Raw genomic sequence first — 56,424 nt, 5'->3', positions numbered from 1 at the left:
GCGGCGCGCAGGCCGGCGGTCCGGATCAGGTCGCGCAGCGCCGGCTCGTCCAACCCGCCGAGCTGGTCGTACGTGCGCACGCCAGCGTCCTGCAACGCGGCCGCCATCTTCGGCCCGATCCCCTGGATCCGGCGGAAGTCGTCGGCAGGGCCCGTCGGGTCGGCCTCGACGCTGCTGGTCGTCGTGTCGACGGCAGAACGGACCGGAGGGGTCGCGGCGGGGGTCGGGCGGACCGGAGGCGCGGCCACCGCCGACTGGTCGGCCTCCGTGGAGGCAACCGCAGGCTCGGCGTCCACGGGATCGGCGTGCGCCGGCTCAGCATCGGACGGGCCCGGGGTCCCCAACGCCTCTGCCGGCGTGGTGTCGACCGCCGTGGCCTTGGTCTCCACGTCATCGGCCGGGCCACCGGGGGCCGCCACGTCGTCGGCCGGCTTGTCCGCGACCGGCGCATCGTCGATCGAAGCGTCGTCGGCCGGCGTCGTGTCGAGCGGTGCGGTGTCGGCGGGCGGGAGGTCGTCCGCCGGCTGGCGGGGGGCGACCACGGCCGCCGAGGCGGGCTGCTCGTCGGCCGGGACCGGCTCGAGGGCCGAGTCCACGCCCGAGTCCTGCCGCAGCTCGGCGGCGTCGGGCTGCTCGGTGGCCGGTACGGGCGGCGGGTCCTCGGTCAGCGCCATGTCCGCCGGGTCGACGGTGCTCGGGGCGTCCGCCGGCACGGGCACCGGGGTGGGACCGTCCGGTCCGGTCACTGCGGCCGGCGCGCTGACCGTGTCGACCGGTACCGGCTCGTCGGCTACCGCGGTGGGTGCCGCGTCGACGGCGGCGGCGGGCTGGGCCTCGTCGGTGGTGGCGGCCGGCGTGGGCGTGGAGATCACGGCCAGACCGGCGACGGGGTCACCATCCACAATCGATTTGCCCTGTACGCCCCGCCGGCCGCGCAGCAGCCACCCGGCGGCCAGGCCCAGCAACAGTGCAAGTACCACTATCAGCGAGTGTCCGAAAGACCACGCCACGGCGAACCTCCCTCTCAGGTCGTTGGAAAAGTCACGAGAAAAACTCGCCGCAGCTTCGCACACGCGTATTGCCGACGACAGGCAGGATCGGCCGTCAGCGTTGCGGGTGGGACTCCCACCTCAGCCGGTGCCTGCCGGGTGACACAGCGTCGTCCGATCACACCAGAACCCGGCCCGATGAGACCCGGGTCGGGCACGGAGCGGGTCAGGTGTGGCTCGGTCGGATGGAGCGCTCCGGACGCGATGAGACCCGGGCCCGGCGAGGACGCCGAGCCCGGGTCGGGTGATGCCGGGTTCAGTCCCGGTCGCCCTCGTAGGTGTGGAATTCGTCGACGAACCGGCGACGGAGCCGTGGTACCCGGCTGGTCACTCCGAAGTAGCCGCGCGCGCCGAGCAACGCGAGTCGACCCACCACCGGCCGGTACATCCGGTCGTCGCCGCTGGTGCCGCTGCGGTTCAACGATTCGGCGACCCGGGCGAAGCCGTACGGCGCCATCACGGCCTCGTAGTCGGCGACCGCCTGGAGCAGCGTCTTGTCGCCGGCTGTGGCGCGGCTGAGTTGTGCGCAGAGCAGGCGGGCGTCGCGCAGCGCGGTGTTCGCCCCCACGCCCCGACCCGGGGTCATGGTGTGGATGGCGTCGCCGAGCATGGTGACGGTGCTGCTCTTCCAGGGCGGCACCGGCTCGGATGTGGACACTTTGATCGGTAGGGCGCTGGCCGGGTCCGCGTGGGCGAGCAGTTCCCGCAGGTGCGGGTGCCAGTTCGCGGTGAGGTCCAGGGCGACCTGCACCAGGTCCTCACCGCGGCGTTCCATGATGTCGGTCGGGAACCGGTTGGCCGCACTCCAGATGATCAGGTTGATGTTGTCGGTGGTGGTGTCGTGGGCCAGGCCGGGCCAGTCGCGGAGCAGGGCGGCGTCGGGCTCGCTGACGCCGGGCTTCATCGCGCGTTCGGCGTCCCACTTGAACTCCATGACGTGCAGCACGCCCATCATCCCGCCGACGCCGAAGATCAGCGAGATGCCCTGCTGGACCCGCTCCGGAATGAGACCGCGGGTGTGCGGGGTCAGCGGGATGCGGGTGGCGATGTTGATCGTCCCGGCGTCGCGGGTGACGGCGTGTGGCAGGTACTGGCGGCGTACTGCGGAATGGGTGCCGTCGGCCGCCACCAGCAGGTCGCCGGTGGCGCTGGTGCCGTCGGCGAAGTGCGCGGTGACAGTGCCGTCGTCGCGCTGCTCGTACCGGGTGAAGGTCTTGTCGAAGTGCACCACGTCCTCCAGGCCGGTCAGCAGCACCTGGCGCAGCACCATCCGGGCCACCGAGTGTTCGGTGCGGACCGGGTCGGCGGTCGGCCGCAGCGCGAACGACGCGGTCTGGCGCAGCCCCTGGGTGACGACGTTGAAGTAGTGCGGCGGCCGGGCGCAGGTGGCCAGGAAGGTGGCGAACAGCTCCGGCGGCAGGCACTCCTTCAGCGCTCGGCTACCGGTGGGGCCGATGCCGACCCGGTAGCCGAGCAGCCCCTCGGCGCGGTCGCGGTGCCGTTCGTAGACGGCGACGCTGATCCCGGCGCGGCGCAGGCCGTGCGCCAGGCACAGCCCGCCCGTGCCCGCGCCGATGATCAGGACGTGCGGCGGCGCGGCGGACATGTCAGCCGGCCGGGTGCGCGGCGGGCGCCTCGGTGACGGCCGGCCGCGCCGCGGGCGCCTCGGCCGCGTCCCACCGGTAGAAGCAGCCGGCGATCGCGTCCCGGGGGGAGCGCCAGGTCGGCAGGTACGGCGACGTGTGCGCGGAGAGCCGCTCGTTGACCTGTCGGAAGAGCGGGTGGTTGCGGGCCGCCGCGAGCGCGTCCGGGTCGACGTCGTCCGATGTCTCCAGCAGGTGTACGTACAGGTCGTGCAGGCAGTACAGGGATCGGTGCGTGACACCGGTCAGGCCGGGCAGTTCGGTGGCGTCGGACTCGGCGAAGATCTGCGCGACCCGCCCCTCCGCTCCCGGGATGATCCGGCTGACGATCAGTAGACGACTCATGGGACCCCTTCCGCCGGTGGCCTGCCCGACCCCTCGGGGACCGGTGCCACGTGCTCTGTGCGCCCACCGTGCCGCAGTGCCTGTCACATCACCGTCACGTGGGCCGAACGGGCGGTGACGGCCGCGTTGTCACGTACGCCGGACGGCGGGTGACGGGCGGTCGGCGACGGCCTCGCGGCTGGCCTGGCGGATCGGGGCGAGGGTGTCGTCGAGCAGGGCGCTCATGGCTGGGCTCGGCTCCAGCCGCAGCTCCCGGCGCAGCAGGTCCCGGTAGACGTAGAAGGCGTGCACGGCTTCGAAGGCGTTGCCCTCGGCCAGGTGGATGCGGACCACCAGCCGGTGTGGTGTCTCCCGTAACGGCTCGGCCGCCATCGCCTCCAACGCGGCTTCGAGGGCCTCGCCGTGCCGCCCCGCGGTCAGGTGGTGCCCGGCCACCTGTTCCAGCATGTGCAGGCGGAGTTGGCGCAGGCGTTCCCGGTCCAGCAGCACCCAGTCGTCGTACCAGCCGGGCAGGAGGTCGTGCCGCCCGGCGGCGAGCGCGCCGGCCGCGGTGCGCGGGTCGTCGCCGTCCCGGACCCGGGCCGCGGTGCCGACCAGGTCGTCCACGTCGAGCCGGACGGCCGGGCCGAGGCGTACGGTGTCGCTGGCCACTGTCATCGGGCAGCACGGGTCCTGTCGCAGCCGCCACAGGGCGGTACGCAGGGAGGACAGCGCCCGTTCCTCCGACGCGTCGGGCCAGAGCAGCCCGGCGAGCTGGCTGCGGGTGGCGCCGGGGCGGAGCCCGATCAGCGCGATCACCCGTTGCAGCCCGCGCGGCACCACGACCGGCACCGCCTCGCGGAGGAGCCGGAAACCTCCGAGCAGGTGCAGTGAGACGCCCTCCTCGGGCGGGTCTCCGGCGGTCGGCACGGACGAATCAGCGGCCACGGCGGCACCCCCTGCGGAACGCTCGTCCCGACTGTCTGCTGTCCCGGATCGGTTGCCCTCGACGCCACTGTCGACCCCGCCGATCGCGGCGTGGCCGGGCGCGGCCCCGCCCGCCGAGGCCGCCGGGCTGACCACGCTGAAGATTATCAATAACGGTCACGTTGCGTCAACGCCAACGTGGACGTTCTATTGGCGACAGCCAACCCGAAATCGGTTCTGAACTGCATAAACATTAGCGCGTCGAATACGCCCGGCACATAGCTGATACACAGGTTGCGTCAACGCAGCGTCACCATCATCCGTCGCTGGCCGACCTGGCACGGTGACGCCGCCGTGACGAGGATCGGCGCATCGTGTCGGCAGTCGTCCAGCGCGTCCGGGGGCCACCCGTCGCCGGCCGGACGCCGTGGGGGGAGGCCCAACATGGACCGATCGCTGATCATCGCGAAGGTCGATCCGACCGCCGAGGAGCGGGTCGCCGAGATCTTCGCCGAGTCGGACGCGACGGAGCTGCCGCGCCTGGTCGGTGTCCGGCACCGCTCGCTGTACCGACTGCACGACCTCTATGTGCACCTGCTCGAGACCGCCCAGCCGGCGGAGGGCGCGGTGGAGGCCGCGCGTGACCACCCCGAGTTCATCCGGGTCAGTGACCGCCTACGCCCGTACGTGTCGCCGTACCTGTCGACCTGGCGCTCGCCGCGCGACGCCATGGCGCGGTGCTTCTACCGGTTCGATTCCCCGGACACCGGGCGGCGGTCGTGACGGCCACCGCGCCGCGTGAAGAGCAGCTCTGGTCCCGCTGCGCGGGCTGCGCGACCCTGCTCTACCGCAAACGGCTGCGCCGCAACCTCGACGTCTGCCCGGAGTGCGGGGAGCATGCCCGACTCGGCGCGCCGGAACGCCTGCGCCAACTGGTCGACCCGGGTTCGCTGCGCCTGCTGCCCGACCGGCTGCCGGGGGCGGACCCGCTCGACTTCGTCGACGTGCTGCCGTACCCGCACCGGCTCACCGGCGCGCGGGCCAGCACGGGTCTTGCCGAGGGGGTCGTCTGCGCCACGGCCACCATCGGCGGGAACCCGGTGACCCTGGCGGTGATGGACTTCCGCTTCCTCGGTGGCAGCCTGGGCTGCGCGGTCGGCGAGCTGATCACCCGAGCCGCCGAACGGGCGCTCGACGACCGCACGCCGCTCGTCCTGATCACCGCGTCCGGCGGGGCGCGGATGCAGGAAGGCGCGCTGTCGTTGATGCAGATGGCGACCGTCAGTCAGGCCATCGCCGCGTTGCGCGAGGCGGGACTGCTCACCGTGAGCGTCCTCACCGACCCGACCTACGGCGGAGTGGCCGCCTCGTTCGCCACCAACACCGATCTGGTGCTCGCCGAGAGCGGCGCGCGGATGGGCTTCGCCGGCCCCCGGGTGATCCGTCAGATCACCGGGAGGGCACTGCCGGAGGGCTTCCAGACCGCCGACTTCCTGCTCCGACACGGGCAGGTCGACATGGTGGTGCAGCGCCGGTCGCTGCGTGGACGGCTGACGGCGCTGCTCGCCGCGACCCGCGCCGGCCGTCCGGCGCATCCGCCCGTACCCCGCCAGGAGCCGGCGTCGCACCGCGAGCGCCCTGCCGACGACGGCGCCGTCCTGACGCGGCCGACGGACCCGGCGGCCGAGGGAGACGCCGGCAACCCGGCGGTACGCGACGCGTGGGACACCGTCCGGATGGCGCGGCACCCGGGGCGGCCCACCACACTGGACTACCTGGACTCGGTCTTCGACGGGTTCGTGGAGCTGCACGGCGATCGGCTCGGCGCGGACTGCCCGGCCATCGTTGGTGGGGTGGCGCGGTTGGCCGGCCGGCACGTGATGGTCATCGGTCACCAGAAGGGGCACACCACCGCCGAGCTGGTCGCCCGCAACTTCGGCATGGCCAGCCCGGCCGGGCACCGCAAGGCGCTGCGGCTCATGCGCCTCGCGGCCCGCCTCGGCCTGCCCGTGGTCACCCTGGTGGACACCCCCGGCGCCGACCCGGGGGTGAGCGCCGAGGAGCACGGCCAGGCGGCGGCCATCGCCGAGAACATCCTCACCCTCACCGTGCTGCCCACCCCCGTGCTCGCGGTGATCACCGGCGAGGGCGGCAGCGGCGGCGCGTTGGCGCTGGCGGTGGCCGACCGGGTGCTGATGCTGGAGAACGCCGTCTACTCGGTGATCAGCCCCGAGGGGTGTGCGGCGATCCTCTGGCCGGACCGGTCGGCGGCCCCGCAGGCCGCCCGCGCCCTGCGACTGACCGCGCCCGACCTGCGCCGGCTCGGGGTGGTCGACGAGGTCGTGTCGGAGCCGTCGAGCGCCGCGCACGACGACCCGGCGGAGACCGCCCACCGGTTGCGTGCCGCCCTGCTGGCCAACCTCCTGCCGCTGCTGGACGTGCCGCCGGCCATGCTGGTCCGGCTGCGCCGGCAACGCTTCCGACGGTTCGGCGCGAACCGCGTCGGCGCTAGGGCGGGCCTGCGATGACGGCCGGCGACGGAGGGCTGTCGACAGTCGACGCGTCCGACGACGTCGGGGTGGACGGCGAGGAGGCCCTCGCCGGGCTGCGCCGGCAGGCGCAGCACCTGATCGCCGAGCTGGCCGGGCCGGTGCGCCGGATCCGACTGCGCAGCGGGCCGGCGGTGCTGGAGGTCGAGTGGCACCCCGACGAGGCGACCCGAGCGGACGTACCCCTGCCCCGGGCCGAGTCGGCACCGGCGGTCGGTCCGACGCCCAACGCCTCCCCTGCGGTGCTCCGGCCGCCGGTGCCGGGGCGTGCCTCGGTGCGGGCACCGATCGTCGGCACCTTCTACCGGGCGCCGGAGCCGGGCGCGCGGCCGTTCGTCGCGGTGGGCGACCTGATCCGCCCCGGCCAGCCGGTGGCCATCGTCGAGGCGATGAAGCTGATGAACGAGGTGACCGCCGACCGGGCCGGCCGGGTGGCCGCGATCCTCGTCGAGGACGGCCAGCCGGTCGAGTACGACCAGCCGCTCGTCGAACTGGATCCGGCATGACGGCGCGGGGTGGTTGACCATGTTCGAGACCGTGCTGATCGCCAACCGGGGCGAGATCGCGCTGCGGGTGCTGCGCGCCTGCAAGGAGCTGGGTGTCCGGACGGCGGTGGTCTACTCCGCCGCCGACGCCGACTCGGCGGCGGTACGCCTCGCCGACCAGGCCGTCCGGATCGGACCGGCGTCGAGTCGGCGCAGCTACCTCAACGCCGCCGCCATCGTGGAGGCGGCCCGGCAGGTGGGGGCGCAGGCCGTGCACCCCGGCTACGGCTTCCTCTCCGAGGACGCCGACTTCGCCGAGATCTGCGCCGACAACGGGCTGACGTTCATCGGCCCGCCACCGGCGGTGATGGCCGCGCTGGCCGACAAGTCCTCGGCCCGCGCACTGATGAGCCGCGCCGGCCTGCCGCTGTCGCCGGGCAGTGTCGCGCCGGTACCGACCGCCGCCGCGGCGGCCGAGGTGGCCGACGCCGTCGGCTACCCGGTGATCGTGAAAGCCGCCGCCGGAGGCGGGGGCCGGGGGATGACAGTGGTGCGCACCCCGGGCGAGCTGCGCCGGGCGTACACCCGGACCCGGGCCGCCGCGCAGGCAGCCTTCGGCGACGACCGGGTGTACGTCGAGCGGTACCTCACCGAGGCGCGGCACGTCGAGGTGCAGGTGCTCTGCGACGCCCACGGCAACGGGGTGCACCTGGGCACCCGGGACTGCTCGGTGCAGCGCCGGCACCAGAAACTGGTCGAGGAGGCGCCCGCGCCGGCGCTGCCCGCCGCCGTTCTCGACACCATCGCCGAGACCGCCCTGCGGGGTGCCCTCGAGGTCGGTTTCGTTGGCGCCGGCACGCTGGAGTTCCTTGTCGACGCCGAGGAGAAGTTCCACTTCCTGGAGATCAACTGCCGGATCCAGGTGGAGCATCCCGTCACCGAGATGGTCACCGGGATCGACCTGGTGCACGAGCAACTCCACATCGCCGCCGGCGTACCGCTGCGGTGGCGGCAGAAGGAGATCCGCCTGCACGGCGTCGCTGTGGAGTGTCGGGTCAACACCGAGGACCCCGGGCGCGGCTTCGCCCCCACCCCCGGCCGGCTGGAGCGGTTCACCCCACCCGGCGGCCCGTTCACCCGGGTGGACACCCACGCCAGCGCCGGTTACCTGGTCGGTCCCTGGTACGACTCGCTGCTCGCCAAGGTGATCGTCTGGGCGCCCGACCGGGAGCTGGCCCTCAACCGGCTGGAACGTGCCCTGGACGAGTTCGACGTCGCCGGCCCGGGCGTGCACACCACCATCCCGTTCGTCCGGCGGGTGCTCGACGACGCCGCATTCCGCAAGGGCCGCTACACCACCGGCCTGGTCGACCGTCTGCTCTCCGCGCCCGCTCCGGGGCCGACGGCCACCCCCGCACCCCGCACCGCGCCCGCCGCAGATCCCGACGCAACCCACAGGAGGACCCGATGACCGTCACCCATGGTCGCCCGATGACCGCCGAGATCACCGACATCCTGGTGGCGCACTGCGGGCTGGACGCCGACGCCGCGGCCCGCGCGCCCGCCGCGTCGCTGGAGGAGTTGGGCATGGACTCGCTCGCCCTGCTGGAACTGTCGGCGGTCGTCGCCGACCGCTGGCAGGTGGCCATTCCCGAGCAGGCCGGACAGCTGAGCATCCCGGCGGTGGCCGACCTGGTCGCCCGCCGCGCCGACCCGCCCGGGCACACCGAGAACAGCGTGGTCATCGACGCGCCGCTGGGGCTGGTCTGGGAGGTCACCAACGACGTGGCGAACTGGACCGAGCTGTTCACCGAGTACGCCGTGGTGGAGATCCTGCACCGCGAGGCGCACACGGTGCGGTTCCGCCTCACCATGTACCCCGACGAGAACGGGGTGTCCTGGAGCTGGGTCAGCGAGCGCACCGCCGACCCGGTGAGCAGGCAGGTCCGGGCGCACCGGGTGGAGACCGGGCCGTTCGAGTACATGCGCATCCACTGGCGCTACACCGAGGAGGCCGGTGGCACCCGGATGACCTGGACGCAGGACTTCGCTATGAAGCCGACCGCGCCGGTCGACAACGCCGCGATGACCGAGCGGATCAACACCAACAGCGTGATCCAACTCGCGGTCATCAAGGACCGGGTGGAGCGGATCGCCTGGCAGCGCGCCGACCAGGGCACGCCGACCGCCAGCGACGCACCGACGGGAGCCGACGATGAGTGACCTGAGCACCCGCCCGATCGCCGCCCGCGACGTACCCGCCGACCGCCGTCGCGGCGGTGAGCTGCGGGTGCTGCTCGGCCCCCGCACCGTCGGCAGCACCTCGGGTTTCCTCGGTGTGGCAACCCTCGAGCCGGGGGAGCGGATCGCCGAGCACTACCACCCGTACAGCGAGGAGTTCCTGTACCTGGTGCGGGGCGCGATCACCGTCGACCTTGACGACCAGCCGACGCTGCTGGCCGCCGGTGAGGGGCTGTTCGTACCGGTGAACGTGCGGCACCGGCTGCGCAACACCGGCGTCGAACCGGCCGAGGTGGTCTTCCACCTGGGCCCGCTCGCCCCCCGGCCCGAGCTGGGCCACGTCGACACCGAACTGGTCGAGGCACCATGACCGGGCGCCGCACGGTGGTGACCGGGATCGGGGTGGTGGCCCCGGGCGGCGCCAGCCGGGACCGCTTCTGGAAGACCATCACCGAGGGGCGAACCGCCACCCGGCGGATCAGTTTCTTCGACCCGTCGGCGTTCCGGTCGCAGATCGCGGCGGAGTGCGACTTCGACCCGGTCGCTGCGGGTCTGAGCGAGGCCGAGCGACGCCGGGCCGACCGGTACGTGCAGTTCGCGCTGGCCTGCTCCGCCGAGGCGGTGGCCGACGCCCAGTTGGAGCTCACCGACGCGCAACGGGACCGGGCCGGAGTGGTGCTGGGCACGGCGGTGGGCGGCACGATGGCGTTGGAACAGGAGTACGTCACAGTGAGCGAGCACGGCCGACGGTGGTTGGTGGACGGGACGCGCGGTGGCCCGTACCTCTATCAGGCGCTGGTTCCCAGCAGCCTCGCCGCGGACGTGGCCTGCCGGCACGGGCTGCACGGCCCGGCGCAGGTCGTGTCCACCGGCTGCACCTCCGGCATCGACGCCATCGGGTACGCCCACCAGATGATCGTGGACGGTGAGGCGGACGTGATGCTGGCCGGCGCGTCCGACTCGCCGATCTCGCCGGTCACTGTCGCCTCGTTCGACGCGATCAAGGCGACCAGCCCGGACAACGACGACCCGGCACACGCCTCCCGCCCGTTCGACGCCGACCGGCACGGGTTCGTGCTGGCCGAGGGTGGGGCGGTGCTGGTGCTGGAGGAGGCCAGCCACGCCCGGCGTCGGGGAGCGCACATCTACTGCGAGGTGGCCGGCTACGCCAGCCGCAGCAACGGCTTCCACATGACCGGGCTGCGGCCGGACGGGCTGGAGATGGGCCTCGCCGTCACCGACGCGCTCCGGCAGGGCCGGATCCTGCCCGAGCAGGTCTCCTACATCAGCGCCCACGGCTCGGGCACCCGGCAGAACGACCGACACGAGACGGCCGCGTTCAAGCGGGCGCTGGGCCAGGCCGCGTACCGGATCCCAATCAGTTCGATCAAGTCGATGGTCGGGCACTCGCTCGGCGCGATCGGGTCGATCGAGATGGCCGCTTGCGCCCTCGCCATCGAGTTCGGTGTGGTGCCGCCGACGGCGAACTGGAGCACCCGGGACCCGGAGTGCGACCTGGACTACGTACCCAATGAGGCACGGGAGGTGCCGGTGGACGTGGCCCTCTCGGTGGGCAGCGGTTTCGGAGGTTTCCAGTCGGCGATGGTCTTCCGTCGGATGCTCGGCGCGGTGGCGGCGTGAGCGAGCGTAGCGAGCGAACCATCAGGCACAGCAGCGCGGCGTCTCACGCCGGCGCGGAGCGAAGCGGAGTGCTGGCGTGAGCGAGCGTAGCGAGCGAACCATCAGGCACAGCAGCGCGGCGTCTCGCGCCGGTGCGGAGCGAAGCGGAGTGCTGGCGTGAGCGCCGCTTCGCACAGTGGCGGCGCGACGGCCCGGGCGGTGGTGACCGGCATCGGGGTGGTCGCACCGAGCGGCATCGGCGCGGACGCGCACTGGCGCACGGTCCTCGCCGGCACCCGCCGGACCGGGCCGATCACGTTGTTCGACCCGGCCGGCTATCCGACCCGCTTCGGCGGGGAGGTGCCCGGCTTCACCGCCGACTCCTACGCCGACAGTCGACAGTTGGTGCAGACCGACAGGTGGACGCACCTCGGCTTCGCCGCCACCCGGCTGGCGCTGGCCGATGCCGGCCTGCCCGACCGGGCCCCCGACCCGTACGGCTACGCGGTGACCCTGGCCAGCTCGTCCGGGGGCAACCTGTTCGGTCAACGGGAACTGCAACGGCTGTGGGGTGGCACCTCACGGACGGTCGGGGCGTACCAGTCGATCGCCTGGTTCTACGCCGCCAGCGTCGGGCAGCTCTCCATCCACCACCAGTTCAAGGGCCCGAGCGGGGTGCTGGTCGCGGAGTCGGCCGGTGGCCTGGACAGCCTGGCCCACGCCGCCCGAGCGGTGCGCCGGGGCACCCCGGTCGTGATCGCCGGGGCCACCGAGTGCCCGTTGAGCCCGTACGCGCTCGCCTGTCAGCTGCGCTCGGGGTTGCTCAGTGACGTCGCCGACCCGGAGCGGGCGTACCGGCCGTTCGACGCCACTGCCAGCGGCTACCTGCCGGCCGAGGGTGGAGCGGTGTTCGTGGTGGAGGAGCTGGGGCACGCCCTGGCCCGGGGCGCCCGCGTCTACGGCGAGGTGAGCGGGTGGGGCTCCACCCACGACGCCGCGCACACCACTGCGGAGAGCAGCGGCGACCCGGCCCAGTACGCGCGGGCGATGCGGCTGGCCCTGGACCGGGCGGGCGTCGCCGCCGCCGGAATCGACGTGGTGCTGCCCGACGCTCTCGGCGTGCCCCGCTACGACCGCAGCGAGGCCGAGGCGCTGCGGGCAGTGTTCGCCGACCGGCCGCCCCCGGTGACCACACAGAAACCGCTGACAGGTCGGGCGTACCAGGGCGGCTCGGCGTTGGACGTTGCCACCGCGCTGCTCGCCTTCGCCCACGACACGTTGCCCGCGTCGGCGGGCCCGGACGAGGTGGCCGAGGGCTGCGAGCTGGACTTCCTGCGCGAGCACCGTCGACCGCGCAGTCGACTCGCCCTGATCTGCGCGCGGGGCTTCGACGGGTTCAACAGTGCGCTGGTCCTGCGCGGGGCCGCGCCGATGAGGGGAGAGGCGTCATGAGCGACAAAAGGGCACGGGTGGTCTTTCTGGTACGGGTGCCGGTGCCGCGCACCGAGGCGTTCCTCGCCGCGTACGAACAGGTGCGGCACCTGGTCGCCGGCGGTGTGCCGGGGCACCTGGTCGACCAGGTGTGCCGGTCGTCGACCGACCCGGAGCAGTGGCTGATCACCAGCGAGTGGGCGAGCCTGGCCGACTTCGAGGAGTGGGAACGCAGCCCCGAGCACCGGGACCTCGTACGCCCGATGCGGGAGTGCTTCACCGACGCCCGTTCGCTGCGCTTCCACATCCACGCCCAAACCCCAGCCCTGCCCTGAGGCTCCCCGCGCCCCCGCCGGCCCGCTTCCCGCGCCGCCCCCGTCGATCATGGAGTTGTGGTGGGCAACAAAGCGCCACCTATCCGGACGATCCCGGCACCATAACTCCATGATCGACGGCCCTGTCCCCGCGATCTTGCACTTGCTGTCGCGACATAGGGGTCACTCTGCACATATCGACGACCGAAAGTGCAAGATCGGCGCGGCGGGGCGGGCCGATGCCTTGGCTGCGCCGCGCGGTGTCCACATCGGGGCGGGAGCGCGTAAGGTCCTGTAGCCATGAAGGTGCTGATCTCGGTGGACCTGGAAGGCATCTCGGGGATCGTGCACCCCACCGAGACGAACCCGGATCGGTACGACTACGAGCGAGGCCGGGCGTTGATGACGGCCGAGGCGAACGCGGTGATCGCCGGGGTCCTCGATGCCGAACCCGACGCGGTGGTGTGGGTCGCCGACGCGCACGGAACGTTTCGGAACATCCTGCCGGAGGACCTCGACCGGCGTGCTCACCTGGTGCGGGGCAAACCCCGCCCGCTGGGCATGCTCGCGGGGTTGGACGAGCAGACGGATGCCGTTCTGCTCATCGGCTATCACGCTCGGGCTGGTGCCGGGCCCGCCGTGCTGGCCCACACGATAAGTGACGCCGTCCTCGACGTGCGGGTGGCCGGCCGATCGTTGGGCGAGATCGGCCTCAACGTCGCCATGGCCGGACACCTGGACGTGCCCGTCGTTCTGCTCAGCGGAGACGACACCGCCTGCGCGGAATTCAGCGCGCTGGTGCCCTCGGCGGTCACCGTCGCCGTCAAGCAGACCCTGGGTCAGGCCGCCGCGGTGGCCCTGCATCCGCAGGAGGCACGGGAGCGGCTGCGCCACGCCGCCGCCGACGCGATCGCCCGGCGCGCCTCGATCCCACCGGCGAAGATGGCCGGGCCGTTGGACGTCGAGGTCGATCTGTACGGGCCGTACATGGTCGACCTCGCGGTTCTGGTGCCGGGTGTTACCCGCGTCGGTGGCGGCCGGACGGTCGCCTTCCACGCCGTTGACGTCGCCGAGGCGTACCGGCTGGTTCAGCTGCTCGTCCAACTCGCCAGCATCAAACCGAGCTAGGGCCCGAGAACCGTCTCGCTCGGCCGGCGACCTCGCCGCCATCGGCCGTCCGGCTGAGGACGCGCGACGGTTGTACGAGGGGTCATGCCTCGGTGACGTTCTGCCGAATCACCCGCCCGATCATGCCCGCCGAACGGGCTGTCGGCAATCCGGCTGGCCGCTGCTTTTGATCCATCCATTCGCATCTAGCAATGGCCACGTGGGAGTCGTATGGTTCCCCGCAGCACCCCGACAAGCGTACGTGATGGGCGGATTCGCCCTCTTTCATGCTGGGCGGTGAACGGCAGTGACGGCAGAAGATCCTACGGCGACAGACCCCGGCTGGGTGGACGAAGTCCTCTTCGCCGGCCACCCGACCGACGTTTGTCTTCGTCTGCCCGAGCCCGTCGACCGGGCCACCCTGCACCGGCTGGTCACTACCGCGCAGGAGCGGCTGACCACCGCCGGACTGCGCCCCGGTGGCGCCGCGGCGCTGCGGTTGCCGCCGTCGCTGGCGTACGTGGTGAACCTCCTCGCCACCTGGCGCGCCGGGGGGCAGGCGATCCTGCTCGACCACCGGCTCACCGACCACGAGGTGGACCGGGCGCTGACCCGGTTGACCCCGCAGGTGGTGGTCGCTCCGGTACGGACCGGTGGCGGCGCGCTGAAGATCTTCGTCGACGTCACCGAGGGCGTCACCCGGTACGCCGACCGCCCGGCGGTCAGCGGCCACGCCGTGATCCAGCTCAGCTCCGGATCCACCGGCCCGTCCAAGGTGATCGGCCGCACCGCCGCCGACCTGGTCGCCGAGGTGCACCGCTACACCCGGATCGACGGGGTGGCGCTGCCCGGCGAGCGGATCATCCTGCTGCCCTCGATGGTGCACGTGCTCGGCCTGGTCGGTGGCCTGCTCTACGGGCTGCACGCCGGGGTCGAGCTGGTGCCGCCGGAGCGGCTCAGCGGCGACGCCGTGCTGGCCGCGATCAGCGCCGCTGCCACACCCGCCACCGTGCTGGGCGTGCCGTTCCACATCGGACTGCTCGCCTCCACCCGCCCGACCGGTCCACTGCCACAGCTACGGCGGATGACCACCGGGGGTGAGCTGGTCCCGGCCGCCGTCGCCCGGGCATTCACCGACCGGTACGGCGTACCCCTGGGCAACATGTACGGGATGACCGAGGTCGGGGTGATCGGCACCGACCTGCACGGGTCGCACCGGCCGTCTATCGCCCCCGCGCCCGGGATCGAGGTCCGTGAGTCGGGCGGTGAGCTGTGGGTGTCCTGCCCGGCGTCGCCGTACGTCGGGCTGAGCGACCCGACCCGCTGGTCCGACGGCTGGCTGCACACCCGCGACGCCGGGACCGTCGATGACGACACCGGCCTGGTCACGGTGCGCGGTCGACTCGACTCGCAGGTCTCCGTCGGCGGGATGAAGGTCGACCTGACCGAGGTGGAGGCCACCGTCGCCGAGCTGACCGGGGTCGCCGCCGCCGTGGTGATCTGGGACGACGGCATCACCGCGTACGTCCAACCGGACGGCCCGTTGTCGGAGGAGACGCTGGACAAGCTCCTCGCCGAACGGTTGGCCGGCTACAAACGGCCCAGGGCGTTGCACCTGCTCGATCAGTTGCCCCGTACCACCACCGGCAAGCTGGTCCGCTCGACCGATGCGCTGCGCTCGGCGGTCACCCCGTGACCGGGCCGCTGCACCACCTCGACGTCGACCTGCTCGCCCGCGTGCGCGGCGACCGCCAGGACGAGGCTCCCGCCCAGGTGCGGGTGGCCGACCCGCAGCAGCCCGGTGCCGGGCACCGGCCGCAACGGCAGCCCCGGCTGCGGCATCAGCCGGCGCAGCCCGCCGCCGCGCAACCCCTGCCCGAGCGCCTTGCCGACCGCCTCCTTGGCGGTCCACAGCCGCAGGAAGTCCACCGTCCGGCCGGCCTCGGGCCGATCGCCCAACCAGGCCAGCTCGGCGGGCGGGAACCAGCGGCGGGCCAGCGCGAGCGCCGGCAGCGGGCGGATGCGCTCCACGTCCACGCCGACCGCGCCGGCTTGACGGGCGGCGACCACCACCAGCCCGGCGGTGCGGCTGACGCTCACCGCCAGCTCGACCGACCCGGTCACCTCGTCGACCCGGACGACCGGCCGTCCCTCGCGGTCGTGCGTCAGCACCAGCTCGGCGTCCGGGCGACCGAGCAGCAGAGCACCCGCCCGCCGCAGCAGCACAGCGGCCGGATCCGGCTGACCGCCGGTGTCCCGGCCGACCCACACGTAGGCGGTGTCCCGACCGGACACCGTCAGCTGAGCCACGCAGAAAGGGTATCCATGAGAGCCGAGGTCCGCGCCTTCGTCGTCGAGCAGCTCGCCGACATGAACTACGACGTCGAGGGGCTCGACGACGACACCACGCTCGGCCCCTCCGGCGTCGACCTGGAGTCACTCGCGCTGGCCGACCTGTCCGTCCGGGTCGAGGACCGGTACGGCCTGACGTTCGCCGACGACGAGTCGGAGCAGCTTGCCCTGATGACGGTCGGAGAGTTCACCACAATGGTCGCCGATCGTGTCACCGAGGCGACGAGCGACAAGAGCTGATGGGCGGTCAGCCCGATCTGGGGCGAGCTGACCTGATGACCATGCTCGCCGAACTCACCGCGAAACCGGCTGCCGAGGTGTCCGACCGGATCGGCTCGATGGAGCTTGCCTGGCTGGTGCACCTCGTCGAGCAGCGCTACGAACGCCGGCTCGACCTCACCGACGACGAACTGGCCGGCATCCGCACAGTCGACGACGCCCTGGTGGTGTTCCAGGCGTCGCTGACCGCCTCCGCAGATGGTTGAGGCGCGCGTCGCCCAGCTCACCGGTGTGTACGCGGTCAGCGCCCTGGGGCGGGGCGCCGACGCGCAGCTCGCCGGGGTGTTGGCCGGCGTGCCGGCGTTCGGACCGGTGGACCGGTTCGACACCGCCGCCCGCCGGGTCACAGTGGCGGCCACCCTGCCCGAGGTCGCCACCCTCCCCGACGAGTTGGCCACCGCGATCGACGCGGCCTGCCGCGCGGCCGGTCTCAACCGCGCGCAGCGCGCCGGGTGCGCCCTGCTGCTCGCCGTGCACGGCGGCCCGGCCGTGGGCCCGCCGCCGGCCGTGCTCGCCGGTCAGCTCGCCGCGCGATGTGGACTGTCCGGTCACACCCGGGTCTACACCAGCGCCTGCGTGTCGGCCAGCACGGCGGTGGCCGACGCCGCCGCCCGGATCACCCGGGATGCTGTGGAGCGGGTGGTGGTCGCGGCCGGCTACCTGGTGGAGTCGGACCAGTACGCGCTCTTCGACGCCGGCCGCGCCCTCGCTGTCGACGGGGCGGTCCGCCCGTTCAGCACCGGCCGTCGAGGGTTGCTGCTGGGTGACGGCGTGGCCGCGGTGGTGCTGGAGTCGAGCGCCGTCCGACGACGCGGTGTCGCGCCGGTGGCCACGGTGGTCGGCTGGGGGCGGGCCGGCGACGCGTTCCATCCCTGCCAGCCAGAACCCGGCGGCACCGGGCTGGCCCGCGCGGTCGACGGCGCGCTGCGTCGGGCCGGGCTGCCACCGCAGTCCGTCGGCTACGTCAACGCCAACGCCACCGGTACCGCGCAGAGCGACGCCGCCGAGGCCGCCGCCCTGCGTCGGGCTCTCGGCGGTCATGCCGCCCGGGTCCCGGTCAGCTCGACGAAGTCGGTGCACGGGCACGCGCTGGAGGCGTCCGGGTTGCTCGAACTGGTGGTCACCGCGCTCGCGCTGCGCCACGGCGACCTGCCGGTCAACGCCGGCTGGCTGGGCCCCGACGACTCCTGCCCCCTGAACGTGGTCAAGGACCGTCCCCAGAAGACGGAGGCCACCCACGCCCTGACCCTCAACGCCGCCTTCGGCGGTGCCAACACCGCTCTCCTGGTCGGCGTCGGATGACCGCCCCCCACTCGCCGCGATCTTGCACTTTCGGCCCCGACGAATCCGACCAAACACGCGAAGCGACGACCGAAACCGCAAGATCGCCGGGGGAGAGGGTCGGGGAGAGGGCTCGGGCTCTCTGGCCCGAGGGCGGGGACGTCGGGGCCACCGTGGCGGGGGTGCCGGGGTTCGTGCACTCGGACTTCGCGCCGGTGGTGGTGGCCGTCGCGGAACGGTGTCTGCGGCGGGGGTACGGGTCGGCGGGAGTGCCCGCCGGGGTGCGGACGGGAATCGTGCTGGTCAGCGCCAGCGGTGATCTCGCCAGCGCTCGGCACGTACGGGCCACCGTCGAGGCCGGCGGGCGGATCGGCCCGCTGTTCTTCTTCCAGTCCGTGCCCAACAGCGTCGCCGGGCACCTCGCGGCCCGCTGGAACCTGCGAGGACCGGTGGTCTGCCTCAGCCCGACCGGCGACCCGTACACCGAGGGTGTCGTCGAGGCCGACCTGCTGCGCGACGACGGCGACGCCGACGAGGTGTTGCTGATCCTGATCGAACAGGCACCCGACGGGCCGACCGAGGCGGTCGCGGTGCTGCTGGGGGGAGGAGCACGACCATGAGGACACGGGGACTGCGCGGCGCACTGGCCGCCGACACCGAACTGGGCGCGGGCAACGTCCTTGCCCGGGTGCTGGCGCACGGCGCCGACCCGGACGGGCCCGGCCTGACCTTCGACACCGCCGTCGACGGGCACCCCGCCGAGACGCCGCTGACGCTGGGCCGGCTCGACGAGCGGGTCGCCGCCCGCGCCGCCTGGCTGCACGAACAAGGAGTACGCCCCCGCGACCCGGTTGCCGTCTGGGCCACCGCCGCCGCCGACATGGTGCTCAGCTTCCTGGCACTGGCCCGGCTCGGGGCGATCCCGGCGCTGATGAACGGCAAACTCCGCCCGGAAATCGCCGCCGAGTACATCCGCCGCCTGCGGGGCGTCGGTGTGCTGGCCGACGACGCGCACACCGCAATGCTGGCCGGGCACGACCTCGGCGTACCCCTGCTCGGCACTCCCGCGCAGGCCGGCACGGGTGACCCGGCCGCGGCCCCGGCGCACTACCGGCACCACCCGGACGACCCGATCGTGATCACCCACACCTCCGGGACGACCGGGGTGCCCAAGGCGGTGCTGCACTCGCACGCCAGCCTCTTCGCGGCCACCCGACACCTGCTCACCATGCCGCAGGCGCAGGGCACCACCCGGATCCTCAACGCGCTGCCCGCACCGCACACCGCGACGGTGCTGATGGTCAATCAGGCGCTGGGCAACCGCGCGCAGATGTTCCTGCTCTCCGAGCAGGGCGGCGAGCAGGTGCTGGACGCCATCCAACGCTGGCGCCCCGACGGGGTGTTCGGTTTCTCGGTCACCTGGGCGGAGCTGGCCCGCTTCGACCTGTCCGGGTACGACCTGGACTCGGTGCGGCTGTGGTTCAACACCGGCGACGCCTCGCACGAGCCGCACATCCGCCGGCTGGTCGCGGTCGGTTGGCGCGACACCATCACCCGCGACGGCGTGGCGAAGGTGCCCGGCTCGGTCTTCATCGACGGGTTGGGCTCCAGCGAGATGGGGCACTCGATGTTCCACATCACCCACCGCGCCGACACCGACCGGTACGGCCGCTGCATCGGCCGCCCGTACCGGTTCGCGAAGGTGGCGGTGCTCGACGCCGACGGTGAGCCGGTGCCGGTCGGCGAGGTGGGTTTCCTGGGCATCGACTCACCGTCGCTGTTCCGGGGCTACTGGAACGACTCGGTCACCACCTACCGCTTCCGCCAGCGCGGCTGGTACCTCACCGGTGACCTGGTGCGCGCCGACACCGACGGGCGCTACTACCACCTGGACCGGGCGGTGGACTCGGTAGACGCCGGTGACGGGCGGCGGTTCTTCACCGCGCTGTCCGAGGAGCGCATCCTCGCGGCGTGCCCGGACGTCACCGACTGCACCGTGGTGATCGTCGCCGAGGCCGGAGCGGTCGTCACCGACGTGCTGCTGGAGTTGGCCGCCGGCGCCGACGAGGCCGAGGACCGCACCGAGCGGGTCCGCGCCGCCCTCGGCACGGACGTCGGCGCCACACTGCGCCGGGTCGTGCCGGTGCGCTCCGCCGACATTCCGGTCACCGTGACCGGCAAGGTCCGCAAGGTGGTCCTGCGCGAGCGCTACCTCACCGAGGCACGCTCATGACCGCGTTGATCACGGGGATGGGTCTGTTCACACCGGTCGGTCGGGGCGTCGAGGAAACCTTCGACGCGCTGACCACGGGCCGGTCCGGGCTGACCCGCCCGCCCGAGGGGCACCCGGCGAGCGCGTCGCTGGACGTCGCCGGCCTGCTGCCCGACATCGACCCACGTACCGTCGCGTCCGGGCCGGAGACCCGGGTGCTGGACCGGATCGTCGTCCTCGCCCTGCTCGCCGCCGCCGACGCTCTCACCGACGCCGGCATCGAGGTGGGCCGCGACGTCGACCCCGACCGGATCGGTGTGATCGTCGGTGGGGTCGGCGGGATGGCCACCCTGGAGTCGCAGGTGCTGGCCCGGGCGGCCCGGGGCCGGGCGGCGGTCAGCCCGTACCTGCTCACCGGGATCCTGCCGAACATGCCGGCGGCGCGGATCGCCATCGCGCACGGCATCCGTGGCTACAGCTCGTCGGTCGGCACGGCCTGCGCCTCCGGCGCCCAGGCGGTCGCCGACGGGGTGCGGCTCATCGCGACCGGCGAGGTCGACGTGGTGCTCTGCGGGGCCAGCGAGGCACCGCTCTTCCCGACCTTCGCCGACACCTTCGGCAACGCGCGGGCGTTGGCGCGCGCCGGCACCGACCCGGGCCGGGCGAGTCGGCCGTTCGACACCTCCCGCAGCGGGTTCGTCCTGTCCGAGGGCGCCGCGCTGCTGGTGCTCGAACGCGCCGAGCACGCCGCAGCCCGCGGCGTCGCCGGGTACGCCGAGGTGGCCGGGCACGGCGCGACGACGGACGCGTACCACCCGACCGCCCCCCGCCCGGACGGCGCCGGCGCGGCGGCGTGCATCCGCCGGGCGCTGCGCAGCGCCGGTGTGCCGGCGGCGGCGGTCGGATACGTCAACGCGCACGGCACCGGCACGAAGCTCGGTGACATCGCGGAGACCACGGCGCTGGCCGACGTCTTCGGCGTCGGCGGTGTGCCGGTCAGCTCCACCAAGGCGCTCACCGGTCACCTGCTCGGTGCCTCCGGGGCGCTGGAGGCGGCGGTCACCGCGTTGGCGCTCGGTCGGGGCCTGCTGCCGCCGACGTACCACCTCGACGATCCGGATCCGGCCTGCCCGGCGGACCACATCCGTGGCACGGCCCGCAAGACAGACCTGGAGTACGCCGTCACCAACTCGTTCGGGTTCGGCGGCCAGAACGTGAGCCTGCTGCTGGCGCGCGTCGCCGAGCCGAGGGGGTGATCGAGGCGGCATCCCGGGCGGGGTGTGCCCGGACGGCAACACAGGGGGAATCGGGTGGGAAGGGTTTCAGGCGACATGGACATCCGTGGTATCGACCACATCGAACTCTACGTGGGGGACGCCCGACAGGCGGCCTTCTACTTCAGCACCGCCGTCGGCTTCGAGATCTGTGGCCAGGGTGGTCCGGAGACCGGGCTGGCGGGGCAGCGCTCACTGCTGCTCTGCCACGGCGACATCCGGTTGCTGCTCACCTCCGGGCTGAGCGCCGAGCATCCGGCGTCGCGGTACGTGCAACGCCACGGTGACGGCATCGGGGTCGTCGCCGTCGAGGTCGACGACGTGCCGGCCGCGTACGCCGAGCTGGTGGGTCGGGGCGCGACAGGGGTGACGCCGCCGACCACCCGCACCGGCGCGGACGCCGAGGTGGTGACCGCCGAGGTGGACGGCTTCGCCGACGTGCGGCACCGGCTGGTGCAGCGCCGGGGCGAGGGGAGCGAGTTCCTGCCCGGCGCCATCACCGTGGCGGCGTCCACGACGGACGGCCACCCGCCGGTGCTCGCCGAGATCGACCACCTGGCGGTCTGCGTGCCGCCCGGCCAGCTCGACGAGACGGTCCGGCACTTCGAGGCGCTGTTCGACTTCGCGCAGATCTTCGAGGAGCACATCGAGGTCGACGGACAGGGCATGAACTCCAAGGTGGTGCAGAGCCCGTCCGGGCGGGTCACTGTGGTGCTGCTCGAACCGGACCGCAACCGGCGACCCGGGCAGATCGACGCGTTCCTCGACCAACACGCCGGTGGGGGAGTGCAGCACCTGGGGCTGCGCACCGACGACATCGTCGGCGCGGTCGAGGCGCTGAGCCGGCGCGGGGTGCGCTTCGCCGGCACCCCCGCCAGCTACTACGACGCCCTGGAGGCGCGGGTCGGTCGGATCGACGCCCCACTGCACCGGCTGCGCGAGCTGGGTGTGCTCGTCGACTCCGACCACGACGGCCAGCTGCTGCAGATCTTCGCCGAGTCGATGCACGTGCGTCGCACGCTGTTCCTGGAGCTGATCGAGCGACGCGGCGCGCGCGGCTTCGGCAGCGGCAACATCAAGGCCCTCTACGAGGCCAAGGAGCGGGAACTGGCCACTGCGGTGGCCACACCACAGGGGGTGGGGGCATGACCGCGACGGAGTACGAGCCGACGTTGACCGCCGAGGAGCAGGCGCTGCTGCCGTCCGACGACGACGTGCGGCACTACGCCGAGCACGGCTGGTACCTGTCGAAGAAGGTGTTCACCGACGACGAGGTGGACGCCCTCGCCGCCGCCACGCAGCGCTACTACGACGGGGAGCGGGACCGGCGGCTGCCGGTACGCCCACCGAAGCTGGCCTACTGGGAGCAGTCCTTGGGCCCGGTGCAGCGGCACAACGACTACGTCCACCACGAGCACGACGGGCTCGGCGCGATTCTGCGCAAACCGCTGCTCGGCGCGGTCGCCGCCCGGCTCGCCCGAGCCGACGAGATCCGGGTCTTCCAGTCCACGCTGATCTACAAGCCGCCGATCTCCGGCGAGCCGAGCAACATCGTGCCCTGGCACTTCGACAAGCACTACTGGGCGTCCTCGTCGTCGGAGAAGATGCTGACCGCGTTCATCCCCTTCCACGACTGCGGGGAGGAGATGGGCACCATCACGATGGTCGACGGTTCGCACCGGTGGAAGGAGATCGGCGCGGACGACACTGTGGTGCGGCACTTCGCCGACCGGGACCGCAGCCAGCTGGAGGAGATGCTGGCCGAGAACGCCGCGTACAACGGCGCGGAGATCCGCAAGATCCCGATGGTGATCCCCAAGGGACACGTGAGTTTCCACCACTGCCGCACCTACCACGGCAGTGGCCCCAACGTCAGCGGTCGCCCCCGCCAGGCGATCTCGCTGCACCTGCAGGACGGCGACAACGCCTGGCGGGAGTATCCGCTCTCCGACGGCACATTCGCCTCGTACAACCACGACGTGCTGGTCCGCCGCACCCACGACGGGCGGCCGGACTACGCGGACCCCGATTACTGCCCGGTCATCTGGCGCCACCGCGCCCAGCAGGGAGGCTGACATGTCACGGTACGACTGGGGTAAGACGCACCCGGGCATCGAGCGGTTGGAGCGGGCGGTGACCGACCGGCGCGACGCCGTGGTCAAGCACCCTCTCTACGCCAACCTCGACACCCACGACGCGCTGGTCACCTTCATGCAGCACCACGTCTTCGCGGTCTGGGACTTCATGTCCCTGCTGAAGTCGCTGCAACGGCAACTGACCTGTGTCACGGTGCCGTGGATCCCGACCGGCCCGACCGGCAGCCGCCGCCTCATCAACGACATCGTCATGGTCGAGGAGAGCGACGAGCTGGGCGGTGGCTACATCAGCCACTTCGAGCTGTACGTGCGGGGCATGGCCGAGGCCGGCGCGGACACCACGGCGGTGAACGCGCTCATCGACCTGCTGCGCGCCGGCCGACCGGTCACCGAGGCGCTCGCCGAGGCCGGGGTGCCGGCTGCGTCGGCGAGGTTCGCCGCGACCACCTGGCAGATCATCGAGTCCACACCGGTGCACTGCCAGGCGGCGGCGTTCGCGTTCGGCCGGGAGGACCTGATCCCGGACATGTTCACCCAGGTCGTCTCGGTCAACGAGGTCAGCAACCGGCTGCACACCTTCGTCGACTACCTGGAGCGGCACATCGAGGTCGACGGCGAACAGCACACCCCGATGGCCATGCAGATGCTCGCCGACCTGTGCGGCGACGACGACACCAAGTGGCAGGAGTGCGCCGACACCGTCAACACCGCCCTCGCCGCGCGGGCAAGGCTCTGGGACGACATCCTGGCCGCCATCAAGGGGCCCGTGTGACCGACGCCGACCCGGTCCGGCTCTACCGCACGGTCCGGCTGATCCGCCGGTTCGAGGAACGGGCGGTGGAGATGGTCCACGGCGGGCAGATCGTCGGCGGCATCCACCCGTACCTCGGTCAGGAGGGGATCGCCGCCGGCGTCTGCGCCGCGCTGGGCGCCGACGACGTGCTCGCCGGCACCCACCGTGGGCACGGGCACGTCCTGGCCCGCGGGGCCGACCCGGCCCGGATGCTCGCCGAGCTGTGCGGCCGGGTCACCGGCCTCAACGCCGGCCGGGGCGGTTCGATGCACGCCGCCGACCTGAGCATCGGCGTGCTCGGGGCCAACGCGATCGTCGGCGCCTCGGGGGCGATCATCACGGGTGCGGTCTGGGCCCACCGCCGCCGGGGCCGCGACACCGTCGGGGTGAGCTTCTTCGGCGACGGCGCGGTCAACGAGGGGATGCTGCTGGAGGCGTTGAACCTGGCCGCGCTCTGGCGGGTGCCGGTGCTGTTCGTCTGCGAGAACAACGGTTACGCGACCACCATGCCGGTGGCCGGCGCGGTGGCCGGCAGCATCGCCGGCCGGGCCGCCGCGTTCGACATCCCGGCCGTCCAGGTCGACGGCCAGGACCCCGAGACGGTACGCGTCGCCGCGTGCGCCGCCGTCGACCGGATGCGCGCCGGCGGCGGCCCCGAGCTGATCGAGGCCCGGACCTACCGCTTCGACGTGCACCACACCTTCGAACACGCGGTACGCCTCGACTACCGGCCACCCGACGAGGTGACCCGTGGTCGGGCCCGGGACCCGGTGCGCATCCAGGGTGAACGCCTCACCGACACCGACCGCGCCGCCGTGGACGCCGAGGTCGAGGCGACCCTCGACGCGGCGGTGCGGTTCGCCCTGAACAGCCCGCGACCCGACCCGGCCGACGCGTTGACCTACCTGTACGCCAGCGGCCTGACCGCCCGCACCGGAGGTGGCTGAGGTGCCCCGACTGTCGTACCGCCGGGCGCTGACGAGGGCCCTCGGCGATGAGTTGGCCCGCGACGAGGCGGTGTTCCTGCTCGGCGAGGACGTCCAGGTCGGGGCGTCGCTGGTGACCACCGGGCTGGCCAAGCGGTTCGGCACCGAACGGGTCCGCGACACTCCTCTGTCGGAGCAGGCGTTCACCAGCTTCGCCACCGGGGCGGCGCTGGCCGGGCTGCGCCCGGTGATCGAGTTCCAGATCCCGTCGCTGCTGTTCCTGGTCTTCGAACAGATCGTCAACCACGCGCACAAGTTCCCGTTGATGACCGGCGGGCAGTGCCGTGTCCCCGTCACCTACCTGGTGCCCGGGTCCGGCTCGCGTACCGGGTGGGCCGGGCAGCACTCCGACCACCCGTACAGCCTCTTCGCCCACGTCGGCGTGGTCACCGTCGTGCCGGCCACCCCGGCCGACGCGTACGGGCTGCTGGTCACCGCGATCCGCCACGACGACCCGGTGGTGGTGTTCGCCCCGGCCGGCGCGATGGACGTGCGTGACGACGTCGACGACCTGACGCCGGTGCCGCTGGGCCGGGGGCGGATCCACCGTTTCGGCGACGACGTGACAGTGGTCGCGATCGGGCACCTGGTGCACGACGCGCTGGCCGTCGCCGAGGAGCTCGCCGAGCAGGTCTCGGTGGAGGTGTTCGACCCGCGCACCCTGTACCCGTTCGACATCGACGGTCTCACCGAGTCGGTGGCCCGCACCGGACGCCTCGTGGTGTTCGACGACGGCAACCGTTCCTGCGGCATGGCCGCCGAGATCATCACCTCGGTGGTGGAGCGGGTCCGGCTGCTCGCCCCGCCGCGCCGGGTCACCCGCCCGGACGGGGCGGTGCTGCCGTTCGCCCCGGCACTGGACCGGGCCGTCCAGCCCGGCCGCGACCAGCTCGCCACCGCGATCCACCTCACGATGAAGGACGGCTCATGACTGATCCGAACTACCCGTGGCCGGCGGCCGACCGGGCCTGGAGCGACCTGCCGGAGCCGGCCCGTCGAGCCATGGTGGCAAGCGGGGCGGCGGCCTGGGAGCAGGTCTTCCACGGTCGGGCGACGTACAACAAGCAGTGGCGGTTGGCCCGGCCCCCGGTGCTCACCGCCGATGCCTGGCGGCAGCTCAACGAGGTCTGCGACCGGCTGGCCCAGCTCATCCTCGACGCCTGCCGCCGTCGGGCCGACACCGCCGGTGAGCTGCGCCGGCTGCTCGGCGTACCGGCGGGGGAGACCCGGCTGCTGGACGAGGCCGAGCCGCTGACCGAGGCGCTGCTGGCCGCGTACCGCCCGGACGTCATCTTCTCCGCCGGCGTGCCGAAGTTCGTCGAGTACAACATCGACAGCAGCCTCGGTGGCGGGTTCGACGCGGACACCGTCATCCAGCGGTACGAGGGCCTCTACCGGGAGCACGGCATCCTCGACGACCTGCCGGTGCGGGCCGCGCCGTCGCTGCTGGACCAGCGGTTCGTGGCGATCCGTGAGGAGCTGCGGCTGCCCGAGGGCGCTCGGGTGGCGCTGTTGATGGACTTCGACGGCGACTACCCGGGCCTCGACGACCCGCAGACGTTCATCCGGATCCTCGACCCCCTCGCCGTACGGGCCCGGGACTTCGGCATCGACCTGGTCATCGCCCCGGTCGCCACCGCCACACTGGACGCCGACAACCGTCTGGTCGTCGACGGCGCACCTGTCGACGCGCTGTTCCGGCTGTTCGTGCCCAACCGGGTCACCCCGACCGCCGGTCTGGACGCGGTGGCAGTAGCCCTCGCCGCCGGCACCCTACCGATGTTCGTGTCTGCGGCGGCCTGGCTGCTCGGCAACAAGACCACGTTCGGTTGGCTGTGGGAGGACGTGGACGGGCTGCCCGCCGACGACCAGGCACTGATCCGCCGGCACGTGCCGTACACGGTGCCGTTGACCGCCGCGGTGCTCGACCGGGCCATCGCCGAGCAGGCCACGCTGGTGGCGAAGCCGGCCGACGGTTCGGCCGGGCACGGTGTCCTGCTCGGCCCGGAGTTGAGCGCTGCGGACTGGGCCGACGGCGTGCGGGCCGCAGTCGAGCAGGGAGGCGCCATCCTTCAGGAGTACCTGCCGACCGACCGGGTGTCGATGGACTTCGTCCAGATCGAGACGGGTGAGACGGTCACCGCCGACGTCCCGTACTCCCTGGCCCCGTACCTGTTCGGCCGGCACGCCTCCGGCGGCCTGGCCCGGGTCGGCTACCCCGGCTGCGACGGCATCCTCAACCTGGCCCACGGCGTCCTCCTGACCGGAATCCTCCTGAGCGACTGAAGATCGGCCCCGGGAACCCCAGCCCACCCCCTCGTTCTCCGGTGATCATGAAGTTATTGCCCTCCGCGGCGGCGTGTCGTGGCAACAACTTCATGATCAACGCGGGTGGGATCGGGGTTGGGGGGTGCGGTGGGGGGAGAGGGTGCGCAGGGTTTGGGCTGTGGCTATGGCGTCGCTGCGGGCGCTGCCGTGGCGGCCGTCGGTGCTGTAGAGGGTGGGGTCGGCCGTCAGGGGATGGTCGGTCAGGTGCACGTGGATCGTGTTCAGTCGCTCGGCCAGGTTCGCCGTGTGGGCCGACAGGCGGCGCATCCTCTCGCCCAGGCCGGGCCGGAGGTGCGCGGGCACCGCCGGGCTGTGTGAGACGTCGAACATGCCCACTGTGATCACGTCGGCGCCCACCTCGCGCAGCGCGACGATCATCGCGGTCAGCTCGGCGTCCACCGCCTCCGCGTCGTACGCCTTGTGAAAGGCGTCGTTGCCGCCGCAGACGACAAGCGCCAGGTCCGGTGCGAAGGCCAGCGCCGGGGCAAGCTGGGTGGCCCGCACCTGGTGCGCGCGCAGCCCGCGTCGACCCAGATTCCGGTACGCCAGTTCGGGGCGCACGGCGGTCAGCTCGGCGGCGACCCGGTCGACCCACTGCACGTCCGGGTAGCCCGGTGTCGGCTCACACATGCCCTCCACGACGCTGTCGCCGAGCGCCACGAACCGCCGCCACGGGTGCCCGTTCAGCAACTCGGTGGCCTCCCCGGGACGTAGACAGTACGGGTCCGTCGATTCGGTGAGCGTCGATGGCATGCCGGCACGCTAGCCGACCGCTGGGCTGCCGGGCCAGGCTCAGCCGGTCAGGCCGACCTCGGCCAGATAGACACAGGTCTTTCCCTCGTGCGACGAGTAGTAGCTCACCCACAGCAGGTCGTCGTGCCAGACCAGACCGGGGTAGCTGGTGTCGCCCCCGGACGGCAGCGCGACCAGTTCGGTCAGCTCGCCCCGGTCCGCATCGACGACGCAGATCGCGGTGCGGACCTCGCCGTCGTGCAGGCGCACCCCGGCCAACAGCAGCCCGTCGGGCAGTCGGAGCAGCGCCGGCCCACCCACCTGGACACCCAGATCCGTCCAGGTCCAGTCCCGGTACGGCGGCACGGCCCGGCCGAGCTGCGCGCTCGCGGTGGCCGCGTCCCGCCGCAGCAGGCACAGGGCGGTACCGTCCGGCGCGAAGACCAGACCGGACTCGTTGGGGTACCCGTCAGCGAACAGCGTCGGCACCCACTGCCGCAGGTCCACCCCGTCCGTGCTGCGGTAGAGCCGGGCGAACCTCGGCTCCCGGGTGGCGTAGCCGACGCCGTACATCGCGTCGTCGTGCCAGGCTGCCCGCCACACCCAGACGCCCGGCTCGCCAACCGGGGTCGGATCACCCCAGGTATGCCCGTCGGTGCTGAGCCGGGTCACCGTCTGGAACGTCTTGCTGGCCGCGCCGGTGGCGGCCGCCGCGAGCAGTTGCAGCCGCCCGTCGGGGCGCGCCACGAAGCGGGGGTCACGCAGGTCGGCACCGGGCTGCGCGATGACCGTCGCGGAGGTCCAGGACCGGCCGTCGGCCGACGTCAGTACCCGGATCACGCCGTCGTCGCTGAGGTGGGTGCGGGCCTCCCGGAAGGCGCAGAACCAGCTTCCGGCGTACCGGACGAGGTCGGTGAACGCGCTGTGCGGCGCGCTGTCGCCGATCCGGCGCACGGCGACGACCTCCCCGGTGCGGCGGCGGGTGGGTGACGACGTCATACGCGGCGGCCTCCAGGTGCGGTGACGACCGTAGACGCTAGTCAGCCGTCGCCGACGCCCACGCGACCAGCAACCGAACGTCCGACGAACAACGCGCGGGCGCTGTCGGATCGGCGTCGTTGGCGCGACGATATCGGCGCGCTGGGCCGGGATGTTGGCACCCACCGCCCACCATGGGCGGTGGGCCGACAGCGGAATCCGTCGGCGAGGGAGGTGACCGGATGCTCGGTTCGTTTCTTCAGGCTCTCGCGACGAAACTGGTCGAGGAGATCCTCAAGCTCCTGGTGCAGTGGTTGGCGCCGAAGGCGCTGCGGTCGGTGCCGCACCGCGCCTCGCCGAACTGCCCGCGCTGCGGCGGGTACGGGGTCCGCCGCTGGGCGCCGGGCGGCATGTGGATGTTCCTGCCGTCCCTGCTGACCTTCGCCTGGGGTTTCGGGTTCACACTGCTCGGTGTGCCGGTGGCCGTGCTCGCGGTGGTCGCCGAGTTGGTCTCCGACGGCCTCGGCGGAGTGCCGACCGCGCTGCTCGCGCCGCTCGGTCTGCTGGTCCCCGTCGCGCTGATGATCGCGGGGGCGTTCGGCCTCGCCCACTACCACAGCTACCCGCCGAAGTGGTGCGCCCGCTGTCACGGCCGGTGGCCGCGCCGGGACCGGGACGAGTACCTCCGCGCGTCGGCGCCGGTACTGACCTGCGGCTGCGGCCAGCGGCTGCGGGTGCCCCGGGCGGCAGCCGGGACGCGGCTGCGCTGCCCGCGCTGCCGTACCGAGCACGCCACCTGGGCCCCGGCCGACCGGTGACGGTTCAGCGGTGCGCGTGGTGCTCGGTGAGGAGTTCGCCGAGGACGCGGGCGGCCCACTCGGCCTTGGCCGGGTCCTGATCATCCAGGGTTGCCGTCCGAGACGTCGCCGTGAAACCAGACCGCCGACCTCGACCGGGCGGATCGGCAGCTCCGCCCACCGGGGAAACTGCTCGGCCACCAGTCGGCGGACCAGGGCCGTGTCGATCCGGTCGGCCGTGGCGGTGTCGGTCACCGGCACGCCGTAGGTGGGCTGTCCGTTCATCGGCCCGAGCCTGCGGCAGCCGGGGCGGACCCGCAACGGGTTTACCGGGTGGTGGCGGGAGTGGGCCGCACCGGTGTCTCCGGGCCGGAGGCCCTGCTCAGCAGCGGGTACGCGGTGACCACCAGGCACGCCGCCGCCATGGTCAGCAGGGCCGGGGTGAATCCCAGCGCGTCCACCGACCAGCCGCCGAGCAGCGCGCCGACCGGCAGACCGACGAACGCCAACGAACCGGCGATGCCGATCACCCGGGTCTGCAACTCCGGCGGCACCCGCTCGTAGAGCGCCACCCCGAGCAGCGGGTTGACCGCCGCGATGCCGATTCCGGACAGGAACGTCACCACGAGCACCACCGGCAGCTCGTCGCTGATCGCCAGCGCCACCAACCGGGGCGTGCCGGCGACCAGCGCGCCGATCAGGAACGTCAGCCGCCGGGGCAGCCGGGGCCCGAGCGCGGTGAACACCAGGTTGCCCAGCAGCGCGCCCGCCGAGAACGCCGCCAACACCAGGCCGAGGCCGCTCGGGCCGGGAAGCTCCCGGGCGACCCAGACCGGGATGTAGACGGCCACGCTGGCGTTGGCCACCATGTTCAGCGCCGAGATCACGCCGAGCATGCCGAGCAGCGGCCGGTCCCGGCTCAGGTAACTGAAGCCACCCCGCAGGGCGCGCAGGTAACTCTCCGGCTGGGTGGGTGGCGTCGGGGCGGCCGGCGGACGGACCAGGACGCCGATGAGCAGCGCGCAGACCCCGAAGCTGGCCGCGTCGATGAGGATCGCCTCGGTCACCCCGAAGACGGCGATCAGCAGGCCGCCCACCGCGGCGCCGAACAGTGTCACCACCCGGCTGAGCCCGTCGTACGCGGAGGTCAGGCGGATCAGCGGCACTCCGGCGGCCTCCGCGACCGGCCGGAACATCACGTGCTTCACCCGGTCCCCGATGCCCCGCAGCGCGCCGGCGACCGCGACGAGCGCCACCAGCGGGACGAAGCCCAACCACGGGGTCAGCGCCACGACGACCATCACCACCGCGCTGCCCGCGTCGCAGAGGATCGAGGTACGGCGCAGGCCGATCCGGTCCGCCCAGGGTGTGCCCAACGCGCTGGACAGCAGGTACGGCAGGGTCTCGGCGAACGCGACCAGTCCCATCTTGGTGGGGCTGCCGGTGGTGACCAGCACCAGCCACGGAATGGTCACCACCGAGATGCGGGTGCCCAGGTTGGAGATCAGGTCCGCGCTGACCAGGACGACCAGTTGCCGGCGGGGGGTCACGCCCCGACCGCCGCCGCCCGACGGGCCGCGTACCGCGCGCGCAGCGCCCGCTTGTCCACCTTCATCGACCGGTTCACCGGCAGCCGGTCGAGGAGCTCCACAGCGGCCGGTGCCCACATCTCGTTGAGTTCGACGGTCACCAGGTCGATCAGCTCCGCCCCGGTGACCGTCGCGCCCGGCCCGAGCACCACGTACGCGTGCGGCACCTCGCCGACCGTCTCGTCCGGTACGCCGATGACGGCGGCGGCCCGTACCTGGGGGTGCCCGACCAGCACGTCCTCGATGGGACGGCAGAAGATCGCCCAGTTCCGGCGATGCGTGACGATCATGTCGTGTGCCCGGTCGACGAGGTAGAGGTAGCCGTCGTCGTCGAGGTGGCCGATGTCGCGGGTCCGCACCCACCCGTCGACGAGCGTCTGCGCGGTCAGCTCCGGCTGACCGTGGTAGCCGGCGAAGCTCAGTCGGGTCCGTACCCACACCTCGCCGTCGCGGCCCGTCGGCAGCACCGCGCCGTCGTCATCGCGGATCTCGATGTGGACGTCGCCGTAGGGCCTCCCGCAGGAGCGCAACCGTTCCGGGTGCTCCGGATCGTCGGTCAGCCCGGGCAGCGCGGTGATCACGACCGCCTCGCTGAGGCCGTACACGATGCGCAGCACCGGGCCGAACCGGGCGATGGCCTGGCGCAGTCGGGCGGGCGCGGCCGGCCCGGCGCCCACGTTGAACATGAACATGGCGGAGAAGTCCGCGCCGGCCAGCGCCGGGTGGTCCAGCACCTCGTAGAGCATCGGCGGCGTGACGAAGGTCGAGTTGATCCGCTCCCGTTGCACGGTGTCCACGAAGGCCACCGGGTCCCAGTCGTCGCGCAGGAACAGCACCCCGCCGGTGAACAGGTTGAACAGCGTGGTGATCTGCCCGCTGGCCAGCCACATCGGCGAGTGCGACAGGTGCCGCAGCAACGGGAACCCGGCGGCGCGGAAGTCGGCGGCCAGGGCGAGGATCTGGGCGTAGAAGCTCTCCCTGTGGTGCACCAGCTTCGGGCTGCCGGTAGTGCCGCTGGTCTGCAGGAACGACTCGGGCGCCGGCACCGACGCCGGCAGGCCCGTCACGTCGGCGTCGGCGTCGGCCGTGAGATCGGGCCCGGTGCCGCCCGAGCCCAGACAGCACACCGGTGTGCCGGGCAGCGCGGCGGCCAGCTCCGGGCCCAGACTGGCCCGGTCCCGGGCGTCGTAGACCAGGGCGTCCGGGCGGGCCAACCGGATGAACTCGTCGACCTCCCGGCGCGCGGTCACCGGGGCGACCCACATCGTCCGGCAGCCGAGCAGATGCAGGGCGAGCTGTAGCAGCGGACCCTCCACCGCGTTAGCGACTGTCACCAGCACCGCCGACCCGGGCCGTACGCCGTGCCGGGTCATCGTCGCGGCCATCGCCCGGACCAGCGCGGCGGCCTCGGTGTAGGTGAGTCGGCGATCGGCGCCGACAAGCGCCTCCCGGTCGCCGAACTCGGCGAAGAGGTCCAACACCCTGTCCACGTAGGTAGTGGTGTGCCCGGGTCCGTCAGTCATCCGGCAGCCCCCATCTGAGAAAAGCGGCGGTCCCCGGGCAGTTCCCGGTGACGACGCGACGGTGGCGCGGTTGGCGACCGCACCGCCGCCGCCTGGAAGCCTAGGCGCGAAACGGCTGGTCGGAACCGTGCCGACGGGCGATCCGAACGGCCCGCCGGACATTTGATCGCGTCGATCAGGTTGATTGACGTCTGTCAGCGGCGGCGGCTAGGTTTCTGGACCATCGTCCAGGCGGGCGCCGTCAGCGGACGGCCCTGGGCTGCCCCACGATGGAGGTTCCATGGCAACGGCAACCCCGAAGAGATGGCCTGTCATCGCCGCTGCGGCCGCGCTGTTGGTCGCCGGCGCACCCGCCGTCGTCGCCAGCGCCGGTCCGTCCGGCACCACCGCCGGCCGACCCGACTCCCGCGCCGAGTGGGCGGGCAGTTGGGCCACCGCGGTCACCCGGGGCAACTCGGTCGGGCTGACGAACACCGGCCTCAACAACCAGAGCGTCCGGATGATCGTGCACGTCTCCGTGGGCGGCCCGGCGCTGCGGGTCCGCCTGAGCAACCTCTACGGCGAGCAGGCGGTCACCGTCGGTCGCGCCACCGTCGCCCGGCCGAACACCGCGACACCGGACGACCTCTCCGACATCGACGCGGCCTCGGTACGTCCGTTGAGCTTCACCGGTGCGACCACGGCGACCATGAACCGGGGCGCCGAACTGCTCAGCGACCCGCTGGCCTTCCCGGTCGCTGACGACAGCGACCTGGTGGTCACAGTGCACTTCCCGACGCCGACCGGCCCGACCACGTTCCACGGGCAGTCCCAGCAGGCCAACTTCATCGGCGCCGGGGATCTGACCGGGGCGGCCGAGGGCACCGGCTTCACCACCCGTCCCACCTGCTGCTGGTTCTTCCTCTCCGGCGTCGACGTGCAACGCAAGGGCAGCCCCGGCGCGCTGGTCGTGCTCAGCGACTCCATCGGTGACGGCAACGGCAGCACCGTCAACGCCAACCGGCGCTGGCCCGACCTGCTCTCCGACCGGTTGCTCGCCGACCGGCCGGACAAGCGCACCCCGGGTGTGCTCAACCTGAGCCTGGCCGGCAACCGGCTCAACCACGAGGGCACCGAGCCGGGCGACGGCAACTACCCGGGCTACTACCAGCTCGGCCCGAACGCGGCGGCCCGGCTCAACGAGGACGTGTTCGGCCAGACCGGGGTGCGTACCGTCGTCACCCACCTGGGCATCAACGACATCTGGATGTCGAACGACTCACCCGAGGCGATCATCGGCACGCTGCGGCAGATCAACCAGCAGCTCCAGCAGCGCGGGCTGACGAGTCTTGTGGCCACGCTGACCCCGTACGAGGGGCACGGCGCGCCGGGTGTGTGGACGCCGCAGAAGGAGGCCACCCGCCAGGCGGTGAACGCGTACCTGCGCGGCAGCAGGGAGTTCGACGGGCTGCTCGACTTCGACCGGGTGCTGCGCGACCCGGCCCGGCCCACTCAGTTGCTGCCCGCGTACGACTCGGGGGACCACATCCACCCGAACGACGCCGGCAACCAGGCGTTGGCAGACGTCGTGCCGCTGCGGCTGCTCGACCTGTGATCCGGACCGGGGGCGGCGGGTGATCCCCGCCGCCCCCGGTCACCGACATCCTGGGGAGGAGTTTGATCATGGAGGTAGGGGAGTTACTCACCGGCCTGTACAGCGAGCAGGGCAGACAGGACCCGTACCCGTGGTACGCGGAACTGCACCGGCTCGGCCCGATCAGCGCGGTGCCGGCGCGCGCCGAGCACCGTACGGTGGCCGCGGTCGCTGTCGGCTACGACCTCGTCGACGGGTTGCTGCGCGATCCGGAATGGACGAAACAACCGCCGCCGGGCTGGGAGGAGCACGAGATCCTGCGGACCTTCCAGACCTCGATGATGTTCGTCAACCCGCCCGATCACACCCGGATGCGGCACGTCTTCTCCCGCACCTTCACGCCGCGCCGGCTCGGCGCGCTGGAGCCGGTGATCCTGCGCGTGGTCGACGAGCTGCTGGACCGGATGGCGGACGCCGGGGATGGCGTGGTCGATTTCGTGGCCGACTTCGCGTACCCGATTCCGGCTCTGGTGATGGCCGAGTTCATCGGCATACCGGCCGCCGATCTGCCGTGGTACCGCGAGCGGGTGGAGTGGATCGACGAATTCCTGGACGTGGCGGGGAAGACCCCGCAGCGGCTGGCCGCGGCCAACACCGCCGCTGAGGAGTTGCGGGCCTTCTACCGGGAGTTGATCGGGCACCGCCGCCGGCTGCCCGGGGACGACCTGCTCAGCGCGTTGGTCGAGGCGCTCGACTCCGGGGAGGTGGAGCTGACCGAGGAGGAGTTGGTCAGCAACCTGATCGTGCTGTTCAACGCCAGCTTCGTCACCACCGTCTACATGTTCAGCAACGGGCTGCCGCTACTCCTGGCCCACCCGCGGACGGTCGCGGCGCTGCCCACCGACGCCACGCTGGCGCAGGGCTGCGTCGACGAGGTGCTGCGGTTGGCGAGCCCTGTGCACTTCCTGGCCCGCGCCGCGCCGGCCGACACCGTGTTGCACGGCGTGCCGGTCGCCGCCGACGACAACGTGCTGATCATGATCGGGGCGGCCAACCGCGATCCGGCCCGTTTCCCGGCCCCGGACACCTTCGACCCGACCCGTCCCGGCCCGCCGTCGCTGGCCTTCGGGGTGGGTCTGCACTTCTGCCTCGGCGCGGCGGTGTCGCGGTTGGAGGGTCGCCTCGCGCTGCCCCGGCTGATCGCCAGGTTCCCCGCGCTGACGGTCACCGAGACACCGACGTTCAGCGGCAGCCTGTTCCTGCGTGGCATCGACAAGCTGCTGGTCAGCACCGGCGGATAGGAGCGACATGGCAGCACACCCGGAGGTGGCCGCGTACCGGGCGGCCCGCGCCGCGGCCGGCGCCCCACCGCTGTACGCACAGACCCTCTCCGAGGCGCGCGCCGCGGACCTGGCCGCGATCCGCGCCGGCAGCGGCGCGGTCGAGCCGGTGGCCGAGGTACGCGACGAGCGGATCCCCGGCCCCGCCGGGGAGCTGCCGCTGCGGGTGTACCGACCGGCCGGGTCGGGTCCGCTGCCCACAGTGCTGTACTTCTTCGGCGGCGGGTGGACGCTCGGCAGCATCGACACCGCCGACGGCATCTGCCGGCGGCTGGCCAACGCCGTGCCCTGTCAGGTGATCACCGTCGGCTACCGCCTCGCACCGGAGCACCCCTTCCCGGCGGCGGTGCACGACTGCCACGCCGCCACCTCGTGGATCGCCCGGCACGCCGACGAGCTGGGCGCCGACCCGACCCGACTGGCGGTCGGTGGGGACAGCGCCGGTGGGAACCTGGCCGCCGCGGTCACCCTGCTCAGCCGTACGGACGGGCCGCCGCTCGCCGCGCAACTGCTGGTCTACCCGAACACCGACCAGAGCGGCGAACCGGCCGGGGACGAGGACCCGGCGCTGTTCAACCGCCGATCGGTCGTCTGGTACCGGAGGAACTACCTGGTCGACCCGGCCCACGCGAGGGACCCGCTGGCCTCGCCGCTGCTCGCCGAGGACCTGTCCGGGTTGCCGCCGGCGCTGGTGATCACCGCCGAACTGGATCCCCTGTGCGCCGAGGGGCAGCGGTACGCCGATCGGCTGCGCGACGCCGGCGTGCCCACCCGGCTGGCGCACTACCCCGGCATGATCCACGGGTTCTTCGCCATGCCGGGCACCTTCACCGACGGGCGGCACGCGCAGGAAAGCGCGGCGGTCTTCCTCCGCGAGCGCTTCGGACTGCCGGCCTCGGCGGGCTCGGGCGAGGCGGCCGGCGGGGCCGCGGCGGGGCCCGGCGATGGGTGAGCGGGGGTTGGCCGACCGGCCGGCCGTGTCGCTCGCCGACTACGCCGAGCGCGCCCGGGCCGTGCTGCCGCCGGACGTGTGGGACTACCTGGCCGGCGGCAGCGCGTCGGAGGTGACCCTCGCCGCGAACCGTCGCGCGTTGGACCGGGTCGCGGTGCTGCCCCGGGTGCTGCGCGGCGTGGACACCGTCGACCTCGGCGCCCACCTGCTCGGCCGTCGGTACGCCATGCCGGTCGGGGTGGCGCCGATGGCGTACCAGCGGCTCGTGCACCCGGACGGAGAGCTCGCTCTGGCCGCGGCGGCCGGCGCGGCCGGGATCCCGTACCTGGCCAGCACGCTGGGCAGCACCCCCATCGAACAGGTCACCCGGGCGGGGGCGGACGTCTGGTTCCAGCTCTACTGGCTGCGCGACCGGGCGCTCGTCCGCGACCTGCTGGACCGGGTCGTCGCGGCCGGCTGCCGGGCGCTGGTGGTCACAGTGGACGTCCCGGTGCTCGGCCGACGTCCCCGGGACCTGCGCAACGCGTTCCGGCTGCCGACCGAGGTGGTCGCCGCGAACCTCCCCGACGGTCGAGACGCGTTGGCGCACTCCGGCGCCCCCGGGGTGTCCGCGATCGCCGCGCACACCGCCGCGTCGTTCGCGCCGGCGCTGCGCTGGGCGGACCTGGCCTGGCTGCGCGAGCAGGTCGACCTGCCGCTGGTGGTCAAGGGGCTGCTGGACCCGCGCGACGCGACCGAGGCGGTACGGGTCGGCGCCGACGCGGTGGTCGTCTCCAACCACGGCGGGCGGCAACTGGACGGCTCACCGGCGAGCGTCACCATGCTGCCGGAGGTCGTCGACGCGGTCGGGGACGGCTGCCAGGTGCTGCTCGACAGCGGCATCCGTTGCGGCACCGACGTGCTGCGGGCGCTGGCGTTGGGCGCGGCCGGGGTGCTTGTCGGCCGACCGCTGCTCTGGGCCCTCGCAGCCGGTGGCGAACCGGCCGCCCGGGACGCGTTGGGGCTGCTCGCCGCCGAGCTGACCGATGCGCTCACCCTGGCCGGCTGCGCCGACGTGGTGGCGGCCGGCCAGCTGCGCACCCTCGGGGTGGGCTGAGTGATGAGCGCTGCCGAACCGGTCGACCTGACCGTCGCCGACCTGCACCCCGCGCTGGGCGATCCGGCGCTGACCTCGATGAACTTCCTCAACGAGGTGTCCGAGCGTCACCCGACGGCGGTGTCCCTCGCGGCCGGCCGGCCGTACGAGGAGTTCTTCGACGTCGCGGCGGTGCACCGGCACCTGGACACCTTCCACCGGCACCTCGTCGACGACCTTGGGCACCGACCCGAGCAGGCCCGGCGGCTGCTGCTGCAGTACGGCAGGACCAAGGGCATCGTGCACCACCTGATCGCCCGCAACCTCGCCGTCGACGAGGGGATCACCGTCGACCCGGAGGACGTGGTGGTGACCGTCGGCTGCCAGGAGGCGATGTTCCTGGTGCTGCGGGCGTTGCGGGCCGGCCCGGCGGATGTGCTGCTCGCGGTCGCCCCGACCTACGTCGGCCTGACCGGGGCAGCCCGGCTGGTGGACCTGCCGGTGTGGCCGGTCGCCGGTGGGCCGACCGGGGTCGACCTGGCCGACCTGGCCGCCCAGGTGCGCCGGGCCCGGGCTGCGGGGCTGCGGCCGCGCGCCTGCTACCTGATGCCGGACTTCGCCAACCCCTCCGGCGTCAGTATCGACACCGCACACCGGCAACGGTTGCTGGACCTGGCGGCGCAGGAGGATCTGCTGCTGCTGGAGGACAACCCGTACGGACTGTTCCACAGCGATGACGGGCCGCGCCCGCCCACCCTGAAGGCGTTGGACACCGGCCGACGGGTCGTCTACCTCGGCTCGTTCGCCAAGACCGTGCTCCCCGGGGCGCGGGTCGGCTACGTCGTCGCCGACCAGCGGGTCGGCGGCCCGGGCGGGCGGGTCGGCACGCTCGCCGACCAGCTCGCCATGATCAAGAGCATGGTCACCGTGAACACGTCACCGATCGCGCAGGCGGTGATCGGCGGCCGGCTGCTGGAGCACGGTTGCAGCCTGGTGGCCGCCAACACCCGGGAGCGGTCCGCGTACACCAGGAATCTGCGCCACCTGGTGGCCGGCCTCACCCGGCGCTTTCCGGCTCAGCCGGACCAGCCGGAGCACCCGGACCAGCCCGGGGTGCGGTGGACGGTGCCGGCCGGCGGGTTCTTCGTGGTGGTGACAGTGCCGTTCCCGGTCGACGACGCGTTGCTGGACCGATCGGCGCGCGACTACGGGGTGCTGTGGACGCCGATGGCGCACTTCTACGACGACTCCGCGCCGGTGTGCGCGTTGCGGTTGTCGGTCAGCGCTGTCACACCGGAGCAGATCGACGTCGGGCTGGATCGCCTCGCGGCGCTGATCACCGACGAGTTGACGCGCCGGGCGGGTTGACACACCGCGTTCATCGGATGGCAATGCGCGACGACCCGCGTGCCGCCGTCCTCGTTGGACGGTCATAATAAGCCGCATGGTTGCCTGGGAGTACGCCCTGCTCGTCCGTCGCTATCAGGGACAGGGCCGCAATTTTCACGTCTCGTTCGTCTGGTACGCGCCGGACGGGTCCCGCAAGGACATCACCGCCTACGGCGACACCGCCATCGCGCACCTCAACCGCGCCGGCCGCGAGGGGTGGGAGCTGGTCTCCGCCGCCGAGGACGTCAACAACGTCCAAGGCAGCACCGAAGTCCACCGCTACCACCTCAAACGCCCCATGGCCTGACCCCGCCCCTCCGCCCCGTCCGCCCCCGTCCGCGTCGATCATGGAGTTGTGGTGGTGGGCGAAATTCGCTATCCGCCCTCAATCGGGCACCACAACTCCATGATCGACGCGAGTTGGTCGGGTCAGCTCAGGTCGATGCCGGGGTAGAGCGGGTACGTGGCCAGCAGGTCGGTGGCCTGGCCAGCGATCTTGTCGGCCAGGCCAGCGTCCAGCGTGTACTTCGCCTTCGACGGGGTGCCGTCGGCGTTGGCGCCGGCGGTGGTCTGGGTCAGCACGGTGTGGATCAACTCGGCGGTCTGGTCCATCTCGGCGGTGCCCAGGCCCCGGGTGGTCAGCGCCGGGGTGCCGATCCGGATGCCGGAGGTGTACCAGGCGCCGTTCGGGTCCTGCGGGACCGAGTTGCGGTTGGTGACGATGCCCGAGTCGAGGAGTGCCTGCTCGGCCTGCCGGCCGGTGAGCCCGTAGCCGGACACGTCGATCAGCACCAGGTGGTTGTCGGTGCCACCGGTGACGAGCGTCGCGCCCCGACGCAACAGCCCTTCGGCGAGGGCCTGCGAGTTGTCCACGATCCGCTGGGCGTAGTCGGCGAAGTCGGGCCGGCGGGCCTCGGCGAGCGCGACAGCCTTGGCGGCCATCACGTGCGGCAGCGGCCCGCCGAGCACCATCGGGCAGCCCCGGTCCACCTGGTCGGCCAGCTCGGGCTGGCAGAGCACCATGCCGCCGCGCGGGCCGCGCAGCGACTTGTGGGTGGTGGTCGTGACGATGTGCGCGTGCGGCACCGGGTCGAAGTCGCCGGTGAACACCTTGCCGGCCACCAGGCCCGCGAAGTGCGCCATGTCGACCATGAAGGTCGCGCCGACCGAGTCGGCGATCTCGCGCAGGATCCGGAAGTTCACCTTCCGTGGGTACGCGGAGTAGCCGCCCACCAGGATCAGCGGCTTGAACTCGCGGGCGGCCTCGGCCACCCGGTCGTAGTCGATCAGACCGGTCGCCGGGTCGGTGCCGTAACTGCGCTGGTCGAACATCTTGCCGGAGATGTTCGGCCGGAAACCGTGGGTGAGGTGGCCGCCGGCGTCCAGCGACATGCCGAGCATCCGCTGGTTGCCCAGCTCGCGGCGCAGCGCGAACCAGTCGGCCTCGGTGAGGTCGTTGACCTGGCGGACCTGGGCCTTCTTCAGGGCGGGGGACTCCACCCGGTCGGCGAGCACCGCCCAGAAGGCGACCAGGTTGGCGTCGATGCCCGAGTGCGGCTGCACGTACGCGTGCGCGGCGCCGAACAGCTCCCGGGCGTGCTCGGCGGCGAGGGCCTCGACGGTGTCGACGTTCTGGCAGCCGGCGTAGAAGCGGCGGCCGACGGTGCCCTCGGCGTACTTGTCGCTGAACCAGTTGCCCATGGCCAGCAGGGTCGCCGGGGAGGCGTAATTTTCGCTGGCGATCAGCTTGAGTGACTCCCGCTGGTCGGTCAGCTCGGCGCCGATGGCGTCGGCGACCCGCGGCTCGACAGCCCGGATCACCTCAAGGGCACTCCGGAATGCGGTGGACTCTGCGTTGCGGGACATGCGACCTCCAACAGACGTGCGGCGGAAGGCCCAGGCGCTCGGCAAACGTCCACGTGACGAGGCCGCTCCCCGATGGTTCTCCATCCCCACGCGCCAGTAACGGCCCGGGGAGGATCCTACCGGGCCGGAACCGGCCGTTCGGGCCGCCCTCCGGGAGGCGACCCCGCCAACGTGATGAGGGGTGATCAGACGATCACCGCCGGCTCGCTGATCAACAAGGTGCAGACCGCCGCCGGCAAGATCATTCCGGACCGGCTCAAGTCCGAGCAGCACCGCCGGATGGCCGAACCAGGCTCAGGAAGCTAACCCCCGCCCCCGCCCCGCCCGGGCCGGGGCCGGGCCGGGGCGGCACGACGAAGGGCCCGGCGTTGTGCCGGGCCCTTCGGTGTGAGCGGGTGTCTCAGGCCGTCACCGCATCGAGCGCCTTCTTGATCGCCTTCGGGGCGGTGGGGGTACGCGGTGCGTCCGCGCGCAGCGCGATCATCTTCTCGCCGATCTCCTGGAGCTGCTTGCGGCCCAGCGCGTCGCGGACCTTGGGGAACCACTCCTGCTCTTCCTCCTCGACGTGGTGCGTGACGTTCTCGATCAGCACCGTCGTCTTGGCGTTGAACCGCTCGTCGCCGGCGTCCATGCTGGCCAACTCGGCGCAGAGCACATCGGCGACGTGGTGTTCCTCGTACGACTCGAGGATGTTGTCCTCCAGGTCGGGCAGCAGTCGGCGGACCTCCGGATACATCACCTCGTTCTCCAGGTAGGTGTGCACTGTCAGTGCCTCCAGGATCTGGTCCACCAACTTCTGCCGCTGGTTCGCCGGCCCCTCCTCGGCGTCCTGGAAGGCCTTGAACAGACGGCGCATTTCCTTGTGGTCCTCTTTGAGCAGGACGATGGCATCGGTCGACACCGGTAGGACCTCCCTGACGAGTTTCGGCTGGTGGGGTTCCGGTACCCCGACGTCGAATGCGGAAACAGGTGAAACCGCCTCAGACCATCGCCAGGGTGCGGGGGATCTCGTCGAGCAGCTCCCGAGCCAGAAAGCCGATCCGGCCGTAGCGGGGGATCAGCCGCTGGCCGCTCACCGAGTGCGCGAACGAGCCCCAGCAGGCCGCCTGCGCCGGGTCGGCACCCCGGGACAACAGCCCCGCCAGCAGCCCGGCGAGCACGTCCCCGCTGCCGGAGGTGCCCAGCCCGGCGTCGCCGCTCTCCTCCCGCCAACCCCGCCCGTCCGGTGCGGCCACGTGCCCGTACAGCGACACCACCGCCTCGTACCGGGAGGCCAGTTCGGCCGCCTCGGAGTCCAGGTCGTCGCCCGGCTCCCGCCCGAGCAGGTGCTCGGCCTCGGTGACGTTGGGGGTGAGCACCACGGGTCGACCCGAGCCGACCAGCAGGTCCGGTGAGTGGCTGAGCGCACCGAGGGCGTACGCGTCGAGGACCAGCGACGTGTCCGGGCGGGCCGCCTCCAGGACCAGGCTCAGCAGACGGTTGGTCTCGTCGATCGCCTTCAGGCCGGGGCCGATCGCCACCACGTCGGCCTGCGCGACCAGGTCGCCGAGCTGACCGTCCCGGTCGCCGGCGACCGCACCGTCGGTGGTTTCCGGCAGGCCGACCACGAGCGCCTCGGGCACCTGGATGCTCAGCGCCGCCGCGGTGGACTCGGCGGCGGCGAGCTGGAGCACCCCGGCACCGGCGCGCAAGGCGGCCACTCCGGCGAGCAGCACCGCGCCCGGCGTGAAGCGGGAACCGCCGACCACCAGCACGGTGCCCCGGCTCTCCTTCCCGCCCACCGGCACAGGCAGTGCCCAGTCCCGCAGCAACGCCGGGGTGATCACCTTCACCTCAGACCGGCTCGGCATGGATCTCGTCCTCCCTGGTCGGCTGGGCGCCCTGCTGACGCAGGTGCGCGACATCGTTGAAGGCGGTGACGGCAAGGCGGCCGTCGTCGTCCGCCGACCACTCCGTGATCGAACAGTTGGCGATCACGTCCTGCCGGGTGAGCGCCATCAACTCGTCCTCGGTCAACCCCTCCAGCAGATAGCGAAGCAGGAAGACCAGCGCGTCGTGGCCGAAGAGCAGCACCCGGCAACCGTCGTGGTCACGGCGCAGGTCGCCCAGCAGCGTCCGCAGCCGCAACGCCACATCCGTCCAGGACTCCCCGCCCGGCGGCCGGTAGTAGAACTTGCCCAACCGCTCCCGACGTTCGGCCTCGTCCGGGTACCGCCGGCGCACCCCGTGCCCGGTCAGCCCGTCGAGGATGCCCAGCTCCCGGTCGCGCAGCCGTTCGTCGCGGTGGACGGGAATGTCGGTGCCGGCCAGCGCCAGCCGCGAGGTCTGCACCGCGCGCAGGTACGGCGACACGACCGCCACATCCGGGCGCCTCGCGTCCGGCAGCTCGGCCAGCCAACGGCCGGTTGCCCGGGCCTGCTCCTCGCCGGTCGCGGAGAGCGGCACGTCGGCGTCGCGATGGGTGAGGTCGATCAGCTCCGCGCCCGACGCCTCGGCGTGCGTCGCCGCGACGTTCGCGGTGCTCTCGCCGTGCCGGACGATCCAGAGGTTTGCCAGTTCCGCCATGCGGCCCCCCTACCCGGGCGCCGCCGGCGGTAACCGTGTCCGGTGGTCGCTGTCGGTTTCGGGGCAGCACCGCGACCTGGTGATGCGAAACAATGTGCGCCGGACAGGTGACGGGGGTCGATAAATGGCTGTCTTGCGAGGTCTGCGGGAAGCGGTCCTGTTGTTCGTTGTGGTCGGGGCGGTGGTCGCGGTCGGGGCGATGATCTGGGTGGCGGTCGCCGGCGGTGACTACGGCGCTCGGCTGGGCATCGGGTTGGTTGTGGTGGGCGGGCTCATCGGCATGACGGGCGATCTGACGATGAGTCGGATCGGCATGCTCGGCCCGCGCGCCACCTTCGGTGCCGCGCCGGAGCGGGAGACGGGCGGCGGAGGGCGCGTGCTCACCGGGGTCGGCATCTTCCTCTTCGTCGGGCTGCCACTGGTCGTGGTCGGCGTGCTGCTGCTCACCTGAGCGAGCGCGTCATCGCTGCCGTCGACGCCCAGCTCCGTCGGCGCCGCGCCAGTGTCCGTTCGGTGGCCGTACGGGGCGCTTGTGCGTCGTACCCTCAGGGCGTGGCCACGGCGGCGGAGGAGATCCAGGTGGGGGAGCGGCTGGTCCGCGTCTCCAGCCCCGACAAGCCGTACTTCCCGGAGCGTGGGCTGACCAAGCTGGACGTGGTCCGCTACTTCCTGGCGGTGGGCGACGGCATCCTGCGCGCGTTGCGGGACCGGCCGACAATGCTGGAACGCTGGCCCCGCGGTGTCTTCGAGGGCGCGACGATCGCCACCCGGCAGACCAACCGGGGCGACGCGTTCTACCAGAAGCGGTTGCCGGCCGGGGCGCCCGAGTGGGTGCGAACGGCGCACATCACGTTCCCCAGTGGCCGGACGGCCGACGAGGTCGCGCCGAGCGAGTTGGCAGTGGTCATCTGGGCGGCCAACCTGGGCACCCTGCGGTTCCACCCGTGGCCGGTCACCGCCGCCGACGTGGAACGCCCCGACCAGTTGCGCATCGACCTGGACCCGATGCCCGGCGTCGGCTTCGAGCAGGTGGTGCCGGTGGCGCACGAGGTGCGGGCGCTCCTCGCCGAGCTGGGCATGACCGGGTACCCGAAGACGACCGGCGGTCGCGGGCTGCACGTCTACCTGTCGATCGAGCCGCGGTGGAGCTTCGGTGACTGCCGTCGGGCGGTGCTCGCGCTGGGCCGGGAGATGCAGCGCCGGCTGCCGGACCTGGTCACCACCACCTGGTGGCGCGACCAACGGGACCGGCCGGTCTTCGTGGACTACAACCAGATGGCCCGGGACCACACGGTGACCTCGGCGTACTCGATCCGGCCGACGCCCGCCGCGCTGGTCTCCGCGCCGCTGGACTGGTCGGAGCTGGACCAGGCCCGTCCGGAGGACTTCGACGTGCTCAGCATGCCGACCCGGTTCGCCGAGCGCGGCGACCCGCACGCCGGCCTCGACGGTGACCGGCACTCGCTGGAACCGTTGCTGGAGTTGGCCGACCGCGACGGGCTGGAGGCCCCGCCGGAGCGCTGAGGCCGGCGGTCACGCCCAGGGGCTGCCAACCCCGTCGAACTCCTCGAAGACCAGCCAGGTGCGGGTGGACAGCACCCCCGGAATGCTCTGCACCCGACCCAGCACCACGTCGCGCAGCGCGGCGTTGTCCGGCGCGCGCACCAGCGCGAGCACGTCGTGGTCACCGCCGAGCAACGCGGCGTGCTCGATGTAGCGCACCTGGGCCAGCTCGGCCGACACCTCCCGCCAGGTGTTCTGCTCGATGGTCAGGGCGATGTAGGCCGAGGTGCCCAGCCCGGCCGCCTCGGGTGCCACCTGGGCCCGGAACCCGGTGATCACCCCGTCGCGCAGCAACCGCTCCACCCGCGCGTACGCGTTGGTGCGGGAGATGTGGATCCGCTCGGCGAGGGTACGCACCGACGTCCGACCGTCGCGGACCAGCTCGTCGAGGATCCGCCGGTCGACCTCGTCCAACGCTCGGGCCGATCGTCCCGATCCCGCGCCCCGGCCTGCTTCGTCGGCGGTCTCCTGGCTCACTGGTACGCCCTCCGCATGCCAACCGTCCCGCCTTCTGTGTCGATCTTGAGTCAATCATCCACAAGCGGAAGCATAGGCTCACCACACGTCCCAGGAGGTTCCGCCGTGACGACCACTCCCCAGGCGGTCCGCAGGGCATCCCCGCGCACCCGTCGAACGGTCACCCCGCCCGACCCGGCGCGCTCGTTGCTACCGGACGCCGAGCCGGTCCGCCTGCTCGCCGAGAACGGCACGCCGCTGCCCGCCCGCGCCGACTACCCCGAACCACCCGCCGAGGTGCTGCGCGAGCTGTACCGCCGGATGGTGCTCGGCCGCCGCTTCGACACCCAGGCGACCGCCCTGACCAAGCAGGGTCGGCTGGCCGTCTACCCGTCCTCGCGGGGCCAGGAGGCGTGCCAGGTCGGCGCGGTCCTCGCGGTCCGCGACACCGACTGGGTCTTCCCCACGTACCGCGAGTCGATGGCGCTGGTTGCCCGAGGCATCGACCCCGTCGAGGTGCTCACCCTGCTGCGCGGCGACTGGCACTGCGGCTACGACCCGACCGAGGTGCACACCGCGCCGCAGTGCACCCCCCTCGCCACCCAGTGCGTGCACGCCGCCGGCCTGGCGCACGGCGAGGCGTACCAGGGCCGCGACACCGTGGCGCTGGCCTTCATCGGTGACGGCGCAACCAGCGAGGGCGACTTTCACGAGGGGATCAACTTCGCCGCCGTGTTCAAGGCGCCGGTGGTCTACTTCGTGCAGAACAACAGGTACGCGATCAGCGTCCCGCTGTCCCGGCAGACCGCCGCGCCGTCGCTGGCCTACAAGGGCGTCGGCTACGGCGTACCCAGTGAGCAGGTCGACGGCAACGACCCGGTGGCGGTGCTCGCCGTGCTCACCCGCGCGGTCGCCCACGCCCGGGCCGGCAAGGGACCGTTCCTGGTCGAGGCGCACACCTACCGGATGGAGCCGCACACCAACGCCGACGACGCCAGTCGCTACCGCGACGGCGCCGAGGTCGACGCCTGGCGGGACCGGGACCCGGTCGCCCGCCTGGACACCTACCTGCGCGCCCGCGGAGTGCTCGACGACGCGGCCGTCGCCGAGATCGCCGAGCAGGCCGAGGCGTACGCGGCGGACCTGCGGACCCGGATGAACGAGCAGCCCACAGTCGATCCGCTGAGCCTCTTCGACCACGTCTACGCCGAGCCCACCCCGCAGCTTGTCGAACAGCGTGAGCAGGTCCGCGCCGAGCTGGCCGCCGCGCACGCCGAGGAGGGCGACGCCTGATGGCCACCACCATGGCGAAGGCGCTCAACACCGCGCTCGCCGACGCGCTCGCCGCCGACGACCGGGTCGTCGTCTTCGGTGAGGACGTCGGCGCGCTCGGCGGCGTCTTCCGGATCACCGACGGCCTCCAGGCCCGCTTCGGCGAGAACCGCTGCTTCGACACCCCCCTCGCCGAGGCCGGCATCGTCGGCTTCGCCGTCGGCATGGCCATGTCCGGCCTGCGCCCGGTGGTCGAGATGCAGTTCGACGCGTTCGCGTACCCGGCGTTCGAGCAGATCGCCTCCCACGTGGCGAAGCTGCGCAACCGCACCCGGGGCGCGCTGAGCGTGCCGATCGTCATCCGCGTGCCGTACGCGGGCGGAATCGGCGGGGTCGAGCATCACTGCGACTCGTCCGAGGCGTACTACGCGCACACCCCCGGACTGAAGGTGGTCACCCCGGCGACCGTCGACGACGCGTACTCGCTGCTGCGCGAGGCCATCGAGGACCCCGACCCGGTGGTCTTCATGGAGCCCAAGAAGCTCTACTTCGCCAGCGCCGAGGCGTCCCTGCCGACCCGCAACGAGCCGTTCGGCCGGGCCGTCGTGCGCCGGCCCGGACGCGACGCCACCCTGGTGGCGTACGGGCCGGCGGTGCCGGTCGCGCTGGAGGCCGCCGAGGCCGCCCGGGAGGAGGGATGGGACCTGGAGGTCGTCGACGTACGCACCATCGTGCCGTTCGACGACGAGACCATCAGCGCCTCGGTCCGGCGTACCGGCCGATGCGTGGTGATCCAGGAGGCGCCCGGCTTCGCGGGCGTCGGCGCGGAGATCGCCGCCCGGGTGCAGGAGCGCTGCTTCCACGCGCTGCACGCCCCGGTGCTGCGGGTCGCCGGGCTGGACATCCCCTACCCGGCGCCGATGCTGGAGCACACCCACCTGCCCGGCGTGGACCGGGTGCTCGACGCGGTCGCCCGCCTTCAGTGGGACGACCAGCCGGACGCGCGTTGGGCGGCGGCATGACCACCGTCGAACGGACGCAGGTCTTCCTCCTGCCCGATCTGGGCGAAGGTCTGAGCGAGGCCGAGATCGTCGAGTGGCGGGTCGCCGTGGGTGACGTGGTCACCGTCGACCAGAGCGTGGTCGAGGTGGAGACCGCCAAGGCCGTCGTCGACGTGCCCTGCCCGTACGCCGGCCGGGTGGTCACCCTGCACGGCGCGGCTGGTGAGGTACGCCCGGTCGGCCAGCCGTTGATCACCATCGCGCCGCTGGACGGGGGCGACGAGCCCGCCGGGCACGCCACCTACCGCGAGGAGGAACGGGCCGGCTCGGGCAACGTGCTGATCGGGTACGGCACCGGCCACGGCACCGCCACCCGCCGTCGGCGTCGGCCCCGCCTGGCGGTGGCCCCCGAACCGGCTGACGCCGGCCCGACCGGCGGCACCGGCGCGGCTGCCGGTGCCGCGCCCGGCGGCCAGGCAGCGCCCCCCGCCGCCCTGGTCATCTCGCCGATCGTGCGGCGGCTGGCCCGCGAGCACGGCGTGGACCTCGACACGGTGCGGGGCACCGGACCCGGAGGTGTGATCCGCCGCGCCGACGTGGAGGCCGCGCTGACCGCGCCCGCCGCCCGGCTCGCCGCCGTGCCGGACCCGCAGGTCGGGTCGGCCCCGGCGGGGGACGGCGACGTCATCGTCCCGCTCACCGGCGTCCGCAAGGTGATCGCCGACAAGCTCTCCCGCAGCCGGCGGGAGATCCCGGAGGTGACCATCTGGGTCGACGTGGACGCCACCGGTCTGTTGGAGACCCGCGCCGCGATCAACGCCGCGACGCCCGACGCGCCGGTGAGCATCCTGGCCCTGCTGGCCCGGATCTGCCTCAGCGGACTACGCCGGTTCCCGCAGCTCAACGCCCGGGTCGACAGCGAGGCGCAGCGCATCGTCCAGTCCGCCGGGGTGCACCTCGGCATCGCCGCGCAGACCGACCGGGGGCTCCTGGTGCCGGTGCTGCGCGACGCCCAGCGGCTCACCACCGCCGAGCTGGCCGCCGAACTGGCGGCCACCACGGCCGCCGTGCGGGCCGGCAGCCTGCCCCCGGCCCGGCTGACCGGTGGCACCTTCACCCTGAACAACTACGGGGTGTTCGGTGTCGACGGCTCCACGCCGATCATCAACCACCCCGAGGCGGCCCTGCTCGGGGTCGGGCGGATCGTGGACAAGCCGTGGGTGGTCGACGGGCAGCTCGCCGTCCGCAAGGTGACCCAGCTCAGCCTCACCTTCGACCATCGGGTCTGCGACGGCGGGGTGGCCGGCGGCTTCCTGCGGCACGTCGCCGACTGCGTGGAGCGACCGGCGCTGCTGATCGCCGCCGTCTGACGCGTACCCCCTCGGCCCCGGCGCCGCCTGTGCGGCGCCGGGGCCGGCGCACGCCCAGGGCTCCCCGGCGGTGTCATCGGGCCGGCGGCGTCATCGGGTCGGGGTTTCCCGGCGGCCTCACCGGGAAGTCGGCCCCGCCGGAACGCACCGCACGCGTCGAAGGGAGCCCGCCGTGGCCGTGGCGAACGAGCTGCTGTTGAACTCGGTCCGGGTACGACGGCCCGCCTCGGCCGGCGCGCCGCTGTACTGCGACGCGCTGGAGTACGGGCTGACCGGTGACGGCGCGACCAACGACCAGCCGGCGCTGGCCGCCCTCGTGGACCGCCTCGGCGCCGGGTACGCCTCGGACGGACGGGCCCGGGTCATCTACTGCCCGCCGGGCATCTACTCGATCCGGGACGCGGGCACCGTGTGGCGCAGCGGTGTGTCGCTGATCGGGGCCGGCCCGGCGGCGACCCGGTTCATGCTCAGCAACGAGGGCAACCGGGCCGACCCCACCCCGTTGGCCTTCTGGACCACCGTGCAGCACGGCGCCGACCGGGACCGGCACATCGCCGACTGCACCTTCTCCGACTTCCAGATCGACGGCTCCGGCGTCGCCATGGCCGAGTACAACTACCTGGCCAAGGGCCTCGGCCTCCAGTACGTGGTGCGGGGCGTCTTCCGCAACCTCTACATCCACCACACCGCCGCCACCGGGCTGGGCTGCGACTTCCTCCAGGACTCCCTGATCGACGGCGTGGTGGTGGTCGGCTGTGGCCGACTGGACAACGGCGAGCAGATGGGTGGCGCCGGCATCGGGATCGGTATCGGCGGCTGGGGAGCGGTGGAGCGGCTGACCATCGCCAACTGCACCGCCCTGGCAAACGGCACCAACGGAATCTTCCTGGAGCTGCAGAAGGACTACTGGGCGCCGCCACGCGGCTACCGCATCGTCGGCTGCCACAGTCAGGGCAACCGCTTCGGCATCTCCGACTGGGGCGCCGACGGCCTGATCGTCTCCGCCTGCACCATGACCGGAAACCTGGAGACCGGGTTCGACGTGTCGGCGCAGGGCACCTCGTCGGTGGCCGGCCGGGGTGGGCTGCTCACCGACTGCGTCATCGACGGCAACATGTACGACGGGGTCAGCATCGGTAACAGCCCTGGCCCGTACACCGTCCGAGGCAACCGGATCAGCGGCAACGGCCGGCACGGTTATCACTCGCACGACCTCGGGCGCGGCTACCGGGGCTCGATCCGGGACGTGGTGATCGAGAGCAACGAATTCTGGGGCAACGGCCTCGACGCGATCCGGATCGACCACCAGATGACCGACGCGGTGCTGCTCAACAACCGGATCCGCAACAACGGACGGCAGTACGGCGAGGGCACCGGAGGTACCGGTGACACCGTCCGCTACAGCGAGCGGTCCCTGGTGGACCGGTCGGCCAACTGGCCGCACGACGGGCACCGGGGCAAGGTCCTGCGGGTCGGGAAGGCAGTGGCCATGGTGGCCTCCAACACCGGCGACGAACTCACCCTCGCCCCGGTCCGCCCGGACGCGTTCAGCGCGTGGAGCGGGGACGTACCACCGCCGGGATGCGGATACGAGCTGGCCGCCGCACCGAAGCTGCGGGCCGGTATCACCGTCGACGCGCCGTTCGACTCGGCCACCATCCGGGGCAACCGGGTGTGGGACAACCACGACAACCCGACCCAGACGCACGGGCTGTGGATCACCGATCGGGGCAGTTGCGTGGACTGCCGGGTCGAGGACAACGACCTGGCCGGCAACGCCGACGAGGGCATGCGACTGGACACCCCGCCGGTGGGCGGACGGTGGCGGGACAACCACGTGGACAGCGACTGGAGCTGACCCGACGTCGGTCGCCGTCGGGACGCCAGGGTCATGGTGACGGCGAGATCCGGACGCTGAACGACGGGCGGCGGCGGCCGGAAGGATCCGGCCGCCGCCACTGTCGTGGTGAAACCGATCAGCCGGCCAGACCGGCAACCGGGGTCGGGTCCAGCACCACAGTCGCCGAAGCGGACTGCGGGGGTACGCCCGGGTCGGTCGGGGCGTCGGTGTACTCCGCGACGAACACCGCGGTCAGGTTGTCCGCGCCGCTGTGCCCACCGTCGAGGAAGGTGGGGATGCTTCCGGAGCAACCCGTCGAGGTGGACAGCGGGTGCCCGTGCTCATCGTGCCCGAGCACGTAGGTGACCTTCACCCGGGAGCAGTCCACCGGCAGGTCGTCGGTGACCTTCACCTCGTACGCGACGGTCTGCCCGAACTGGAACGGCTGCCCGGCCTCCGGGGCGACGAACTCGATGACCGGCGCGGTCGGCCCGACCACCAGCGGCAGGGACGCCGAGGCGGACCGTCCGGTGCGGTCGGTGACCTTCAACGTCGGCGTGTACGAGCCGTTCTCCGGGAACGTCCAGCTCGCGTTCGGAGCGGTGCTGTCCACCGAGCCGTCCGCGTTGAAGTCCCACGCGTAGCTGAGCTTGTCACCGTCCGGGTCGGTCGTGCCGGCGCTGGAGAACGCGACGGTCAGCGGGGCCTGCCCAACGGTCGGGGTGCCACTGATCTTCGGGATCGGCGTCCGGTTGCCCCGCACGAAGTCGATCCGGGACAGCTGCGCGTCCGGGTTCTCAGCGAAGTAACCGTCGCCGTACTCCAGGACGTAGAGCGCGCCGTCCGGGCCAAACTCCATGTCCATCGGGTTGTCCACGACCAGCGACGGCGCCACCGGACGGATGTCGTCGACATCGCCGTCCTCGTCGAGGCGGAACTCCTTGATGTAGTCGCGGGACCACTCGTAGAACAGCGGCACCCCGTCGTAGTAGGCCGGCCAGCGGGTGCGCGACGTGCTGGTCCCGTCGTACTCGTACGCCGGACCACCCATCGGAGAGATGCCGCCGGAGCCCAGCTGCGGGAACTCGGCCGAGGGGGCGGCCGCGTACCAGACCTCCGGCTGCTCGACCGGCGGCAGCACGCGCTTGCCGGTGTTGTGCGGTGAGTCGTTGACCGGGCGCTTGCAGTTGAACGTGGCGCCGGACTCACCGGTGGCGAAGTCGTAGTCGCGGTAGGCGATCGTCGGCGTCACGCAGTACGGCCAGCCGTAGTTCGCCGGCTTGTCGACGCGCATCCACCGACCGTGCCCGGCCGGCCCGCGCTCGGGGTCCGGGTTGGACGCGTCCGGGGAGTAGTCGCCCACGTACACGTCATCGGTCCGCTTGTCGACGGAGAACCGGAACGCGTTGCGCAGCCCCATCGCGTAGATCTCGGGGCGGGTCTGCGCCGTGCCGGCCTTGAACAGGTTGCCGGCCGGCACCGTGTAACCACCACCGGCCTTGACCTTGATCCGCAGCAGCTTACCGCGCAGGTCGTTGGTGTTGGCCGAGGTGCGCTGGGCGTCGTACGCCGGGTTGCGGTCGGCCCGCTCGTCGATCGGGATGTAGCCGTCGGAAGCGAACGGGTTGGTGTCGTCACCCGTCGACAGGTACAGGTTGCCCTTGCTGTCGAAGTCGATCTGGCCGCCGACGTGGCAGCAGATGCCCCGGTCGGTGGGCACGTCGATGATCTGCTGCTCGCTGGCGAGGTTCAGCTTCTGCCCGTCCAGCTTGAACCGGGACAGCCGCAGCGCGCCCTTGAAGCGCTGCCAGTCCGCCTCGGTGCCGGTCTCCGGCGCGTCCCCCTCGTTGACGCCGGGAGTCGCCGGGTCATCCACCGGCGTGTCCATCGGCGGCGAGTAGTAGAGGTACACCCACTTGTTCTGGGCGAAGTTCGGGTCGATGGCGACGCCCTGCAACCCCTCCTCGTCGTGCTCGTACACCGGAATGTCGGCGGCGATGGTGTTCAGCCCGGTGCGCGGGTCGTGGATGCGGACCTCACCGGTACGGGAGGTGTGCAGCACCCGCAGGTCGGGCAGGACGGCGAGGCTCATCGGCTCGCCCGGGAAGTCGTTCAGTGTCACTTTCTGGAAGCTGCTGTCCGGCGGCGCGGCTGGCGCTGCGGACGCTGCCGACGGTGGTACGGCCAGACCGGCCGTCACCAACAGCAGGGCGGACGCGAATGCGGTCCTGTTCATCAGGTGAGTCCCCCGGGGTGGTTTCAGTACCGAAGTGAAGCGAGATAGTCGAAGCCGACGCGAGCGGTGTCCAGGGCGTCGGCGGGGGAGCGCGGCGCGGTGCCCGCGTCGTCGCGCTCCACGATGTACTCCTCGATGCCGGCTTCCCGCTCGTGGGCGAAGATGCGGCCGAAATCGATGACGCCGTCGCCGAGGTCGGCGAAACCACCCTCGACGTCGAGGTCCTTGACGTGCACCTGGCGGATCCGGCCGCGGTTGGCACGGATCACGTCGACCGGGTCGTGGGCGCCCCGCCAGGTCCAGTAGAGGTCGAGCTCGAAGTGCACCAGCCGGGAATCGGTCTGCGAGCTGAGGATGTCGAACCCGGTCGAACCGCCGGTCAGCGGCACGAACTCGAGCTGGTGGTTGTGGTAGCCGAAGTCCAGCCCTGCGCGTTCGGCGAGCCGACCGGCGCGGTTCAGGTCCCGAGCCAGGGCCCGGTAGACGGCGGGGTCCCGGATTGGCTGACCGCTCGCGTCCCGACCGAAGTACGGGTGGACGATCTTCTTGCAGCCCACCACGTTGGCGTCGGCGAGAGCCTGCTCCCAGGTGGCGGCGTCGAACGGCTGCGGGATGCCGACGTGACCGGAGGTGGAACGCAGCCCGGCCTCGTCGAGCGCGGCCCGGAACTGTGCGGCGGTGCGTCCGACGAAACCGGCGTGCTCCACTCGCCGGTAGCCGATGCGACGCAGCGCGTCCAGGGTGCCGGGCAGGTCGGCGGCGAGCTGATCACGCAGCGTGTAGAGCTGAATGCTGATCCGGTCCACCGGCACCCGGCGGCGACCCTGGGCCTGCCCGGTGGTTGCGGCGGGCGCGGCGACGGCTGGGCCGCCGAGCAGACCGGCGGCGCCGACAGCGGCCGCGGAGACGGTCGCGGCGCGCAGCACTCCCCGCCGGCTGACCGGCTCGGACGCCGGCGTGGGCCCCGGTCGGTTGAGTTGTTGATCCATGGTGGTGGTCCCTTCCTGACGGCTGGAACGCCGTCGGCGGCGGTCGACCTGACTGCCGTCCGCCGGGCGCGCCGAACCGGCCGGAGGCGGGCTCCGGCTGGACGGTGAGGGACGGCGCGGGTGCGGCCCGGACCCATCGGGAGCGGAACGCGGCGACCCGGCAGAGGTGGCGGCAAGTTGATCGACGAATGGGCAACCCTCTATCTAGATCCAGACCTTACCCTTGCCTCCGGACGAAGGCAAAGCTTTGTCGCGTTCGCCGGAAGTTTCGCTTCAACTGACAAAAGTCCGCCCACGAGGTGCGCCACCGGGCCTGACCTTCTACTTCCCGTGGGGTTCATGGAAGTCGCGGTGTCGGGGCGGCCGGGATGCCCCAACTTCCTTGAAGCCGAGTCGATCATGAGCCGCCGGTCGACGGTGCCGCCGCCTCCGCTCGCCATTCGGACAGTCGACGTTGCGTCGCTCAAGCGGAGCAAAGCGCATGACACGGGTCGGTTGAACCCCTGTTTGGGCCAAGCGGAGCATTGTTGGAAAATGGGTCGATAAATGCGCGGCCAATTATTTCCGAATGCCGCGAATGGTCCCGTCAAGCGGGCAAGAATGTGGCGGAGGGAAGTCGAAAAACGGGGGGACTGAAACATGACGTCTAGGCGGCGATTGACGCTGTTGGCGGTAACCATCGCAGCGGCACCACTCGTCCTGGGTGCGTGCACCGCCGACCGGGGTTCGGCGACCGGCTCGGCCAAGAAGCACGCCGCCCCACCGGAACTCGCCGTGACGCCGGGGGACAAGGCCCGGGACGTCCCGGTCAGCGCCGAGGTGGGCACCGTGGTCAAGGATGGACGGGTCACCGGCGTACGGCTCACCGACGACAAGGGCAAGCAGGTCAACGCCGAACCGCGCGAGGACGGCTCCGGCTGGGTGCCGAGCGCCCCGCTGCAACCACGACGGACCTACACCGCGGAGGTGACCGCGACCGGTGACTCCGGTGCCACCACCACCCGCACCACCACGTTCACGACGATGGCCAAGTCGACCAAGCCGCAGATCACCAGCACCCTCTATTTCAACGGCAATCGGACGTACGGCACGGCGATGCCGGTAACGGTGGCCTTCGACCCAGGAATTCCGAAAGAGGCCAGGGCGGATGTCCAGCGGCGGTTGTTCGTAAAGACGAATCCGCCGCAACCGGGTGCCTGGTCGTGGCTTGAGGATGGGAGTCAGGTCTATTACCGGGCCCCCGATTTCTGGAAGCCGGGGACCACCATCAGTGTCCGGGCCGGTCTGGAGGGTCTGCCGATCGGAAAGAACCTTGTCGGCGACGCCGAGCGGACCGCGACCTCCAAGATCGGACGGCAGGTCTCGCTGGAGATCGACAACGCCACCAAGCAGATGACCGTCCTGCGCGACGGCAAGCAGGTCCGCCGGATCCCGGTGAGCCTGGGTAAGCCGAGCACGCCGAGTTCCAGCGGCAAGATGGTGATCATGGAAAAGCACGAGCGGGTCACCTTCGACACCCGGGGTGAGCCGAACGGTGGCTACGTGGTCGACGTCGACGACGCCCAGCGCTACACCTGGGGCGGCGAGTTCATCCACTCCGCGCCCTGGTCGGAGGGGGACCAGGGCAACACCAACGTCTCGCACGGTTGCGCGAACGTCTCCGCCACCGCGGCCGACTGGTTGATGGGGGTGACACAGGTCGGTGACCTGGTCACCGTCAAGGGCACCGAGGTGGAGCTGCAGCCGGGCAACGGCTGGACCGCGTGGAACGTGAGCTGGGACGAGTTCGCCAAGGGCAGCGCCCTGCCGGTGCCACCCGGGCTCAAGCCCGCGCCGGTCGCCCCGGCGCACCCGGGCGCGGTGGCCGGCGGATCGCCCGCACCGGCACCCTCCGTCAGCGGCCGCTGAGCGGGGAGAACGGGCCGGCCCGCACGACGGCGTGCCGGCCCGGGGGCCCGCGGCCGGGGGGGGGGCCCCCCCCCCCCCGCGCGTTCCCCGTAATGGGCCGCCCCAGGGGCCCTTGACGC

At 72.3% G+C, this 56,424-nt stretch carries 54 protein-coding genes and 1 riboswitch (1 of these 55 running past the window's edge); of the genes, 38 read left to right on the top strand and 16 right to left on the bottom strand.

The window, feature by feature from the left end; all coding sequences use genetic code 11:
- The 4 genes from ACFYPG_RS31055 to ACFYPG_RS31040 all read right to left on the bottom strand — a co-directional run.
- Positions 1-980, bottom strand: partial view of a hypothetical protein gene (locus ACFYPG_RS31055; protein ID WP_387354777.1) — the 5' portion only. The gene continues 94 nt to the left of window position 1, outside the view; only the first 980 of its 1,074 coding nucleotides appear in the window; the start codon lies at positions 978-980; its stop codon lies off the left edge, out of view.
- A 325-nt stretch (positions 981-1,305) separates the two neighbouring features.
- A complete protein-coding gene (locus ACFYPG_RS31050; RefSeq protein WP_355007981.1) occupies positions 1,306-2,655 on the bottom strand; it encodes an NAD(P)/FAD-dependent oxidoreductase in 1,350 nt (449 codons plus the stop codon).
- Between the two features lies 1 nt (position 2,656).
- Positions 2,657-3,037 (bottom strand): TcmI family type II polyketide cyclase, encoded by a 381-nt coding sequence (locus tag ACFYPG_RS31045; RefSeq protein WP_387354774.1) that lies wholly within the window; start codon positions 3,035-3,037, stop codon positions 2,657-2,659.
- 129 nt (positions 3,038-3,166) lie between these two features.
- The gene (locus tag ACFYPG_RS31040; RefSeq protein WP_355007982.1) at positions 3,167-3,964 is read right to left on the bottom strand and encodes a BTAD domain-containing putative transcriptional regulator; all 798 of its coding nucleotides are present in this window, start codon (positions 3,962-3,964) and stop codon (positions 3,167-3,169) included.
- A gap of 423 nt (positions 3,965-4,387) precedes the next feature.
- Here ACFYPG_RS31040 and ACFYPG_RS31035 point away from each other — a divergent pair, with 423 nt between their 5' ends.
- From ACFYPG_RS31035 to ACFYPG_RS30985, 11 genes are all read left to right on the top strand, one after another.
- Positions 4,388-4,726: a TcmI family type II polyketide cyclase gene (locus ACFYPG_RS31035; RefSeq protein ID WP_355007983.1), complete on the top strand. Its 339-nt coding sequence runs from the start codon at positions 4,388-4,390 to the stop codon at positions 4,724-4,726.
- Entirely contained in the window at positions 4,723-6,471 is a 1,749-nt protein-coding gene (locus ACFYPG_RS31030; RefSeq protein ID WP_387354772.1) for an acetyl-CoA carboxylase carboxyltransferase subunit alpha, read from the top strand. Before ACFYPG_RS31035 ends, ACFYPG_RS31030 begins: the two co-directional genes overlap by 4 nt.
- Complete coding sequence (locus ACFYPG_RS31025) at positions 6,468-6,998, top strand: acetyl-CoA carboxylase biotin carboxyl carrier protein (protein WP_387354770.1); 531 nt, start codon at positions 6,468-6,470, stop codon at positions 6,996-6,998. The genes ACFYPG_RS31030 and ACFYPG_RS31025 overlap by 4 nt, the downstream gene beginning before the upstream one ends.
- Positions 6,999-7,017: 19 nt before the next feature.
- On the top strand, positions 7,018-8,448 hold the full coding sequence (locus tag ACFYPG_RS31020) for an acetyl-CoA carboxylase biotin carboxylase subunit (RefSeq protein WP_355007986.1): 1,431 nt from the start codon (positions 7,018-7,020) through the stop codon (positions 8,446-8,448).
- Positions 8,445-9,200 (top strand): SRPBCC family protein, encoded by a 756-nt coding sequence (locus ACFYPG_RS31015; RefSeq protein ID WP_355007987.1) that lies wholly within the window; start codon positions 8,445-8,447, stop codon positions 9,198-9,200. Before ACFYPG_RS31020 ends, ACFYPG_RS31015 begins: the two co-directional genes overlap by 4 nt.
- Positions 9,193-9,588, top strand: coding sequence for a cupin domain-containing protein (locus ACFYPG_RS31010; protein WP_355007988.1), 396 nt, complete (start codon positions 9,193-9,195; stop codon positions 9,586-9,588). The genes ACFYPG_RS31015 and ACFYPG_RS31010 overlap by 8 nt, the downstream gene beginning before the upstream one ends.
- On the top strand, positions 9,585-10,859 hold the full coding sequence (locus ACFYPG_RS31005; RefSeq protein WP_387354767.1) for a beta-ketoacyl-[acyl-carrier-protein] synthase family protein: 1,275 nt from the start codon (positions 9,585-9,587) through the stop codon (positions 10,857-10,859). The genes ACFYPG_RS31010 and ACFYPG_RS31005 overlap by 4 nt, the downstream gene beginning before the upstream one ends.
- 156 nt (positions 10,860-11,015) lie before the next feature.
- On the top strand, positions 11,016-12,290 hold the full coding sequence (locus tag ACFYPG_RS31000) for a beta-ketoacyl synthase N-terminal-like domain-containing protein (protein WP_355007990.1): 1,275 nt from the start codon (positions 11,016-11,018) through the stop codon (positions 12,288-12,290).
- Positions 12,287-12,604, top strand: coding sequence for an antibiotic biosynthesis monooxygenase family protein (locus tag ACFYPG_RS30995; RefSeq protein ID WP_387354765.1), 318 nt, complete (start codon positions 12,287-12,289; stop codon positions 12,602-12,604). The genes ACFYPG_RS31000 and ACFYPG_RS30995 overlap by 4 nt, the downstream gene beginning before the upstream one ends.
- 279 nt (positions 12,605-12,883) lie before the next feature.
- Positions 12,884-13,711, top strand: coding sequence for a M55 family metallopeptidase (locus ACFYPG_RS30990; protein WP_387354764.1), 828 nt, complete (start codon positions 12,884-12,886; stop codon positions 13,709-13,711).
- Positions 13,712-14,036: 325 nt separating this feature from the next.
- Positions 14,037-15,386 (top strand): class I adenylate-forming enzyme family protein, encoded by a 1,350-nt coding sequence (locus ACFYPG_RS30985; protein ID WP_387354762.1) that lies wholly within the window; start codon positions 14,037-14,039, stop codon positions 15,384-15,386.
- On the opposite strand, the gene ACFYPG_RS30980 is transcribed toward ACFYPG_RS30985, so the two are convergent.
- Positions 15,314-16,000 carry a 4'-phosphopantetheinyl transferase family protein gene (locus ACFYPG_RS30980; protein ID WP_387354760.1) on the bottom strand — a complete coding sequence of 229 codons (687 nt, stop codon included), beginning with the start codon at positions 15,998-16,000 and terminating at the stop codon, positions 15,314-15,316. The two genes, ACFYPG_RS30985 and ACFYPG_RS30980, sit on opposite strands and share 73 nt — an antisense overlap.
- Before the next feature lie 15 nt (positions 16,001-16,015).
- On the opposite strand from ACFYPG_RS30980, the gene ACFYPG_RS30975 reads away from it, so the two are divergent.
- The 12 genes from ACFYPG_RS30975 to ACFYPG_RS30920 all read left to right on the top strand — a co-directional run bounded on the left by ACFYPG_RS30975 (position 16,016) and on the right by ACFYPG_RS30920 (position 27,249).
- Positions 16,016-16,282, top strand: a complete 267-nt coding sequence (locus ACFYPG_RS30975) for an acyl carrier protein (RefSeq protein WP_355007995.1) — start codon at positions 16,016-16,018, stop codon at positions 16,280-16,282.
- Positions 16,282-16,527: an acyl carrier protein gene (locus ACFYPG_RS30970; RefSeq protein ID WP_355007996.1), complete on the top strand. Its 246-nt coding sequence runs from the start codon at positions 16,282-16,284 to the stop codon at positions 16,525-16,527. The genes ACFYPG_RS30975 and ACFYPG_RS30970 overlap by 1 nt, the downstream gene beginning before the upstream one ends.
- Positions 16,520-17,623: a beta-ketoacyl synthase N-terminal-like domain-containing protein gene (locus ACFYPG_RS30965; protein WP_387354758.1), complete on the top strand. Its 1,104-nt coding sequence runs from the start codon at positions 16,520-16,522 to the stop codon at positions 17,621-17,623. Before ACFYPG_RS30970 ends, ACFYPG_RS30965 begins: the two co-directional genes overlap by 8 nt.
- 152 nt (positions 17,624-17,775) lie before the next feature.
- Positions 17,776-18,222, top strand: a complete 447-nt coding sequence (locus ACFYPG_RS30960) for a beta-ketoacyl synthase chain length factor (protein ID WP_387354756.1) — start codon at positions 17,776-17,778, stop codon at positions 18,220-18,222.
- Positions 18,219-19,835, top strand: coding sequence for a class I adenylate-forming enzyme family protein (locus ACFYPG_RS30955; RefSeq protein ID WP_387354754.1), 1,617 nt, complete (start codon positions 18,219-18,221; stop codon positions 19,833-19,835). Before ACFYPG_RS30960 ends, ACFYPG_RS30955 begins: the two co-directional genes overlap by 4 nt.
- Positions 19,832-21,070 (top strand): beta-ketoacyl-[acyl-carrier-protein] synthase family protein, encoded by a 1,239-nt coding sequence (locus ACFYPG_RS30950; protein ID WP_355008000.1) that lies wholly within the window; start codon positions 19,832-19,834, stop codon positions 21,068-21,070. The genes ACFYPG_RS30955 and ACFYPG_RS30950 overlap by 4 nt, the downstream gene beginning before the upstream one ends.
- Positions 21,071-21,145: 75 nt before the next feature.
- Complete coding sequence (gene hppD, locus ACFYPG_RS30945) at positions 21,146-22,237, top strand: 4-hydroxyphenylpyruvate dioxygenase (protein ID WP_387354751.1); 1,092 nt, start codon at positions 21,146-21,148, stop codon at positions 22,235-22,237.
- Positions 22,234-23,163, top strand: coding sequence for a phytanoyl-CoA dioxygenase family protein (locus ACFYPG_RS30940; RefSeq protein ID WP_387354749.1), 930 nt, complete (start codon positions 22,234-22,236; stop codon positions 23,161-23,163). Before hppD ends, ACFYPG_RS30940 begins: the two co-directional genes overlap by 4 nt.
- 1 nt (position 23,164) lies before the next feature.
- Positions 23,165-23,956: a DUF3050 domain-containing protein gene (locus ACFYPG_RS30935; RefSeq protein WP_355008003.1), complete on the top strand. Its 792-nt coding sequence runs from the start codon at positions 23,165-23,167 to the stop codon at positions 23,954-23,956.
- Positions 23,953-24,924 (top strand): thiamine pyrophosphate-dependent dehydrogenase E1 component subunit alpha, encoded by a 972-nt coding sequence (locus ACFYPG_RS30930; protein WP_387354747.1) that lies wholly within the window; start codon positions 23,953-23,955, stop codon positions 24,922-24,924. Before ACFYPG_RS30935 ends, ACFYPG_RS30930 begins: the two co-directional genes overlap by 4 nt.
- Position 24,925: 1 nt before the next feature.
- Positions 24,926-25,894 carry a transketolase C-terminal domain-containing protein gene (locus ACFYPG_RS30925; protein ID WP_355008005.1) on the top strand — a complete coding sequence of 323 codons (969 nt, stop codon included), beginning with the start codon at positions 24,926-24,928 and terminating at the stop codon, positions 25,892-25,894.
- Positions 25,891-27,249, top strand: coding sequence for a hypothetical protein (locus tag ACFYPG_RS30920; RefSeq protein WP_387354745.1), 1,359 nt, complete (start codon positions 25,891-25,893; stop codon positions 27,247-27,249). The genes ACFYPG_RS30925 and ACFYPG_RS30920 overlap by 4 nt, the downstream gene beginning before the upstream one ends.
- 96 nt (positions 27,250-27,345) lie before the next feature.
- Here the strand turns inward: ACFYPG_RS30920 and ACFYPG_RS30915 are convergent, their stop codons facing one another.
- Both ACFYPG_RS30915 and ACFYPG_RS30910 read right to left on the bottom strand, forming a co-directional pair.
- Positions 27,346-28,044 (bottom strand): SGNH/GDSL hydrolase family protein, encoded by a 699-nt coding sequence (locus ACFYPG_RS30915; RefSeq protein WP_355008007.1) that lies wholly within the window; start codon positions 28,042-28,044, stop codon positions 27,346-27,348.
- A 39-nt stretch (positions 28,045-28,083) separates the two neighbouring features.
- Positions 28,084-29,022, bottom strand: a complete 939-nt coding sequence (locus ACFYPG_RS30910; RefSeq protein WP_355008008.1) for a sialidase family protein — start codon at positions 29,020-29,022, stop codon at positions 28,084-28,086.
- A gap of 221 nt (positions 29,023-29,243) precedes the next feature.
- On the opposite strand from ACFYPG_RS30910, the gene ACFYPG_RS30905 reads away from it, so the two are divergent.
- Complete coding sequence (locus ACFYPG_RS30905) at positions 29,244-29,819, top strand: hypothetical protein (RefSeq protein WP_387354742.1); 576 nt, start codon at positions 29,244-29,246, stop codon at positions 29,817-29,819.
- Between the two features lie 305 nt (positions 29,820-30,124).
- Here ACFYPG_RS30905 and ACFYPG_RS30900 read toward each other — a convergent pair whose 3' ends face one another.
- Together ACFYPG_RS30900 and ACFYPG_RS30895 are read right to left on the bottom strand one after the other, a co-directional pair.
- The gene (locus ACFYPG_RS30900) at positions 30,125-31,348 is read right to left on the bottom strand and encodes an MFS transporter (RefSeq protein WP_387354741.1); all 1,224 of its coding nucleotides are present in this window, start codon (positions 31,346-31,348) and stop codon (positions 30,125-30,127) included.
- Positions 31,345-32,910 (bottom strand): AMP-binding protein, encoded by a 1,566-nt coding sequence (locus tag ACFYPG_RS30895; protein WP_387354739.1) that lies wholly within the window; start codon positions 32,908-32,910, stop codon positions 31,345-31,347. The genes ACFYPG_RS30900 and ACFYPG_RS30895 overlap by 4 nt, the downstream gene beginning before the upstream one ends.
- A 313-nt stretch (positions 32,911-33,223) precedes the next feature.
- Here ACFYPG_RS30895 and ACFYPG_RS30890 point away from each other — a divergent pair, with 313 nt between their 5' ends.
- From ACFYPG_RS30890 to ACFYPG_RS30865, 6 genes are all read left to right on the top strand, one after another.
- A complete protein-coding gene (locus ACFYPG_RS30890; protein ID WP_387354793.1) occupies positions 33,224-34,504 on the top strand; it encodes an SGNH/GDSL hydrolase family protein in 1,281 nt (426 codons plus the stop codon).
- A 68-nt stretch (positions 34,505-34,572) separates the two neighbouring features.
- Positions 34,573-35,784, top strand: a complete 1,212-nt coding sequence (locus ACFYPG_RS30885) for a cytochrome P450 (protein ID WP_387354738.1) — start codon at positions 34,573-34,575, stop codon at positions 35,782-35,784.
- Positions 35,785-35,791: 7 nt separating this feature from the next.
- Positions 35,792-36,775, top strand: coding sequence for an alpha/beta hydrolase (locus tag ACFYPG_RS30880; RefSeq protein ID WP_355008013.1), 984 nt, complete (start codon positions 35,792-35,794; stop codon positions 36,773-36,775).
- Positions 36,768-37,871, top strand: a complete 1,104-nt coding sequence (locus ACFYPG_RS30875; protein WP_355008014.1) for an alpha-hydroxy acid oxidase — start codon at positions 36,768-36,770, stop codon at positions 37,869-37,871. The genes ACFYPG_RS30880 and ACFYPG_RS30875 overlap by 8 nt, the downstream gene beginning before the upstream one ends.
- A 3-nt stretch (positions 37,872-37,874) precedes the next feature.
- Positions 37,875-39,218 carry a PLP-dependent aminotransferase family protein gene (locus ACFYPG_RS30870; protein WP_387354735.1) on the top strand — a complete coding sequence of 448 codons (1,344 nt, stop codon included), beginning with the start codon at positions 37,875-37,877 and terminating at the stop codon, positions 39,216-39,218.
- Positions 39,219-39,285: 67 nt separating this feature from the next.
- Positions 39,286-39,546 (top strand): hypothetical protein, encoded by a 261-nt coding sequence (locus ACFYPG_RS30865; protein WP_091397680.1) that lies wholly within the window; start codon positions 39,286-39,288, stop codon positions 39,544-39,546.
- Positions 39,547-39,668: 122 nt separating this feature from the next.
- Here the strand turns inward: ACFYPG_RS30865 and ACFYPG_RS30860 are convergent, their stop codons facing one another.
- Entirely contained in the window at positions 39,669-41,105 is a 1,437-nt protein-coding gene (locus ACFYPG_RS30860) for a glycine hydroxymethyltransferase (RefSeq protein ID WP_355008016.1), read from the bottom strand.
- 21 nt (positions 41,106-41,126) lie between these two features.
- A riboswitch (ZMP/ZTP riboswitch) is annotated at positions 41,127-41,216 on the bottom strand.
- A 63-nt stretch (positions 41,217-41,279) separates the two neighbouring features.
- Here ACFYPG_RS30860 and ACFYPG_RS30855 point away from each other — a divergent pair.
- Positions 41,280-41,411: a hypothetical protein gene (locus ACFYPG_RS30855; RefSeq protein WP_387354733.1), complete on the top strand. Its 132-nt coding sequence runs from the start codon at positions 41,280-41,282 to the stop codon at positions 41,409-41,411.
- 94 nt (positions 41,412-41,505) lie between these two features.
- Here the strand turns inward: ACFYPG_RS30855 and ACFYPG_RS30850 are convergent, their stop codons facing one another.
- The 3 genes from ACFYPG_RS30850 to ACFYPG_RS30840 all read right to left on the bottom strand — a co-directional run bounded on the left by ACFYPG_RS30850 (position 41,506) and on the right by ACFYPG_RS30840 (position 43,670).
- Positions 41,506-42,006: a hemerythrin domain-containing protein gene (locus ACFYPG_RS30850; RefSeq protein WP_387354731.1), complete on the bottom strand. Its 501-nt coding sequence runs from the start codon at positions 42,004-42,006 to the stop codon at positions 41,506-41,508.
- 79 nt (positions 42,007-42,085) lie between these two features.
- Complete coding sequence (locus ACFYPG_RS30845) at positions 42,086-42,955, bottom strand: NAD(P)H-hydrate dehydratase (protein WP_387354729.1); 870 nt, start codon at positions 42,953-42,955, stop codon at positions 42,086-42,088.
- Complete coding sequence (locus tag ACFYPG_RS30840) at positions 42,939-43,670, bottom strand: histidine phosphatase family protein (protein ID WP_387354727.1); 732 nt, start codon at positions 43,668-43,670, stop codon at positions 42,939-42,941. The genes ACFYPG_RS30845 and ACFYPG_RS30840 overlap by 17 nt, the downstream gene beginning before the upstream one ends.
- A gap of 124 nt (positions 43,671-43,794) precedes the next feature.
- Between ACFYPG_RS30840 and ACFYPG_RS30835 the strand changes: the two genes are divergently transcribed.
- The gene (locus tag ACFYPG_RS30835) at positions 43,795-44,121 is read left to right on the top strand and encodes a hypothetical protein (protein WP_387354726.1); all 327 of its coding nucleotides are present in this window, start codon (positions 43,795-43,797) and stop codon (positions 44,119-44,121) included.
- A gap of 101 nt (positions 44,122-44,222) precedes the next feature.
- Entirely contained in the window at positions 44,223-45,194 is a 972-nt protein-coding gene (locus ACFYPG_RS30830; protein ID WP_387354724.1) for a DNA polymerase domain-containing protein, read from the top strand.
- 9 nt (positions 45,195-45,203) lie between these two features.
- Here ACFYPG_RS30830 and ACFYPG_RS30825 read toward each other — a convergent pair whose 3' ends face one another.
- The gene (locus ACFYPG_RS30825; protein ID WP_387354722.1) at positions 45,204-45,710 is read right to left on the bottom strand and encodes an Lrp/AsnC family transcriptional regulator; all 507 of its coding nucleotides are present in this window, start codon (positions 45,708-45,710) and stop codon (positions 45,204-45,206) included.
- Positions 45,711-45,815: 105 nt separating this feature from the next.
- Between ACFYPG_RS30825 and pdhA the strand changes: the two genes are divergently transcribed.
- The 4 genes from pdhA (at position 45,816) to ACFYPG_RS30805 (ending at position 51,190) form a co-directional block, all read left to right on the top strand.
- Complete coding sequence (gene pdhA / locus ACFYPG_RS30820; protein WP_387354720.1) at positions 45,816-46,982, top strand: pyruvate dehydrogenase (acetyl-transferring) E1 component subunit alpha; 1,167 nt, start codon at positions 45,816-45,818, stop codon at positions 46,980-46,982.
- Positions 46,979-47,983, top strand: a complete 1,005-nt coding sequence (locus tag ACFYPG_RS30815; protein ID WP_387354791.1) for an alpha-ketoacid dehydrogenase subunit beta — start codon at positions 46,979-46,981, stop codon at positions 47,981-47,983. Before pdhA ends, ACFYPG_RS30815 begins: the two co-directional genes overlap by 4 nt.
- On the top strand, positions 47,980-49,332 hold the full coding sequence (locus ACFYPG_RS30810; protein WP_387354718.1) for a dihydrolipoamide acetyltransferase family protein: 1,353 nt from the start codon (positions 47,980-47,982) through the stop codon (positions 49,330-49,332). The genes ACFYPG_RS30815 and ACFYPG_RS30810 overlap by 4 nt, the downstream gene beginning before the upstream one ends.
- A 178-nt stretch (positions 49,333-49,510) precedes the next feature.
- The gene (locus ACFYPG_RS30805) at positions 49,511-51,190 is read left to right on the top strand and encodes a right-handed parallel beta-helix repeat-containing protein (RefSeq protein ID WP_355008038.1); all 1,680 of its coding nucleotides are present in this window, start codon (positions 49,511-49,513) and stop codon (positions 51,188-51,190) included.
- 118 nt (positions 51,191-51,308) lie between these two features.
- Here ACFYPG_RS30805 and ACFYPG_RS30800 read toward each other — a convergent pair whose 3' ends face one another.
- Together ACFYPG_RS30800 and ACFYPG_RS30795 are read right to left on the bottom strand one after the other, a co-directional pair.
- The gene (locus tag ACFYPG_RS30800; RefSeq protein WP_355008022.1) at positions 51,309-53,408 is read right to left on the bottom strand and encodes a PQQ-dependent sugar dehydrogenase; all 2,100 of its coding nucleotides are present in this window, start codon (positions 53,406-53,408) and stop codon (positions 51,309-51,311) included.
- 23 nt (positions 53,409-53,431) lie between these two features.
- A complete protein-coding gene (locus ACFYPG_RS30795) occupies positions 53,432-54,397 on the bottom strand; it encodes a sugar phosphate isomerase/epimerase (RefSeq protein WP_355008023.1) in 966 nt (321 codons plus the stop codon).
- A gap of 639 nt (positions 54,398-55,036) precedes the next feature.
- Between ACFYPG_RS30795 and ACFYPG_RS30790 the strand changes: the two genes are divergently transcribed.
- A complete protein-coding gene (locus tag ACFYPG_RS30790; RefSeq protein ID WP_387354716.1) occupies positions 55,037-56,305 on the top strand; it encodes an Ig-like domain-containing protein in 1,269 nt (422 codons plus the stop codon).
- The last annotated feature ends 119 nt before the right edge of the window (positions 56,306-56,424 follow it).

Source organism: Micromonospora sp. NPDC005553 (assembly GCF_042871765.1).
Lineage (GTDB): Bacteria > Actinomycetota > Actinomycetes > Mycobacteriales > Micromonosporaceae > Micromonospora.
The sequence above is the reverse complement of the archived record's forward strand: the minus strand, read 5'-3'. Positions and strand labels throughout refer to the sequence as shown.

Coding starts and splice junctions, on each gene's coding strand:
- ACFYPG_RS31050 (WP_355007981.1), bottom strand. CDS start 2,655: ATGTCCGCCGCGCCGCCGCACGTCCTGATCATCGGCGCGGGCACGGGC.
- ACFYPG_RS31045 (WP_387354774.1), bottom strand. CDS start 3,037: ATGAGTCGTCTACTGATCGTCAGCCGGATCATCCCGGGAGCGGAGGGG.
- ACFYPG_RS31035 (WP_355007983.1), top strand. CDS start 4,388: ATGGACCGATCGCTGATCATCGCGAAGGTCGATCCGACCGCCGAGGAG.
- ACFYPG_RS31025 (WP_387354770.1), top strand. CDS start 6,468: ATGACGGCCGGCGACGGAGGGCTGTCGACAGTCGACGCGTCCGACGAC.
- ACFYPG_RS31020 (WP_355007986.1), top strand. CDS start 7,018: ATGTTCGAGACCGTGCTGATCGCCAACCGGGGCGAGATCGCGCTGCGG.
- ACFYPG_RS31015 (WP_355007987.1), top strand. CDS start 8,445: ATGACCGTCACCCATGGTCGCCCGATGACCGCCGAGATCACCGACATC.
- ACFYPG_RS31010 (WP_355007988.1), top strand. CDS start 9,193: ATGAGTGACCTGAGCACCCGCCCGATCGCCGCCCGCGACGTACCCGCC.
- ACFYPG_RS31005 (WP_387354767.1), top strand. CDS start 9,585: ATGACCGGGCGCCGCACGGTGGTGACCGGGATCGGGGTGGTGGCCCCG.
- ACFYPG_RS30995 (WP_387354765.1), top strand. CDS start 12,287: ATGAGCGACAAAAGGGCACGGGTGGTCTTTCTGGTACGGGTGCCGGTG.
- ACFYPG_RS30990 (WP_387354764.1), top strand. CDS start 12,884: ATGAAGGTGCTGATCTCGGTGGACCTGGAAGGCATCTCGGGGATCGTG.
- ACFYPG_RS30975 (WP_355007995.1), top strand. CDS start 16,016: ATGAGAGCCGAGGTCCGCGCCTTCGTCGTCGAGCAGCTCGCCGACATG.
- ACFYPG_RS30970 (WP_355007996.1), top strand. CDS start 16,282: ATGGGCGGTCAGCCCGATCTGGGGCGAGCTGACCTGATGACCATGCTC.
- ACFYPG_RS30965 (WP_387354758.1), top strand. CDS start 16,520: ATGGTTGAGGCGCGCGTCGCCCAGCTCACCGGTGTGTACGCGGTCAGC.
- ACFYPG_RS30955 (WP_387354754.1), top strand. CDS start 18,219: ATGAGGACACGGGGACTGCGCGGCGCACTGGCCGCCGACACCGAACTG.
- ACFYPG_RS30950 (WP_355008000.1), top strand. CDS start 19,832: ATGACCGCGTTGATCACGGGGATGGGTCTGTTCACACCGGTCGGTCGG.
- hppD (WP_387354751.1), top strand. CDS start 21,146: ATGGACATCCGTGGTATCGACCACATCGAACTCTACGTGGGGGACGCC.
- ACFYPG_RS30940 (WP_387354749.1), top strand. CDS start 22,234: ATGACCGCGACGGAGTACGAGCCGACGTTGACCGCCGAGGAGCAGGCG.
- ACFYPG_RS30935 (WP_355008003.1), top strand. CDS start 23,165: ATGTCACGGTACGACTGGGGTAAGACGCACCCGGGCATCGAGCGGTTG.
- ACFYPG_RS30920 (WP_387354745.1), top strand. CDS start 25,891: ATGACTGATCCGAACTACCCGTGGCCGGCGGCCGACCGGGCCTGGAGC.
- ACFYPG_RS30915 (WP_355008007.1), bottom strand. CDS start 28,044: ATGCCATCGACGCTCACCGAATCGACGGACCCGTACTGTCTACGTCCC.
- ACFYPG_RS30910 (WP_355008008.1), bottom strand. CDS start 29,022: ATGACGTCGTCACCCACCCGCCGCCGCACCGGGGAGGTCGTCGCCGTG.
- ACFYPG_RS30905 (WP_387354742.1), top strand. CDS start 29,244: ATGCTCGGTTCGTTTCTTCAGGCTCTCGCGACGAAACTGGTCGAGGAG.
- ACFYPG_RS30895 (WP_387354739.1), bottom strand. CDS start 32,910: ATGACTGACGGACCCGGGCACACCACTACCTACGTGGACAGGGTGTTG.
- ACFYPG_RS30885 (WP_387354738.1), top strand. CDS start 34,573: ATGGAGGTAGGGGAGTTACTCACCGGCCTGTACAGCGAGCAGGGCAGA.
- ACFYPG_RS30880 (WP_355008013.1), top strand. CDS start 35,792: ATGGCAGCACACCCGGAGGTGGCCGCGTACCGGGCGGCCCGCGCCGCG.
- ACFYPG_RS30875 (WP_355008014.1), top strand. CDS start 36,768: ATGGGTGAGCGGGGGTTGGCCGACCGGCCGGCCGTGTCGCTCGCCGAC.
- ACFYPG_RS30870 (WP_387354735.1), top strand. CDS start 37,875: ATGAGCGCTGCCGAACCGGTCGACCTGACCGTCGCCGACCTGCACCCC.
- ACFYPG_RS30860 (WP_355008016.1), bottom strand. CDS start 41,105: ATGTCCCGCAACGCAGAGTCCACCGCATTCCGGAGTGCCCTTGAGGTG.
- ACFYPG_RS30855 (WP_387354733.1), top strand. CDS start 41,280: ATGAGGGGTGATCAGACGATCACCGCCGGCTCGCTGATCAACAAGGTG.
- ACFYPG_RS30845 (WP_387354729.1), bottom strand. CDS start 42,955: ATGCCGAGCCGGTCTGAGGTGAAGGTGATCACCCCGGCGTTGCTGCGG.
- ACFYPG_RS30840 (WP_387354727.1), bottom strand. CDS start 43,670: ATGGCGGAACTGGCAAACCTCTGGATCGTCCGGCACGGCGAGAGCACC.
- ACFYPG_RS30835 (WP_387354726.1), top strand. CDS start 43,795: ATGGCTGTCTTGCGAGGTCTGCGGGAAGCGGTCCTGTTGTTCGTTGTG.
- ACFYPG_RS30810 (WP_387354718.1), top strand. CDS start 47,980: ATGACCACCGTCGAACGGACGCAGGTCTTCCTCCTGCCCGATCTGGGC.
- ACFYPG_RS30800 (WP_355008022.1), bottom strand. CDS start 53,408: ATGAACAGGACCGCATTCGCGTCCGCCCTGCTGTTGGTGACGGCCGGT.
- ACFYPG_RS30795 (WP_355008023.1), bottom strand. CDS start 54,397: ATGGATCAACAACTCAACCGACCGGGGCCCACGCCGGCGTCCGAGCCG.
- ACFYPG_RS30790 (WP_387354716.1), top strand. CDS start 55,037: ATGACGTCTAGGCGGCGATTGACGCTGTTGGCGGTAACCATCGCAGCG.